The organism is Streptomyces sp. NPDC004111 (genome assembly GCF_042874215.1).
GTDB lineage: Bacteria > Actinomycetota > Actinomycetes > Streptomycetales > Streptomycetaceae > Streptomyces.
Genome location: NZ_JBIAMU010000009.1, coordinates 287,415 through 344,044, shown reverse-complemented (window position 1 = coordinate 344,044; position 56,630 = coordinate 287,415). Strand labels below are relative to the sequence as shown.

The 56,630-nt window shown below is 73.1% G+C and carries 47 protein-coding genes (2 of these 47 cut by a window edge); 23 read left to right on the top strand and 24 right to left on the bottom strand.

Annotated features, from left to right (window positions below; genetic code table 11):
- The 3 genes in view from ACFYVL_RS20110 to ACFYVL_RS20100 are tightly spaced (each overlapping or abutting the next) and all read left to right on the top strand, a layout consistent with a single transcriptional unit that may run on beyond the window.
- A protein-coding gene (locus ACFYVL_RS20110; RefSeq protein ID WP_389246523.1) for a Rossmann-like domain-containing protein crosses the window boundary here: on the top strand, window positions 1–624 show its 3' portion. It extends 333 nt beyond the left edge of the window; 624 of the gene's 957 nt are visible here — the last part of the coding sequence; its start codon lies beyond the left edge, outside the window; it ends in the stop codon at window positions 622–624.
- The gene (locus ACFYVL_RS20105; protein ID WP_389246521.1) at window positions 621–1,682 is read left to right on the top strand and encodes a GHMP kinase; all 1,062 of its coding nucleotides are present in this window, start codon (window positions 621–623) and stop codon (window positions 1,680–1,682) included. Before ACFYVL_RS20110 ends, ACFYVL_RS20105 begins: the two co-directional genes overlap by 4 nt.
- Complete coding sequence (locus ACFYVL_RS20100) at window positions 1,667–2,731, top strand: pyridoxal-phosphate dependent enzyme (RefSeq protein WP_389246519.1); 1,065 nt, start codon at window positions 1,667–1,669, stop codon at window positions 2,729–2,731. Before ACFYVL_RS20105 ends, ACFYVL_RS20100 begins: the two co-directional genes overlap by 16 nt.
- A 110-nt stretch (window positions 2,732–2,841) precedes the next feature.
- Here the strand turns inward: ACFYVL_RS20100 and ACFYVL_RS20095 are convergent, their stop codons facing one another.
- The gene (locus ACFYVL_RS20095; protein ID WP_389246591.1) at window positions 2,842–3,129 is read right to left on the bottom strand and encodes a hypothetical protein; all 288 of its coding nucleotides are present in this window, start codon (window positions 3,127–3,129) and stop codon (window positions 2,842–2,844) included.
- 148 nt (window positions 3,130–3,277) lie between these two features.
- On the opposite strand from ACFYVL_RS20095, the gene ACFYVL_RS20090 reads away from it, so the two are divergent.
- Entirely contained in the window at window positions 3,278–3,637 is a 360-nt protein-coding gene (locus ACFYVL_RS20090) for an arsenate reductase family protein (RefSeq protein ID WP_389246517.1), read from the top strand.
- Between the two features lie 300 nt (window positions 3,638–3,937).
- Here ACFYVL_RS20090 and ACFYVL_RS20085 read toward each other — a convergent pair whose 3' ends face one another.
- Complete coding sequence (locus tag ACFYVL_RS20085; protein WP_389246515.1) at window positions 3,938–4,870, bottom strand: Gfo/Idh/MocA family protein; 933 nt, start codon at window positions 4,868–4,870, stop codon at window positions 3,938–3,940.
- 391 nt (window positions 4,871–5,261) lie between these two features.
- Between ACFYVL_RS20085 and glnII the strand changes: the two genes are divergently transcribed.
- The 7 genes from glnII (at window position 5,262) to ACFYVL_RS20050 (ending at window position 13,035) form a co-directional block, all read left to right on the top strand.
- The gene (glnII, locus tag ACFYVL_RS20080) at window positions 5,262–6,281 is read left to right on the top strand and encodes a glutamine synthetase (protein WP_389246513.1); all 1,020 of its coding nucleotides are present in this window, start codon (window positions 5,262–5,264) and stop codon (window positions 6,279–6,281) included.
- A 146-nt stretch (window positions 6,282–6,427) separates the two neighbouring features.
- Entirely contained in the window at window positions 6,428–7,345 is a 918-nt protein-coding gene (locus ACFYVL_RS20075; protein ID WP_389246511.1) for a DUF6891 domain-containing protein, read from the top strand.
- A gap of 352 nt (window positions 7,346–7,697) precedes the next feature.
- A complete protein-coding gene (locus ACFYVL_RS20070) occupies window positions 7,698–8,417 on the top strand; it encodes a winged helix-turn-helix domain-containing protein (protein WP_389246509.1) in 720 nt (239 codons plus the stop codon).
- Window positions 8,418–8,609: 192 nt separating this feature from the next.
- Window positions 8,610–9,890, top strand: a complete 1,281-nt coding sequence (locus ACFYVL_RS20065; RefSeq protein ID WP_389246507.1) for a histidine kinase — start codon at window positions 8,610–8,612, stop codon at window positions 9,888–9,890.
- The gene (locus tag ACFYVL_RS20060; RefSeq protein ID WP_389246505.1) at window positions 9,875–10,519 is read left to right on the top strand and encodes a LuxR C-terminal-related transcriptional regulator; all 645 of its coding nucleotides are present in this window, start codon (window positions 9,875–9,877) and stop codon (window positions 10,517–10,519) included. The genes ACFYVL_RS20065 and ACFYVL_RS20060 overlap by 16 nt, the downstream gene beginning before the upstream one ends.
- Window positions 10,520–10,734: 215 nt before the next feature.
- A complete protein-coding gene (locus tag ACFYVL_RS20055) occupies window positions 10,735–11,517 on the top strand; it encodes a trypsin-like serine peptidase (RefSeq protein WP_389246503.1) in 783 nt (260 codons plus the stop codon).
- Between the two features lie 117 nt (window positions 11,518–11,634).
- Window positions 11,635–13,035, top strand: a complete 1,401-nt coding sequence (locus ACFYVL_RS20050; protein ID WP_389246501.1) for a DUF1996 domain-containing protein — start codon at window positions 11,635–11,637, stop codon at window positions 13,033–13,035.
- A gap of 85 nt (window positions 13,036–13,120) precedes the next feature.
- Here the strand turns inward: ACFYVL_RS20050 and ACFYVL_RS20045 are convergent, their stop codons facing one another.
- On the bottom strand, window positions 13,121–13,558 hold the full coding sequence (locus ACFYVL_RS20045; protein ID WP_389246500.1) for a hypothetical protein: 438 nt from the start codon (window positions 13,556–13,558) through the stop codon (window positions 13,121–13,123).
- Window positions 13,559–13,656: 98 nt separating this feature from the next.
- On the opposite strand from ACFYVL_RS20045, the gene ACFYVL_RS20040 reads away from it, so the two are divergent.
- A complete protein-coding gene (locus tag ACFYVL_RS20040) occupies window positions 13,657–14,235 on the top strand; it encodes a rhomboid-like protein (protein ID WP_389246498.1) in 579 nt (192 codons plus the stop codon).
- 111 nt (window positions 14,236–14,346) lie between these two features.
- Window positions 14,347–15,174 (top strand): tyrosine-protein phosphatase, encoded by an 828-nt coding sequence (locus ACFYVL_RS20035; protein ID WP_389246496.1) that lies wholly within the window; start codon window positions 14,347–14,349, stop codon window positions 15,172–15,174.
- A gap of 156 nt (window positions 15,175–15,330) precedes the next feature.
- On the opposite strand, the gene ACFYVL_RS20030 is transcribed toward ACFYVL_RS20035, so the two are convergent.
- Window positions 15,331–15,852 (bottom strand): GNAT family N-acetyltransferase, encoded by a 522-nt coding sequence (locus ACFYVL_RS20030; protein WP_389246494.1) that lies wholly within the window; start codon window positions 15,850–15,852, stop codon window positions 15,331–15,333.
- A gap of 54 nt (window positions 15,853–15,906) precedes the next feature.
- Between ACFYVL_RS20030 and ACFYVL_RS20025 the strand changes: the two genes are divergently transcribed.
- On the top strand, window positions 15,907–16,662 hold the full coding sequence (locus tag ACFYVL_RS20025) for a DUF4230 domain-containing protein (RefSeq protein ID WP_389246492.1): 756 nt from the start codon (window positions 15,907–15,909) through the stop codon (window positions 16,660–16,662).
- A 42-nt stretch (window positions 16,663–16,704) separates the two neighbouring features.
- Here the strand turns inward: ACFYVL_RS20025 and ACFYVL_RS20020 are convergent, their stop codons facing one another.
- The 13 genes from ACFYVL_RS20020 to ACFYVL_RS19960 all read right to left on the bottom strand — a co-directional run bounded on the left by ACFYVL_RS20020 (window position 16,705) and on the right by ACFYVL_RS19960 (window position 39,147).
- A complete protein-coding gene (locus ACFYVL_RS20020) occupies window positions 16,705–17,433 on the bottom strand; it encodes a TetR/AcrR family transcriptional regulator (RefSeq protein ID WP_389246490.1) in 729 nt (242 codons plus the stop codon).
- Window positions 17,434–17,516: 83 nt separating this feature from the next.
- Complete coding sequence (locus tag ACFYVL_RS20015) at window positions 17,517–18,620, bottom strand: PDR/VanB family oxidoreductase (protein WP_389246488.1); 1,104 nt, start codon at window positions 18,618–18,620, stop codon at window positions 17,517–17,519.
- 3 nt (window positions 18,621–18,623) lie between these two features.
- On the bottom strand, window positions 18,624–19,538 hold the full coding sequence (locus tag ACFYVL_RS20010; protein ID WP_389246486.1) for a metal-dependent hydrolase: 915 nt from the start codon (window positions 19,536–19,538) through the stop codon (window positions 18,624–18,626).
- A 140-nt stretch (window positions 19,539–19,678) separates the two neighbouring features.
- On the bottom strand, window positions 19,679–21,685 hold the full coding sequence (locus ACFYVL_RS20005; protein ID WP_389246485.1) for a hypothetical protein: 2,007 nt from the start codon (window positions 21,683–21,685) through the stop codon (window positions 19,679–19,681).
- 86 nt (window positions 21,686–21,771) lie between these two features.
- Window positions 21,772–23,820, bottom strand: a complete 2,049-nt coding sequence (locus ACFYVL_RS20000; RefSeq protein WP_389246483.1) for an ATP-binding protein — start codon at window positions 23,818–23,820, stop codon at window positions 21,772–21,774.
- A 220-nt stretch (window positions 23,821–24,040) separates the two neighbouring features.
- Window positions 24,041–29,395, bottom strand: a complete 5,355-nt coding sequence (pulA, locus tag ACFYVL_RS19995; RefSeq protein ID WP_389246481.1) for a pullulanase-type alpha-1,6-glucosidase — start codon at window positions 29,393–29,395, stop codon at window positions 24,041–24,043.
- Between the two features lie 222 nt (window positions 29,396–29,617).
- The gene (locus ACFYVL_RS19990) at window positions 29,618–31,327 is read right to left on the bottom strand and encodes a carbohydrate-binding module family 20 domain-containing protein (protein WP_389246479.1); all 1,710 of its coding nucleotides are present in this window, start codon (window positions 31,325–31,327) and stop codon (window positions 29,618–29,620) included.
- A gap of 240 nt (window positions 31,328–31,567) precedes the next feature.
- The gene (locus ACFYVL_RS19985; protein WP_389246589.1) at window positions 31,568–32,803 is read right to left on the bottom strand and encodes an MFS transporter; all 1,236 of its coding nucleotides are present in this window, start codon (window positions 32,801–32,803) and stop codon (window positions 31,568–31,570) included.
- A 171-nt stretch (window positions 32,804–32,974) separates the two neighbouring features.
- Window positions 32,975–34,030: a LacI family DNA-binding transcriptional regulator gene (locus ACFYVL_RS19980; protein WP_389246587.1), complete on the bottom strand. Its 1,056-nt coding sequence runs from the start codon at window positions 34,028–34,030 to the stop codon at window positions 32,975–32,977.
- Window positions 34,015–35,691 (bottom strand): glycoside hydrolase family 13 protein, encoded by a 1,677-nt coding sequence (locus ACFYVL_RS19975; protein ID WP_389246476.1) that lies wholly within the window; start codon window positions 35,689–35,691, stop codon window positions 34,015–34,017. The genes ACFYVL_RS19980 and ACFYVL_RS19975 overlap by 16 nt, the downstream gene beginning before the upstream one ends.
- Window positions 35,692–35,913: 222 nt before the next feature.
- Window positions 35,914–36,705: a sugar ABC transporter permease gene (locus ACFYVL_RS19970; RefSeq protein WP_389246586.1), complete on the bottom strand. Its 792-nt coding sequence runs from the start codon at window positions 36,703–36,705 to the stop codon at window positions 35,914–35,916.
- A gap of 125 nt (window positions 36,706–36,830) precedes the next feature.
- Window positions 36,831–37,865 carry a carbohydrate ABC transporter permease gene (locus tag ACFYVL_RS19965; RefSeq protein ID WP_389246474.1) on the bottom strand — a complete coding sequence of 345 codons (1,035 nt, stop codon included), beginning with the start codon at window positions 37,863–37,865 and terminating at the stop codon, window positions 36,831–36,833.
- Window positions 37,866–37,875: 10 nt separating this feature from the next.
- Window positions 37,876–39,147: an extracellular solute-binding protein gene (locus ACFYVL_RS19960; protein ID WP_389246473.1), complete on the bottom strand. Its 1,272-nt coding sequence runs from the start codon at window positions 39,145–39,147 to the stop codon at window positions 37,876–37,878.
- Window positions 39,148–39,446: 299 nt separating this feature from the next.
- Here ACFYVL_RS19960 and ACFYVL_RS19955 point away from each other — a divergent pair, with 299 nt between their 5' ends.
- From ACFYVL_RS19955 to ACFYVL_RS19940, 4 genes are all read left to right on the top strand, one after another.
- Window positions 39,447–41,063, top strand: coding sequence for a glycoside hydrolase family 13 protein (locus ACFYVL_RS19955; RefSeq protein WP_389246471.1), 1,617 nt, complete (start codon window positions 39,447–39,449; stop codon window positions 41,061–41,063).
- A gap of 25 nt (window positions 41,064–41,088) precedes the next feature.
- Window positions 41,089–42,108, top strand: a complete 1,020-nt coding sequence (locus ACFYVL_RS19950; RefSeq protein WP_389246469.1) for a LacI family DNA-binding transcriptional regulator — start codon at window positions 41,089–41,091, stop codon at window positions 42,106–42,108.
- Between the two features lie 74 nt (window positions 42,109–42,182).
- Window positions 42,183–43,058, top strand: coding sequence for a phosphatase PAP2 family protein (locus ACFYVL_RS19945; RefSeq protein ID WP_389246467.1), 876 nt, complete (start codon window positions 42,183–42,185; stop codon window positions 43,056–43,058).
- Window positions 43,059–43,162: 104 nt separating this feature from the next.
- Window positions 43,163–46,153 (top strand): bifunctional [glutamine synthetase] adenylyltransferase/[glutamine synthetase]-adenylyl-L-tyrosine phosphorylase, encoded by a 2,991-nt coding sequence (locus ACFYVL_RS19940; RefSeq protein ID WP_389246465.1) that lies wholly within the window; start codon window positions 43,163–43,165, stop codon window positions 46,151–46,153.
- A 35-nt stretch (window positions 46,154–46,188) separates the two neighbouring features.
- Here the strand turns inward: ACFYVL_RS19940 and ACFYVL_RS19935 are convergent, their stop codons facing one another.
- The 4 genes from ACFYVL_RS19935 to ACFYVL_RS19920 form a co-directional block, all read right to left on the bottom strand.
- Window positions 46,189–46,704 carry a DinB family protein gene (locus tag ACFYVL_RS19935; RefSeq protein ID WP_389246463.1) on the bottom strand — a complete coding sequence of 172 codons (516 nt, stop codon included), beginning with the start codon at window positions 46,702–46,704 and terminating at the stop codon, window positions 46,189–46,191.
- A 5-nt stretch (window positions 46,705–46,709) separates the two neighbouring features.
- Window positions 46,710–47,447: an SAM-dependent methyltransferase gene (locus ACFYVL_RS19930; protein WP_389246460.1), complete on the bottom strand. Its 738-nt coding sequence runs from the start codon at window positions 47,445–47,447 to the stop codon at window positions 46,710–46,712.
- An 88-nt stretch (window positions 47,448–47,535) separates the two neighbouring features.
- Complete coding sequence (locus ACFYVL_RS19925; protein ID WP_389246458.1) at window positions 47,536–48,897, bottom strand: glutamine synthetase family protein; 1,362 nt, start codon at window positions 48,895–48,897, stop codon at window positions 47,536–47,538.
- 153 nt (window positions 48,898–49,050) lie between these two features.
- Window positions 49,051–50,985, bottom strand: a complete 1,935-nt coding sequence (locus tag ACFYVL_RS19920) for an ABC1 kinase family protein (RefSeq protein ID WP_389246456.1) — start codon at window positions 50,983–50,985, stop codon at window positions 49,051–49,053.
- Between the two features lie 101 nt (window positions 50,986–51,086).
- Between ACFYVL_RS19920 and ACFYVL_RS19915 the strand changes: the two genes are divergently transcribed.
- The 3 genes from ACFYVL_RS19915 to ACFYVL_RS19905 all read left to right on the top strand — a co-directional run bounded on the left by ACFYVL_RS19915 (window position 51,087) and on the right by ACFYVL_RS19905 (window position 52,899).
- Entirely contained in the window at window positions 51,087–51,506 is a 420-nt protein-coding gene (locus ACFYVL_RS19915) for a hypothetical protein (protein ID WP_389246454.1), read from the top strand.
- A 71-nt stretch (window positions 51,507–51,577) separates the two neighbouring features.
- The gene (locus ACFYVL_RS19910; RefSeq protein ID WP_389246453.1) at window positions 51,578–52,231 is read left to right on the top strand and encodes a DUF3105 domain-containing protein; all 654 of its coding nucleotides are present in this window, start codon (window positions 51,578–51,580) and stop codon (window positions 52,229–52,231) included.
- Entirely contained in the window at window positions 52,228–52,899 is a 672-nt protein-coding gene (locus ACFYVL_RS19905) for a DUF305 domain-containing protein (protein WP_389246451.1), read from the top strand. Before ACFYVL_RS19910 ends, ACFYVL_RS19905 begins: the two co-directional genes overlap by 4 nt.
- A gap of 164 nt (window positions 52,900–53,063) precedes the next feature.
- Here the strand turns inward: ACFYVL_RS19905 and ACFYVL_RS19900 are convergent, their stop codons facing one another.
- The 3 genes from ACFYVL_RS19900 to ACFYVL_RS19890 are packed head-to-tail and all read right to left on the bottom strand — an operon-like array spanning window position 53,064 to window position 55,191.
- Window positions 53,064–53,525, bottom strand: a complete 462-nt coding sequence (locus ACFYVL_RS19900) for a DUF5990 family protein (protein WP_389246450.1) — start codon at window positions 53,523–53,525, stop codon at window positions 53,064–53,066.
- A gap of 50 nt (window positions 53,526–53,575) precedes the next feature.
- Window positions 53,576–54,493 (bottom strand): alpha/beta fold hydrolase, encoded by a 918-nt coding sequence (locus ACFYVL_RS19895; RefSeq protein ID WP_389246448.1) that lies wholly within the window; start codon window positions 54,491–54,493, stop codon window positions 53,576–53,578.
- 23 nt (window positions 54,494–54,516) lie between these two features.
- Window positions 54,517–55,191: a DUF998 domain-containing protein gene (locus tag ACFYVL_RS19890; protein WP_389246446.1), complete on the bottom strand. Its 675-nt coding sequence runs from the start codon at window positions 55,189–55,191 to the stop codon at window positions 54,517–54,519.
- A gap of 72 nt (window positions 55,192–55,263) precedes the next feature.
- Between ACFYVL_RS19890 and ACFYVL_RS19885 the strand changes: the two genes are divergently transcribed.
- Both ACFYVL_RS19885 and ACFYVL_RS19880 read left to right on the top strand, forming a co-directional pair.
- On the top strand, window positions 55,264–55,863 hold the full coding sequence (locus ACFYVL_RS19885) for a hypothetical protein (RefSeq protein WP_389246444.1): 600 nt from the start codon (window positions 55,264–55,266) through the stop codon (window positions 55,861–55,863).
- Between the two features lie 125 nt (window positions 55,864–55,988).
- Window positions 55,989–56,630, top strand: partial view of a multicopper oxidase family protein gene (locus ACFYVL_RS19880; RefSeq protein WP_389246443.1) — the beginning only. Its footprint extends 1,005 nt past the window's final position; 642 of the gene's 1,647 nt are visible here — the first part of the coding sequence; its start codon is at window positions 55,989–55,991; its stop codon lies off the right edge, out of view.

Genomic DNA, 56,630 nt, shown 5'->3' with positions numbered 1-56,630 from the left:
CGGGGCGACCCGGGAGCGGAGCCGGTGACGTTGCCGGCCGGGCCCCCGGAGGTACGGGCGGTGGCCCGGGACACCGCGATAGCCGGGCTGCTCGACCTGCGCCGAGGGGCCCGGGTGGCGCTGATCGGGGTGGTCGATCCGCTGGTCGCGGCGATCCGGGAACGCGGCGGGGTGCCGCTGCTGTGCGACTTCCGGCAGCGGGCGACGCGGTGGGGCGACCCGGTGGGCGCGGACATGGGCGAGGTGCTGGCGACGGCGGACGCGGTGGTGGCCACCGGGATGACCCTGAGCAACGGCTCGTTCGACACGGTCCTGGCGCACTGCCGGGAGCGGGGCGTGCCGCTGGTGGTGTACGCGCAGACCGGCAGCGCGGTGGCGCGGGCGTTCCTGGGGGCGGGGGTGAGCGCGGTGTCGGCGGAACCGTTCCCGTTCTCCCAGTTCAGCGCGGACCCCACGGTGCTGTACCGGTACCGGGCCGGCGTCGCGGAGGGCACCGTCGCCGGAGATTCCGCCGCCGGGGCCGCCGTCGCGGAGGGCACCGTCGCCGCGGGATCCGCCGCCGCGGAAGGCACCGTCGCCGGAGATTCCGCCGCCGGGGCCGCCGTCGCGGAGGGTGTCGCGTGAGGGCCGTCGCCGTACCGCCGCCGCGTGTCCTCGGGCCGGGCCGTACCGGTGCGGGGCACGCGCCCTGCCACCACGGCGAGATCCTCCAGGGCTTCTTCCGCGACCCGGCGGGGCGCCCGCGCGCGGGGCTGGTGACGCTGCCCGTACCCGGGCCGGGCAGCCGGGCGCGCTTCGTACCGCGTCCGGGGAGTGCGCCGGACGCGGTCACGGTGACACCGGCGGACCGCACCAAGGCGCTGCGGGCCGCGCGGCTCGCCGTCGAGGAGTGCGCGCGCGGCACCGGAACCCCGGTGTGCGGGGGCGAGTTGCGGATGGGCGGCAGCCTCCCGGTCGGGCTGGGCATGGGGTCCTCCAGCAGCGATGTGCTCGCGGCGCTGCGCGCGGTCGCGGACGCCTTCGGGGCGGACCTGGACGCGGACACCCTGGCCTCGCTCGCGGTACGGGCGGAGGGGGCGTCCGACCCGTTGATGCTGGACGGCCGCCCGGTGCTGTTCGCGCAGCGGGAGGGCCGGGTGCTGGAGGTGCTCGGCGAGGCGCTGCCGCCGGTGGTCGTGGTCGGCTGCACGCTGGGCGGCGGCCGGCCGGTGGACACACTGGCACTGGCCGGACGCGACCTGTCCCCGGGGAGCGACGGCGTGGCCGAACTCGACGCGTACGAAAGGCTGCTGGACCTTCTGCGGCAGGCGGTGCGGGAGGCCGATCCGGTGCTCCTGGGGCGGGTCGCCACCGCGAGTGCGCGGCTCGGCCGGCGGCGGCTGGCGCACCCGGAGTTCCCCGCGCTGGTGGAGGTGGCGGAACGGCTCGGCGCCGTGGGGGTGCAGGTCGCGCACAGCGGCAACGTGGCGGGGCTGCTCCTGGACCCGTCGGGCGGCGGGCTGCGGCGCCGGGTGCGGGGGTGCGCGCGGGCCCTGACCGCACTCGGCCTCCCCGTCACCCGGATCTTCGCCACGTACGGCCCCGCCGCTCCCCCTGCTCTCCCGTACTCCCCTTGTCCCTCCCCCCATTCCTCTCCTCGCACCTCCCTCCGGAACGGAGCCCTTTCGTGGACACGCACATAGCGGAGGCGGTCGGCCGCCCCGATCTGGTCCGGCTCGACGACGGACTGCTGTGCCTGCGCTTCGAGACGATGAAGGTCGTCTCCGCGCTCGCCGCCGTCCGCCAGCTGCTCGACAGCGGGGCGGTGCGGCGCGGGGACACCCTGGTGGACAGTTCCAGCGGGATCTACGCCTACGCGCTGGCGCTGGCCTGCCACCGGTACGGCATGGGCTGCGTCATCGTCGGCTCCACCACCGTGGACCGCACGCTGCGCGTCCAGTTGGAGGTGCTGGGCGCCCGGCTGGAGCAGATGCCGCCGTGCGACGACCTCAAGCTGGACCAGCGGCGGCGGGTGGCCAGGGTCGGCGAGATCCTGGCCGCGCACCCCGGCTACCACTGGATGCGGCAGTACCACGACGACATCCACTACCTCGGCTACCGCGCGGTCGCCGACCTGGTGCGGCGCACGACGGACGTCCGGCGGCTCACCCTGGTCGGCGGGGTCGGTTCGGGCGCGTCCACCGGGGCGCTCGCCGGATACCTGCGGGAGCACGCGCCGGGGGTGCAGCTCGCCGGTGTCCAGCCGTACGGCAGTGTCACCTTCGGCAGCGAGCAGGTCGCCGACCCGGAGATCATCATCGCCGGGATCGGCAGCTCCATCCCCTTCCGGAACGTCGCCCACGAGCGGTACGACACCGTGCACTGGATGTCGTTCGCAACGGCGCTGTCCGGCAGCGTCGACCTGTTGCGGCGGCACGCGGTGTTCGCCGGGCTGTCCACCGGGGCCGGTTATCTGGCGGCCCGCTGGGAGCGGGGGCTCGCACCGGACCGGACCGTACTGTTCCTGGCGGCCGACACCGGGCACCGGTACGCGGACTCGGTCTTCGCCCGGCACGAGGAGGCCGCGGCGGTCGGGGACCTGAAGCCGGTGGACGTGACGTCCACCGCGGAACTGGCGCTTCCGTGGTCGCGGATGCGGTGGGGCCGGGCGCCGGGGCCGCGGGCGGCCGATGCCACGGCGGACGCGGCTGCCCGCGCGGCTGCCCGCACGGCCGGTCCGGCGGACGCCTGACCGGTGGCGCGGGCGCGCGCCCTCAAGAGGGCGGGTGGGCGGTTCCGGTTTCCCGGCGCCGCCCGCCCGCCCGGCGTTCCCCTCGGCAGGGTTGCCTCAGTGCGTCCGCATCAGCCCAGCTCGTCGCGGATCAGCTCACGGACCATCCGGCACGTGGTGTTGGACGGCGGGTGAATGCCCACACGGGCCGCCGTGGCGCGGATCTTGCGGTTGGTCGCCTTCTCGGGGACGTACACCCCGGTGTCCATCAGGGCTATCGCCAGGCGCATGGCCTTGAGACGGCGGTTGTGGGAGATGTACCACTCGCGCGGCCGGCCGGCCGGGAGGGGCTTCTTCCTGAGGGGCCTGCGGTCGGCCCCGGTCGGCTTCTTCGGCTTTCCTGGCAGGGCATTCGTCATGAGTACGGCAGCGGCCACGAGCATCCTCCTGATGCGGTCGACAACCCTCTCGAACAACGTCCATTTTACTTCCCACCACTGACAATCGCCGCTGGCCAGACGGCATTTGAGGCCGGGTGCGGGGTGGGGCGGGGGGTACCGTTGGGGCATGGAGATCTGGATCAATCCCGCATGTTCGAAGTGCCGTTCCGCGGTGCGGCTGCTCGACGAGGAGGGGGCCGCGTACACGGTGCGGCGCTACCTCGACGACGTACCCGACGAGGCGGAGATCCGGGCGGTGCTCGGACGGCTCGGCCTGGAGCCGTGGGACATCACCCGCACCCAGGAGGCGGCGGCGAAGGAGCTGGGGCTCAAGGACTGGCCGCGGGACGCGGACGCCCGGGAGCGGTGGGTCGCGGCGCTCGCCGCGCACCCGAAGCTGATCCAGCGTCCGATCATCACGGCCGACGACGGCACGGCGGTGGTCGGACGCACGGAGGAGGCGGTACGGGACGCGCTGGGGCGCTGACGCGGGGAGCGCGGGGACGCTGGGCGCTGGGCTGGGCGTACGGGGCTTACCCGGGCCGGAGTGTGCGGGGGCGGAGTGCACCCGGGCCGGAGTGTGCGGGGGCGGAGTGCACCCGGGCCGGGGCGTGCGGGGCGGGGGCTTACCCGGGCCGGGGCGTACCGGGGCCGGGGTGTGCGGGGGCGGAGTGCACCCGGGCCAGGGGGCACCGGGCGGCGCCCTCCCCTCGCCGTGCCTGCGGCGCCGGTGGCACGGCGAGGGGAGGCGGGCCCGGGGTGTGGCCCCGGGGTGTGGCCCACGGTGTTACGGCTGCGGCTTTTCCCGGGCCTCGGTCAGGGACCGGTCCGCCTCCGCCAGGATCTCCGTGACGCGCAGGCCGAAGCGGGCGTCGCAGGGGTGCGGGGTGCCGGTGCGGGCGGACTCCAGGAGGGCGTCGATCGCGGTGCCGAATGTGTCGACGGCCGCGCCCCACGAGCCGGGCAGGGAGTGGACGCCCGGTGTGCCGCGGAGTTCGACGGTGACGCCCGACGCCTCGGGCGGTGCGCTCAGGCTGAGGGTGGACGTGCTGGAGGCCCCCGAGGTGTGACGCAGCGCCAGGTGGACGGTGTCGCCGGGGCCCTCGGCCGCCGTCAGCCGCGTCACGTCGCCGAGGACCGGCAGGAGTACGGAGAGGGCGTGCGGGCCCACGTCCCACAGCCCGCCCTTCTCGCCGCGCCAGGGGGACGCCGCGTACGGGCTGGAGGCGCCGGGTGCGAAGAGGGCGCCCAGCCAGTCGGCGCGGGCGGTGTACCAGCCGTCGGCGGCGGCCTGCCGCGCGACCCAGGGGGCGGTGCCGGCGGCGAACCGCAGGGTGAAGAAGACCACCGAGGAGACCCCGGCCTCCTCCGCGGCCTCCGCGACTTGGCGGGCCCCTTCGACGGTGGTGGCCACCGGCTTGTCCAGCAGCAGATGACAGCCCGCCCGCGCGGCGCGGACCGCGAGGGGCGCCTGGATGTCCGGCGGCAGGGCCACGGCGACGGCGTCGCAGGCGGCGAAGAGGGCGTCGACGTCGTCGTACGCGGTGGTGGAGTGCGCCTCGGCGATGGCGGCGGCGGCCTCGGGGCGGCGCCCCCAGACCCCGACGAAGTCGACGCCGGGGTGGGCGGCGAGGGCCGGGGCGTGGGTGCGGTCGGCCCAGGGGCCGGTACCGAGGAGGCCGATGCGGGTGGGGGCGGGAGTGGGTGCGGAGGTGGTCATGCGGACCAGTCTGCACGGTGGGTCGGGGCGGCGGCGGGCTCCCGCCGCACGGGGCTCGTTCCCCACCCCGCCCCTGCCCGGAAGGGGTGGCGAGCCCTCCCGTGCCGGGTGCAGATCCGCGGGCGGTATGTGCCCGCTCGCGCGCCTCCCCGCGCCCCTTCCCGGGTCGGGGAGGGGCCAAGGGCCGCCGCGGGCACGGCACTGCGACGCACGTCACGTCCCCTCCGCCCCAGGTAACACGGGGTTCACAAACGGGCAACGGACGGGAAATCCCCGATTGCCAGGCTGCCGACCATCACCGCAGCAGCACGGGGCGCAGCACCGCCCCGCCACCGCCGCACCGGTGGCACCGCACCCCGCAGCCGCGTAGAACCCGCAAAGGATGGCGTCCGTGACGTTCAAGGCCGAGTACATCTGGATCGACGGCACCGAGCCGACCGCCAAGCTCCGCTCCAAGACCAAGATCCTCGCCGACGGCGCGGCCCTGCCGCTGTGGGGCTTCGACGGCTCCAGCACCAACCAGGCCGTCGGCCACGCCTCCGACCTCGTACTGAACCCGGTGTTCTCCTGCCCCGACCCGATCCGCGGCGGCAACGACATCCTCGTCATGTGCGAGGTGCTGAACATCGACATGACGCCGCACTCCTCCAACACCCGCGCCGAACTGCGCCCGCTCGCCGAGCAGTTCGCCGGCCAGGAGCCGATCTTCGGCATCGAGCAGGAGTACACCTTCTTCGAGGGCGACCGTCCGCTCGGCTTCCCGGCGGGCGGCTTCCCGGCCGCGCAGGGCGGCTACTACTGCGGTGTCGGCGCCGACGAGATCTTCGGCCGCGAGATCGTCGAGAAGCACCTCGACCACTGTCTGACGGCCGGTCTCGGCATCTCGGGCATCAACGCCGAGGTCATGCCCGGCCAGTGGGAGTTCCAGGTGGGCCCGCTGTCCCCGCTGGAGGTCTCCGACCAGTTGTGGATCGCCCGCTGGCTGCTGTACCGCACCGCCGAGGACTTCGGTGTGTCCGCGACGCTCGACCCGAAGCCGGTGAAGGGCGACTGGAACGGCGCGGGCGCGCACACCAACTTCTCCACCAAGGCGATGCGCGAGGGGTACGACGCGATCATCACGGCGTGCGAGTCGCTGGGCGAGGGCTCGAAGCCGATGGACCACGTGAAGAACTACGGCGCGGGCATCGACGACCGCCTCACCGGTCTGCACGAGACCGCCCCGTGGAACGAGTACAGCTACGGCGTCTCCGACCGCGGCGCCTCGGTCCGCATCCCCTGGCAGGTCGGCCAGGAGAAGAAGGGCTACATCGAGGACCGCCGCCCCAACGCCAACGTCGACCCGTACGTCGTCACCCGGCTGATGGTCGAGACCTGCTGCACCGCGCTGGAGAAGGCCGGCCAGGTCTGAGCCGGTGGCCGCCGGACCGGTCCGGCGGGGACCGGTCCGGCGAGGACCGTGGCCTGTGGGGGCCGCCCGTACGCATCGCGCGTGCGGGCGGCCCTCCGTGCGTTGCCGGCCACCGCGTTGTCAGTGCCGTGTGCCAGGGTGACGTCATGTCCGACAGGCTCGAAGTCACCGTCCAGCAGGAGCTCGGCGCTCCGGTGGTCCGCCCCAGCGCCGCGGAGTTGACCGCGCTCGTGCACCGCATCGGCGCGGACGGAGACCGCTTCCTGGTGGTCGAGCCGATACCCGACGACCCGCAGACCTACGTCCAGGTGTGGCACGCGACCGGCGGGGGCTACGACCTGGAGCACCGCGCGGGCGGCCCCGCCGCGCACTACGGGGCCGAGTTGTCCGCTCCCGCGCCGGTGGCCGCCGTGATGTGCCGCTGGGCGGCCGGCGAGGAGCACTGGGACCGCGGCGTGACGTGGGAGCACCAGGACCACGGCACGCCGGAGAGCGAACCGGTGCCCGAGCTGCCCGACGAGCTGCACGCCCGGGTGGCGGCATCGGTACGGGAGTTGCTGGTGGGCGGGTACCGCGGCCCGGCCCTGCTGGTGCGGGCGGTGGAGGACATCCACGGGGACGAGGTGTCCGCTCCGCAGGCGTGGCAGGTGGTGAACCGGCTCTGGGCGCAGCGGATCGAGGAGCAGCGGGAGTGGGGCGCGGAGAAGACCGACCCGGAGCGGCTGAGCGAGGCGTTCGGGGTGCTGGACGCGGCCGGGATCATCGCCCGGGAGGACTTCACCTGCTGCCGGTCCTGCGGCCTGGCCGAGATCGGCGGGGAGGGCCCCGAGGACTCCCGCGGCTTTGTGTTCTTCCACACGCAGGGCACGGCAGCGGCGGCGGCCGGCGGTGGACTCTCCCTGTACTACGGCGGGTTCGCCGATTCGCCGGAGGTGACGGCGTCGGTCGGCCGGGAGGTGGTGGCGGCACTGGGCGCCGCGGGACTGGGGACGCGGTGGGACGGGTCGCCGGACAGGGCGATCGAGCTGACACCGCTGGACTGGCGCAGGCGGCTCCCGGGGTGAGAGCGGCACCGGGGGCGTGGGGCGCACGGGGGCGCACTGCCGCACAGGCCTCCTGCTGGGCTCGTACGTCTGGTCTAATGGGGCACATGACCGGCTTCCAGAACCCCACCGCTACAGGTCGCTTCGACCTGGAGCCGTTCTGGCCTTCCCGTCAGCACCACGACTTCGACCGGGTCTGTTGTCGCGCGACGAACGCGCGAGCCCTCTAAAGCCGTTCCCGCGGGACGTCGGACCACCCGGTCCGGCCCTTCCCCCGACGACGGCCTTCGGTCCGCGCGCATCCGTAGGAAGCAGTACGCCACCGCGTGACCCTCCGCGGCGGTCTCCTCCGCGCGAAAGATGCTGACCTGCCATGACGAACACCCGTACCCGTACGTTCCCCGTCTCCTCCGCGGCAACGGCCGCCCAGCGCCGGGCCGTTCACGAACCGCTGCGTCCGCCGGCCCACCGGTTGCGGGCCGTCGACCGCGACGAGGTGGCGCCGCCGTCCGCCCCGGCCGCGCTGCGCCCGGCCTACGACGTGGCCGACTACCTGCCGCCGGGCGCCACTTGGCTGCCCGCCCCGCAGCACACGCTGCCCGCGCTGCCGGGCCGCCCCGCGATGGTCGGCTACCTGGTGCTGGTACCGGCCGACCAGCAGCAGAGCGCGCCGCCCGTGCTCGTACCGGAGCGGACGCTGCCGGAGCGGGCCCCGACCGAGCGGACTCTGCCGGAGCGGGCCGCCCAGGCGCCGGTCCGCCCGCAGGGGCCCCGGGCGTCCGTGGCGGGCGCCGAGGCCGACCCGGTGCGGCAGGGGCCGGTGCGGATCGACTCCTCGCGGCGGCTCGTCGAGGTGGCGGGCCGGGTGCTGGACCTGACGTACCTGGAGTTCGAGCTGCTGGCGCACCTGGTCGCGCACCCGCACCGGGTGCACACCCGGGACCAGCTGGTGACCACGGTCTGGGGCTACGGGCACGTCGGCGACGGCCGCACCGTGGACGTCCACATCGCCCGGCTGCGCCGCAAGCTGGGCGCCGAGCACCGCCGGAGCATCCAGACGGTGCGCCGGGTGGGATACAAGTACGCTCCCTGAGCCACTGTCCCGCCGGGGCGGCCCGGCGGGCCGGGGCCGGTCGCGGGCCCCGCACGGACGGGTGGTGCCAGGTACACCCCCGCCTCGGGTGCGGGGCCCCATGACCTCGGCACTCTCCCCGGGTGAGACTGTGCATGCGGTGAGGCTGCGGAGCCTCGGCGCACGACCGCGGCCGGAGAGGGACCCACCACCATGAATGCCACCCAGATACGCGCTTCGCTCCTCGCGGGGGCACGCGGGCTCGGGTTGTCGATCGCCTCGATCGCCGTCTCGTGCGTCCTGTTCTCCTTCACCCTGATCTCGCTGGTCCTCGTCGTGATCGGGGTGGGTGTCTTCACCACCCCCGTGGTGCTCGGGTGGGTCCGCGCGTGGGCCAACCGCCGCCGGCTGCTGGCCGGGACCTGGTCGGACGTGCGGATCGCCGTCCCGTACCGGCCGCTGCCCGCGGACGTGCGCGGCGGGATCACCGGGCAGGTGGAGCGGACCTCGCTGATGCTGAAGGACCCGGCGACCTGGCGGGACCTCCAGTGGCTGTTCGTGGACCTGTCGGCGGGGGCGCTCACCGCGCTCCTGCCGGCGCTGCTGCTCTTCTACCCCCTGGAGAGCGTGGTCCTGGCGGCCGGGCTGTGGCGGGTGTTCGCCGACGGCGGCGACGTGTACTGGTACACCTTCGTGCCGGTCAGCGGCCAGACCACCGGTCTGCTCGCGATGGCCGTCGGCGCGGTGATCCTCTTCTTCGGCATCCGGTACAACCCGGTGGTCCTGCGGGCCCACTTCCGCCTCGCCGGGTTCTTCCTGAACCCGACGGCTCAGGCCACCCTCGCCCAGCGGGTGGAGAAGCTGACCGAGACCCGGCACGACGCCCTCGACACCTCCGCCGCCGAACTGCGCCGCATCGAGCGCGACCTGCACGACGGCGCCCAGGCCAGGCTCGTCGCCATGGGCATGAACCTGGGCACCATCGAGGCACTGGTGGAGAAGGACCCGGCACGGGCGAAGAAGCTCCTGGCGATGGCCCGCGAGTCCTCCGCCGAGGCCCTGACCGAGCTGCGCGACCTGGTGCGCGGCATCCACCCGCCGGTGCTCGCCGAGCGGGGGCTGGGCGACGCGGTGCGGGCCCTGGCGCTGCGGCTGCCGATCGAGACGGAGGTCTCGGTGGACCTGCCGGGGCGGGCGGACGCCCCGGTGGAGTCGGCGGCGTACTTCGCGGTGAGCGAGGTGCTGACGAACGCGGTCAAGCACGCCGAGGCGGACCGCGTGTGGATCGACATCCACCACACGGGCAAGGGCCCCACCGGCGTGATCCGCATCTCGGTCACCGACAACGGCAAGGGCGGCGCCACGGTGGGAGGCGGCTCGGGGCTGAGCGGAGTCGAACGCCGACTCGGTACATTCGACGGTGTTCTGGCCGTCAGCAGTCCCGCGGGCGGTCCCACCATGGTGACCATGGAGATTCCTTGCGCGTCCTTCTAGCCGAAGACCTCTTTCTGCTCCGTGACGGCCTGGTCAGGATGCTCGAAGCGTTCGACTTCGAGGTCCTGGCCGCCGTCGAGACCGGGCCCGAACTGACCAAGGCCTTCGCGGAGTTGGAGCCGGACGTCGCCGTCGTCGACGTCCGGCTCCCGCCGTCCCACACCGACGAGGGCCTCCAGTGCGCGCTGGCCGCCCGCCGGGCCAGACCCGGCCTGCCCGTCCTCGTGCTGTCGCAGCACGTGGAGCAGTTGTACGCGCGCGAACTGCTCGCGGACGGGAACGGGGGCATCGGGTACCTCCTCAAGGACCGGGTGTTCGACGCGGAGCAGTTCATCGACGCGGTGCGCAGGGTGGCGGGCGGGGGCACCGCGATGGACCCGCAGGTCATCTCGCAGCTGCTGTCGCGCCGGGCGCAGGACAAGCCGATAGGCCAGCTCACCCCGCGCGAGAAGGAGGTGATGGAGCTGATGGCGCAGGGCCGCTCCAACGCCGCCATCGCCGCCCAGCTCTTCGTCACCGAGCGGGCGGTCGCCAAGCACACCTCGAACATCTTCGGCAAGCTGGACCTGCCGGTTTCGGACGACGACAACCGGCGGGTCCTCGCGGTGCTGGCGTACCTGGACAGGTGAGCCGGGCGGCCCCCTCCCGCGCCCGCGACGCGCTCGGCGGGCGCGGACCGGGCTCGCGGCGGGCGCGGACCCGGGGCGCGGAAACAGGAGCGGCCACGGATGCGGCCCTGGTAAAGGACGACAATCCGCCGACGCGTGCATAACCTGTGTGCGTCACGGCGACGTGGCCGAAACCGGTGTGCAGAGAGAGGAACCCCGACGTGCGTGAGCGGTGGATGCCGGTTTCCTTGGCCGTTGCCGGAAGCGCGGCGCTGATGGTGCTGACCGCCGGGTGCGGCGGGCCCGTGGCGTCGGCGCCCCGGCTGGATCCGGGGGTGTCGCCGACGCCGCAGAAGTCCGCCGCCGTACTGGACTACCCGCCGTTCATCGGGGTGCTGACCGAGGGCGACGACCACTGGTGCACCGCCAGCGTGGTGGACAGTCCCAAGGGGAACATCGTCGCCACCGCCGCGCACTGCGTGGGCGAGATCGAGGGCGAGGCGAAACGGTCCATCTCCTTCGCGCCCGGCTTCTCCGGCCAGGGCAAGGGGAAGCAGCCGTACGGGGCGTGGCGGGTGCGGTCCGTGCAGGTCGACGACCGGTGGCAGGAGCAGGAGGACGACCCGTACGACTTCGCCTTCCTGGCCCTGGAGCCCGACGCCGAGGGCCGCAACGTGCAGGACGTGGTGGGGGCCGCCGGACTCGACTGGGACTCCGGCCCCGAGCGTCAGGTGACGGTGGTCGGCTACCCGGAGCCGGACCACAACCCGGACAACCGCCCCGTCACCTGCACCACCGACAGCAAGCAGGACGAGGAACTGCCCGGAATGGTGCAGATGCAGTGCGCGGGCTTCTGGAACGGGACCAGCGGCAGCCCCTGGCTCACCGACTACCGGGGGCCCGACCGGCCGGGCAAGCTCATCGGGGTGCTCAGCGGCGGTGACACCGACTCCGAGTCGACGGCCGCGCTCTTCGGAGCCCCGGCACGGGCCCTTTATCAGCGGGCACTCAAGGCCTGAGCGGGAATTCCCTTATTTGGTGCGTTCCCACGAAATCGGGGAGCGGCCGGAAATCGGTTGAACACGCCGCTCCTTTCGTACGTATGGAACTTCGCCCGGAAGAAAGCGAAGGACCCCATGGGCCACAAGCGTTCGAAATTGGCGAACAGGACGATCGTCGCCACCGCCGCACTCGTCATCGGCGGGGGCGGAATGGTCGCACTGAATGTGCATGCCTCCGCCTCCGAGGAACCGGCCGCATTACCACCCGGACCACGCATGGCGACCATCAGCTGTCCCGATGTGGCCAATTCCCTCCCCGAGGTGCCGCGCGGCGCACGGCAGGACGTCGACCGGGAACTCGCGGCGATGGACAGCCAGATCACCGAGGCGTACCGCGAGTTCGCCGGGTCGAAGGACCGCAGGGACCAGCAGGCCGTGCTCGGGCCGCTGAAGAACGAGCGCGCCGCGTCGCTGGGCCGGATCGGCGACAGCGTGGCCGAGCAGCCCGGGGCCGCCCGCCCGCAGAACCTCGACGAACTGGCCCCGTGCACGATGCGCGCGGACGACGGCGGAAGCGGCACCCGCGGCGGAGGGGACGGCCAGGACGACGGGAAGGCCGGGTCCGGGCAGGGCGGCGGGGCGCAGGCCGGCAACGGGCCCGAGCGCTCCGACTTCGTCGACATCCGGTCCGTACGCCCCGCTGCCGCCCAGCCCCGCAATCGCCGCACCGCCTCGCGCGGCACCTTCACCACCGCCTGCGGCCGAAACGAAAACGGCAAGTTCAACCCGGACAATGTCATTGTCGCGCCCGGCGTGAGCAATGGCGCACACCATATGCACGACTACGTCGGCAATCAGGCGACCGACGCCTTCTCCACCGACGACGTACTCGCCGCCGGAAGGACCACCTGCCGCAATCCCGGCGACCGTTCCACCTACTACTGGCCCGTGCTCCGGCTCCAGAACGGAAAGGACGAGTCGGATTCCGGCGCGGACGGCGGCGGAAAGGACAGGAACACCGGGGAAATCCAGACCCCGGCCCAGGTCACCCTCAATTTCGTGGGGAATCCGACCGCCCGGGTCGTCGCCATGCCGCGCTTTCTGCGGATCATCACCGGGGACGCGAAGGCCTTCACCAACGGCACCGCGAACGCCAACGCCTCGTGGAGCTGCACCGGCTTCGAGAACAGGCAGCTGAAGGACAAGTACCCCCTCTGCCCGCGCGGCAGCCAGGTGGTCCGTACGTTCCGGTTCCAGAGCTGCTGGGACGGGTCGAACGCGGACAGCGCCAACCACCGCACCCATGTCGCCTTCGCCCGCCCCGACGGGTCCTGCGCCACCGGCTTCCGGCCGATCCCGCAACTCGTGCAGCGGATCGTGTACGCGGTGCCGCCGGGCCCCGGGTTCGCCGTCGACTCGTTCCCCGAGCAGCTGCACAAGCCCGTGACCGACCACGGCGACTTCATCAACGTCTTCGACGAGCAGCTGATGCGGCGGATGGTGGGCTGCATCAACAGCGGGCAGCGCTGCCGCTGAGGCATGCGCAGGGGCCCGCCACCGAGGCCCCTGCGCTCCGCCGGGGCCCGCCGCCGTGGCCCTGCGCTCCCCCGAACCTGCGCGGTCAGCTCGCGTGGTGACCCGGACGACCCGCCCCGGCCGTGGGCCCTTCCCCACTCCCCGAGTGGCCCGCGGTGGTCTCCACGGTCCCGCCGAGCTGGCCGCGCAGAGCCGTGACCACGTCCGCGTCACCGGCCGCGATCCAGCCGCGGCCCACCAGGTAGCTCCCCCCGTAGTCGTTCGCCGCGTCGAACCACTCCTGCCTGCCGCGGTCGGTGGCGAAGGTGGTGAGGACGTAGTCGCCGCCGCTGGTGCGGCAACTGGCCTGCCGCAGCTCGGCGGCCTCGGTGCCGATGTCCGGTACGCAGCCGGCCTGCGCGGCCAGTTCCTCCAGGGTGCCGGTGGCCTCCGGGGGCACGGGCGGCGGTCCGCAGCCGGTCAGCGCGGACAGTGCCAGGGCCAGCAGGGCCGCCGCGGCCGTCGCCGCTGTTCGCTGTCGCATCCGGCCATGGTGGGCTCCGGGTCCGGGCGTGCGCGCCGTAACTCCCTTAACGCCCGCATCTGACACATCCGTTACGCTCCATGCGCGATCATGCCCCCATGCGCTTTCCGGACCTTCCCGTGCTCGCCCCCGCCTATGTCGGCGGCGTCCAGCTCGGCGCCCACGCCGCCCGCCGCCATCTGCCCGGTGCGGAGCGCGAGGACTTCCTGCGTGCCTGTTCCACCAATGTGGAGCAGCTCGGTTCGGGGCACTGGGAGACCCTGCTGACCAGTGCGGTGGTGGTGGAGGAGCCGCTTCCGCTGCCGTACGCGCTGCTGCTGCTCGCGGTGCTGGGGTACGCCGAGTACGCGTACGGGGCCTGGTGGGCGGCCGGGGTCTTCCTGTTCGGGCACGCGGGGGCGACGCTGCTGGTGTACGGGGGGCTGCGGGCGACGGGGGTGGACGCGGCGACCCGGTCCGCGGTGGACGTGGGCACCAGCTACGGCTTCAACGCGGTGCTGGGCGCGCTCACCGCGGCGCTCCCCCGCGGCCCCCTGCGGTTCGCGGGCCGGGCCACCCTGCTGGCGCTGGCGGCCCGGCCGCTGCTGAACAAGGCCCGCCCGACCTTCACGGACGTGGGCCACTTCGCCGCGCTGGCCCTGGGGGTCGGCCTGAGCACGGCACTGTCCCGCCGCTGACCCGCCGGGCGTCGGGGCCCCGGGGCCGCCGACCCTCCACAGGACCGCTCCCGCGCGTCCACGTACGGTGTAAGGGCCCCCCGCGAACCAGCACAGGAGCCCCGAAACCCGATGACCGCACTCCCCTCCACCACCGTCGCCAACCTCCGCGACCTCGGTGGCCTCCCCCTGTCCGACGGCCGGACCGTACGCTCCGGGCTCGTGCTGCGGGCGGGGCAGCTGGACCGGATGGACCCGGACACCGATCCCGTCGTCGCCGCCCTCGGCATCACCACGATCGTCGACTTCCGCAGCACCGCCGAGCGCGCGGACTACCCGGACCGGGTGCCCGCCGGGGCCCGGCTCGTCGTCGCGGACGCGCTCGCCGACACCATCGCCGCTGCGGTGCGGGGCGGCGACTCCGACGACAAGCCGGCCGCCGCCCAGCTCAAGCACGTCCTGTCCGACCCGAAGCTGGCCGAGGAGCACCTCGGCGGCGGCCGGGCGCAGGCCCTGTTCGCGGACACCTACCGCGCGCTGGTGTCGTCGGACTCCGCGGTGTCCGCCTACCGCGTCTTCCTCACCGAGCTGGCCGCCGAGGACGCGGGCCCGCTGCTCTTCCACTGCACGGCGGGCAAGGACCGCACCGGCTGGGCGGCGACGATCGTGCTGACCCTGCTGGGTGCCTCCCCGGAGACCGTCGAGACCGAGTACCTGGCGGTCAACCCGGCGGTGCGGGCCGCCTTCGTGCCGCTCATCGAGAGCTTCACGGAGAAGGGCGGCGACCCGGAGATAGCCCAGGCGATCATCGGCGTGGTGCCGGCGTACCTGGCGGCGGCGCTCGCCGAGGTGGACGAGAAGTACGGCTCGATGGAGGCGTACGTGCGCGACGGCCTCGGCGTGCCCGACGACGCCGTCGCCCGCATCCGCGCCCGGCTGACGCAGGACGCGGCGCGCTGACGCAGGACCGGGCGCACTGACGCAGGACGCGGCGGGCTGACGAAGGACGCGGCCGGGGACCGGACCCACGGCCGTCCCGCCACCGCGAGCAGGGACCGGGGCCCGGGGCCGGGAGACCGGGGCGCCCCAGGCCGCCGACGGCTGCTCCGCAGGCCCCTACAGCGGCTTCTCCAGCAGCGTCACCGCGTAGGAGGGGGCTCCCCCGGGAGCCTCCTTCGCCTTGTTCTCGCCGACGAAGCGGTAGCCCGCCGCCTCGTAGTACGTCCGCAGCCGCGGGTTGTGCGAGACGCAGTCCAGCCGGGCCAGCGCGCGGCCCGACTCCGCGATGCGTGCCTCCGCCGCGGCGAGCAGCGCGCGCCCGGTGCCCGCCGGGGCGTGCGCGCGGTCGGTCATCAGCCGGTGGACGTAGCCCGCGACGGGCGGCTGCGGCCCCCAGGCGCCCTCGTCGTCCCACCAGAGTTCGTAGGCGCCCACCACCGCCCCCTCGTGCACCGCGAGCCACACCTCTCCCTCGCGCATCCGGCGCCGGAAGTGCGCGGCGTCCTTCTGGCCGGGCTTCCACTGGTCGATGCCGTGCTCGGCCATCCAGCGCGCCGCCCCGTCGTGGAGACGTACGAGGTCGCCGAGGTCAAAGTCGTCTGCGGGACGGAAGGTGAGTTCCGCGGTCGTGTCGATCATGTGCTGTACGGTAACCGCCGCGTGAGCGGGCCCCGTCGGGGGAACCCGCCCGGTATGGACCGCACCGATGCGCGCAAGGACCGGGAGCAGGACCTCGACGACCCCCGCGGCACCGGGCCGGTGCCGCCGCCCCGCGACACCGGGGACCGCACCGCACCGGCCGGCCCGCCGCCCCGCCGCCGGATCTCCCTCTGGATCAAGGTTCCCGCGGTACTGCTCGCCCTGGTCGCCGCCCTCCTCGTCGGCACCCGGCTCTTCCTGATCCCCGGGTTCGGCGAGCTCTTCGGCAGCGAGACCAAGGACCGCAGCGGCCCCGCCGTCCTCAAGTCCCTGAAGGACATGAGCAGTTACGAGGCGGCGTCCGGCAACTTCCAGGTGGTGGTGGACCTGGAGAAGGACGCGAAGTTCCTCCCGGACGCCATCCGGGGCACCCGTACCCTCTACGTCGGCGCGGGCACCGTCGGCGCGAGCGTGTCGCTGGGTTCGCTCGGCACGGGCGACGTCACGGTCGACGAGGACCGCACCGCCGCCACCATCCGCCTGCCGCACGCCACGCTCGGCAAGCCCGCCCTGGACCCGGACCGTTCGTACGCGGTGTCCAAGCAGCGCGGTCTGCTCGACCGGCTCGGCGACTTCTTCTCCGACAACCCCAACGACGAGCAGGCCGTCCACCGGCTCGCCGCCCAGCACATCGGCGACGCCGCCAAGGAGAGCGGACTGACCGCACGGGCCGAGAAGAACACCACCGGAATGCTCCAGGGCCTGCTGCGCTCCCTGGGCTTCCGGGACGTGACGGTCACCTACCGGTGACCGCCCGCGCCCCGCGTCAAGCGGCCCGCCCGGTGCGGCCGTTCACTCCGAGGAGCCGCGCTGCACCGGCACCACGGGCAGCGAGGGGCCGAGCACCAGGAGCCGTTCGACCAGTTCCCCGAACGGGCCGTCCGAGGGTTCGTCGGCCAGTATCCGCAGCACGATGCCCGCCATCTCCGCGTCGTAGGCGGCGCTGACCGCCATCAGGGCGGCGAAGTCGTGGACGAGCTTCCTCTCCAGTTCCTCGCGCGGGATCTGGCGGCCGTCGAGCCAGATCAGGGCCGTCGACTCGGCGAGGGACACCCAGGAGCGGACGACCAGGGCGAGCCTGGCGGGCGGTTCGCCGACCCCGAGGTGGTCGAGGATCTGCTCGTACGCGGCCTGCCGCACCTCGTCGATCATGGCGTTCGTGGTCGACGAGCCGACGGCCGGGCCACCGCGCATCAGCGCCGAGAAGCCGGGCCCGTGCTCGTCGACGAAGCCGAAGAACCGGCCCATCACGCGCAACAGGCGCGCGCCGAGCGGGCCTTCGTGCGGCTCGTTGAAGCGGGCGGCCAGTTCGTCGGCGGCCCGCCGCAGCGCCGCCTCGTACAGGCTCTGCTTGCCCGGGAAGTAGTGGTAGACGAGCGGGCGCGAGATGCCCGCGGCGGCGGCTATCTCGTCGATGGAGACCTCGTCGGGGGAGCGATGGCTGAACAACTCCAGTGCCACGCCGATCAGTTGCTGCCTGCGCTCTTCGACGCCCATCCTGCGGCGTACCCCGGTCGTCATCGCACCAGCGTAACCGCCCGGCCTGCGAAGAGGACCCCCAGGGCCCGGTCCGGATCTTCCCCGGGCCCCTCCCCCGGCTCTGCCTAGAGGTCGAGGACCAGACGTTCGCCGCCGGCCCGGGAGACACAGATCAACAGGGAGTCGCCGCGCTCGGAATCGGTCAGCAGCTCGTCGCGGTGGTCGATCTCCCCCTCGATCACCCGCTGTTGGCAGGTACCGCAAAAGCCCTGCTCACAGGAGTACGAGACGTTCTTCACCAGGGGCTTGACCGCGGCCAGGATGGTGGAGTCGGCAGCCACGGTGACGGTCGCTCCGGTCTTCCGCAGTTCCACCTCGAACGCTCCGGAGCCTCCGGCGCCCGCGCCCGGCGCGAACCGTTCGACGTGCAACGAACAGTGATCCGGCAGTGATCCCTCCACCGCCCCCAGGAGCCCCTCGGGACCGCAGCAGTACACCGCCGCCCCCTCGGGCGCCGTGGCCAGCAGTCCGGCCAGGTCGGGCAGTCCGTCCTCGTCCTCGGCGGCCACCGTCACCCGCCCGGGGCCGCCCAGCTCCTCGATCTCCGCGAGGAACGGCATCGTGGCCCGGCTGCGGCCCCCGTACAGCAGCCGCCAGTCGGCGCCCGCCTCCTCGGCGGCCCGCAGCATGGGCAGCACGGGGGTGATCCCGATGCCGCCCGCGACGAAGACGTACGCCTGCGCGTCGACGAGCGGGAAGCGGTTGCGCGGGCCGCGCACCTCGATCTCCGAGCCCTCGTGGAGCTGTTGGCGCACCTCGACGGAACCGCCCCGGCCGTCCTCGATCACCCGGGTGGCGACGGTGTACGAGGCACGGTCGGCCGGGTCGCCGCACAGCGAGTACTGGCGCACCAGGCCCGAGGGCAGGACGAGGTCGAGGTGGGCGCCGGGCCGCCACGGGGGCAGGTCGCCCGCGTCCATGGCTTCGAGGTGCAGCCGCACCACCCCGTCGGCAGGCTCGTCCCGGCCGCTGACCAGCATGCGGATCCCGGCGGGCCGGGTGCCGCCGCGACCGCCGGTGCCCGATATCGGGTCCTCCAGGGCGGGCATCGGCCACAGCGGCGAGCGGTCGATCCGCTTGCGCAGGGCACCGCGGGCGACCAGGGCGAGTCCGGCTGCGGAGGCGAGGAGGGCGAGCGTACGGGCGCGGGGCAGGGTGGTGCGGGACATGGGTCAGGAACCTCCGGTGGTACGGGCCTCGGCGGCCCGCGCGGCGGGGGAATGCGCGAGGTAGGCGACGGCCTGGGCGGTGCTGCCCTCCTGGGAGGGGTGGTAACCGCGGCTCAGGTAGCGCGGGATGGACTTCGCCATGGCGCCGGGCGTGGGGAGCACGCCCTGCTTCCCGCCCCGTACGAAGTCGGCGAAGGTGGCCCTGCCGGTGCCGCCGAGGGTGGGGTCGTTGGCCATGAAGAAGCGGGAGCCGCGCTGCCACAGGAAGACCAGCGCGGTGAACGCGGTCGCCCAGGTGCGGGCCCTGCGCCGGTAGCTGCCGTCGACGTGCTGGAACAGCTCGAAGGCCACCGAGCGGTGTTCGACCTCCTCGGCGCCGTGCCAGCGCAGCAGGTCGAGCATGGTCGGGTCGGCGCCCCTGCGGTCGAGTTCGTCGGCGTTGAGCACCCAGTCGCCGAGGAAGGCGGTGTAGTGCTCGATGGCGGCGATGATCGCGATGCGCTCCAGCAGCCACCACTCGCGGGCCCTGCCGGGCGGCAGCGTGCGGTCGCCGAGCAGCTTCTCGAAGAGCCAGTCGACCTGGGCGGTGTACGGGGTGGGGTCCAGGCCCTGTGCCTTGAGGTGCGGCAGGACGTCGTCGTGGGCCTGCGAGTGCATGGCCTCCTGCCCGATGAAGCCGAGCACGTCCTCGCGGAGCCGGTCGTCCTTGATCAGCGGGAGGGCCTGCTGGTAGACGTGCACGAACCAGCGCTCCCCCGCGGGGAGCAGCAGGTGCAGCACGTTGATGGTGTGGGTGGCGAAGGGGTTGCCGGGGAGCCAGTGGAGTGGGGTGCCCTTCCAGTCGAAGGACACCTGGCGGGCTTTGAGCGGCGTCCACTCCGACGCGACGGGGGCCGGGCCCTGCTGCGTATTAGACATGGCGTCAATGTACTGAGGAGTACGACCTTGGGAACAGGCCCTTGCACGAGGAGTTTTGCGACGCCTCCCGCGCAAGGGCCCGCACCGGGTCCGCCGAACGCCCCGCGGAACCCGGACACCGGCCCCCGCGGGGCGTTCCCTCAGTGCAGGACCTCCGCCTCGGTGCCGTCCTTCAGCTTGCCCGTGAGGGTGGCCCGCGCGGCCTCCTTGGCGGGCAGGGACAGCAGGTTGCCGTCCTCCTTGCCGGTGATGCCGCCGGTCACGGCCAAGGACGCGAACGCGTCGTTGCCCGCGGCCAGCAGATAGGACTTGCCCGCCTTCGACGTCCACAGCACCCCGGCGAGGACCTTGGGGTCCTTGGGGCCGCAGGCCGCCGAGTCCTCGGCCTTCGCGGCGACCGCGCCCGTCCCGCTCTTCTTCGTGCTCGGCGGCTGGAACTGGGCGAACACCCGGCTGCCGGTGCCCCGCCAGGTCTCCGCCCGGGTGCACAGCCACTGCGCGGTCCCGTTGTCGTCCGGGAGCGGCTGGGCGGCGTACGACCAGGAGTTGACGCTGCGCACGCCGTGCGAGCGGACCGTGGGGAGCAGGCAGGCGGTACGCGCCCAGCCCGCCCGGTCCGAGGTGTTCGCGAGGTCCGCCGGGGTGTCGGGCGGCCCCGCGGTCAGCCGGGCCGGGACGAGTTCGGCGAGGTCGGTGAGGGTGCGGGTGCCGGTGCTGTCCCGTACCTCCAGGGCCTCCCAGGTGCGGCAGTCGCGGGCCATCGAGGACGCGGCGACCGGCGCGGTGACGCCGTCGGCGTCGCGGGCCAGGGTGCGCGGGGCGGCGGTGGGGTCGAGCAGGTCGCGCACCGCGGTCCGGTCGGCCCAGGGGGCGGTCAGATAGCGGACGTGGGTCGCGGTGCGGGAGACGACCACCGCGTTCGCCGAGGCCTCGACGGCGCCGTCGACACGGGCGAAGTCCAGGGCCGTGCCCTCGGTGCCGTCGGCGGGCTCCGCGTACCTGACCAGGCGCAGGCCGTCGTAGAGCACGGCCACCTTCGCCCCGTCGAGCTTGCCCGCGTACAGCAGTTGCGGCGGCCCCATCGCCGGGCCCGTGGCGGTGCCGGGGGTGGCCGAGACGTGGGTGGCGGGGCCGGGGGACGCCCAGGCGGCGAGGGCGCGGCGCAGCAGGTCGTTGTTGTCGGCCAGCGAGCCACGCACCGGCCAGGCGGAGAAGTCGGTGCGGTCGGAGGTCTTCCAGGCGGCGGCAGGGGCGATGGTCAGCAGGGCCGGGTCCAGGGCCTGTTCGGCGGCGGTGTTGCCGCCGTCCGACGCGTGCCGGGGGCCGCCGACGCCCAGGGCGACGGCGCCGACCACGAGCGCGGCGGCAGCGGCGGCGCCCGCCCTGGCGTAGTGGCGGCGGCGCATCAGGTCGGTGGGGCGGGCCTGCAGCGAGCACGGGTCGAACTCGGCGGACTCCAGCAGCGCGGAGCGCTCCACGGTGTCCGCCTCGGCGAGCGCGGGCCCGGTGTCGGCGACCCCGGCGGCTCTCAGCACCCGCCGCACCTCCGCGTCCTCCAGCCGCTCCAGGCCGCGCAGTACGTAGGCGGCGCGGCCGGCCCCGGACAGGGCGGCGAGCCGCTGGTCGAGGGCGAGTTCCTCGGCGCCCCCGGACTTGGGGAACAGCCGGATGCCCCACACCTGCGGCAGCACCGGCGGCAGCTGGGCCCGCCGGGGCCAGGCCCCGCGGCGCAGCGGCTGCTCGGCGGCGAGGGCCTGCCGCAGCACCTGCTGCCGCACGAAGGCGTGGCCCCGGTCGCGTCCGGTGGAGTCGCCGGGGCGCTCCTCGGCCGCGGCGCGGCGCGGCAGCGGGATGCCGGCGACGCTCTGCGGGGTGCGTCCGGTGCGTCCGCGCGGCAGCGAGCGCTGCACCAGCGAGTGGGCGGTCAGGACGCGGCGGTTGCGTCCCAGGTGCGGGGGCAGGACGAGGTAGGCGAGGCGGACGAGGCGCGGGTAGTGCTCGACGAGCGCGGCCTCGGCCTGTCCGACGCCGACGGGGACGGTGGATCCGTCGGTGCCGGCGCCCGGGTCGGCGTCGGCCGTGTCGTCGGGGGCGGTGTCGTGGGTGGGCTTGCGGGGGCGGCTGATGACATCCTGTGGGCGTCGCACATTACGCAGAACGAGCGATACATCCGATGGTCACCCACCACCTTCCGCCCGCCGCGCGACCGCTTGCCCGCCGCACGGCCAAGGGCTCACGGATAGGTCCCCAACAGGGCGTGGGCCAGGGCGGATTCGTGGTTGGCGGCCCCTTCGGCGTAGGCCAGCTCGAAGGCCTGGTCGCCGATCGCGGCGCGGGCCAGGCGCTCGCACCGGTCCCGCACCGGGCCCAGTTCCGGGGTGCCGCGCTGCGGGTGGCCGACCTGTTCCCAGTAGGACTGTCCGGTGCCGTACATCAGGGCGGCCTGCCGGCCGTCGCCGCGGGCGGCGAGCGCGGCGGCCAGCAGGTCGAGCCCCAGGGCTATGCCGAAGCCGTCGCCGAGCCGGTACTTGGCGTCGATCATGGCGCGGGCGTGCGCGGCGGACTCCTCGGCCCGGCCCTGGAGCAGTGCTATCAGGGCGAGCTGGTAGTCGGCGTAGGCGCGGGTCCAGCTCTCGCCGTGCTCGGTGCAGATGCGGCGCAGTTCGGTGGCGGCGGCCGACGCGGTCCCGTACTGCCCCAGCGCGGTCAGCGCGAAGACCCGTACCAGGCGGCAGCGGAGCTGCGAGGCGGAGGAGAAGGGTTCGCCGGGGCGGGCGGCGAGGCACCGCTCGGCGACGGTGAGCGCGGCGCGCGGGCGGCCCATCATCAGGTAGGTGACGCCGAGCACGTAGGCGGCGGACAGCATGTCCTCGGGGTTCTTGGCCTGCCAGGCGGCGACGGCGCACTGTTCGCCGAAGCTGCGGGCGCTGTGGTGGTCGCCCTGGAGGGTGGCGGCGAAGCCGAGGGCCCACAGTGCGCGGGAGCGGTGCGGGCCGGGCACGTCGTAGGCGGCGAGTGCCTTTTCGAGGTAGCCGCGGGCCTCGTGGAGGTGGCCGCAGCAGGCCCAGAAGAAGCAGACCCGGCCCGCCATGGCGGAGGCCTGTTCGGGGTCGCCGGCCAGCAGGTGGTCGAGGGCGGCGCACAGGTCGGCGTGGGCGGCGCCGAGCCGCCGGTACCAGGCGGTCTGCTGCGCGCCGAGCCAGCCCTCGTCGGCCTGCCGGGCGAGGTCGGCGTAGTAGTCGGCGTGCCGGGCTGCGGCGGCCGTCCGCTCCCCGAGTTCGTCGAGCCACATGGCGCCGTACTCGCGCAGGGTGTCGAGCATCCGGCAGGTGGCGTCGGGGGCCTGGCGCACGACGGACTTGCGGATCAGCCCCCGCAGGGCGTGGGACACCAGGGCCCCGTCGAGCGGCCCGCCGGCGCAGACGACGCGGGCGTCGGCCTCCTCGAAGTCGCCCCGGAACACCGAGAGCCTGGCCCACAGCAGCCGCTCCAGCGGGGTGCACAGCTCGTGGCTCCAGCCGATCGCGGTGCGCATGGCGCGGTGCCGCTGCGGCCAGATGCCGTCCTGGGCGAGGACGTCGAGGCGGGAGGCGGTGCGGGAGGTCAGCCGGTCGGCGACGTCGCGCACGGTCCGGAAGTCGTCGAGCTGGGCGCAGGCCAGCTCCACGGCCAGCGGGATGCCTTCGAGGTGGGCGCAGATCGCCTCGACGTCGTCGGAGTCCGGCGGCACGTCGAGTCCGGCGCCGGGCACGATGCGCCGGGCCCGGTCCCGGAAGAGGGCCGCGGCCCCGTCCTCCCCGCCGCCCAGGGGCAACGGCGGTACGTCGAGGAGGACTTCGCCCCGGGCGCCCAGCGGCTGCCGGCTGGTGGCCAGCACCGTCAGCCCGGGGACGGTCGTCAGCAGTTCGCCGACCAGGTGGGCGACGGGGGCGGCGAGCCGTTCGCACGAGTCGAGCACGAGCAGCAGCCGTTTGCCCTGGAGGGACTCGCAGAGCGCCTCGGCGGGCATGCGCAGGGTGTGGTCGGCGAAGTCGACGGCGTCGCAGACGGTGGCCACGAGCAGTTGGTCGTCGTGCAGGGGGGCGAGGTCCGCCCACCACACTCCGTCCGGGTGCCGCACCGCGGCCTGCCTGGCGGCGCGCAGCGCGAGCCTGCTCTTGCCGACGCCGCCGGGCCCGGTGAGGGTGATGAGGCGTTGCGTGGCCAGAGCGTGATCGACACGAGCGAGGTCGGAGCGGCGTCCGACGAAGCTGGTGGTCTCCTCGGGAAGGTTGCCCAACACGGGTTCATTCTGGACTACTTGGCGGGGGTCCGTCGGCCCGCGCGGCGGGCCGGTGCCGAACAGCGCGGGACACAGGACCGCGACACGGCGGACGCGGGGGCCGGGCGCGGCGCTCGCACGGGCCCCACGCGAAGGGGTGTACCCGGGCCGGAGCGGCCCGGGTACACCCCTTCGTGCTGCTCGGCCGCGCGGGCGGCCGTCGTCCCGGTCCTCGCCGGGGCTACTTCGCGGTGAACACCGCCACCGTCCGTCCCGGCACCGTGAAGGTCCCCAACGCGCCGTCGTAGCCGGCCGCGCGGACCGCCGGGTCGGCGCCCGCCGCCTGCACCGGGTGCAGTGCGTAGCCGGTGCCCGCCGCCGCGGCGACCGTCTGCCGCTGGGTCTGCGGCGTCGCGTTGAACACCACGACCAGCTTGCCGGCCCACATGGTGATCACGCCCGGCGTCTCGCCCTTCCCGGAGAGCGGGAAGGCCACCTTCGACTGGACCTCACCGGCGGTGGCCAGGCCGAGGTCCGGCTCCGTGGTGCGGATGCGCAGCAGGTCGCGGTAGGCCGCCGAGGCGCCGTCGATCTGCGGGCAGCCGGCCTTGAGGGCCGGGTTCGCCAGCAGTGGCTTCGCGTGGGCCCACTTGTCCTTGTTGTCGGCGGCCGGGGGCAGTCCGCGGCCGAAGCCGTTGCCGTCGCGGCAGTCCCAGTGGATCGCGTTGAACCAGTCCCCGCTGTCGTAGGAGTTGCGGTCCAGCGACTTGGAGCGCAGCAGGTCGGTGCCGGCCTGGGACAGCGAGGGGCCCTGGGAGAGGGCGGCGGTCGCCATGGACAGCACCTGCATCCTGGCCCGGTCGGCCGGGGAGACCGTGGCGGGCAGCTTGAAGGCGAGCGAGTCGAAGAGCGACTCGTTGTCGTGCGCGTCCGCGTAGGCGAGCGCGTCGCCCGGAGTGGCCGCGTAGCCCGCCGGGGCACCGTTGTAGTCGACCTGGGAGCCCTTGACCGTACGGCCGGAGCTGTCGGTGAAGGTGTACGCCGCGAGGTTTCCGGTCAGACCCACCTTGACCAGGTCCTGGTAGTGCAGCAGCCGGGCCCGCTGCTCGTCCGGGGTGCCGTTCGCCCTCGAGGCGTTGGGCTCGGTGAACAGGCCGCTGCCGAAGCCCTGGACGCCCGGGTCCTCGTCGAAGGGTCCGCCGCCGCGCACCGCGTCCCGGGCCCGGTCGGAGAAGGTCGCGATGCCGGTTCCGGCCATGTTCTTCTGGGTGGCCTGCTCGAAGCGGGCGTCGTCGGCGATCTCGCCGAAGTTCCAGCCCTCCCCGTACAGGATGACCGCCTTTCCGTCGACGCCGTCCTTGGCGAGCGTGAGCGCGTCCAGTGCCTTGCGCACGGCGAGGATGTTGGCCTTGGGGTGGTGGCCCATCAGGTCGAACCGGAACCCGTCGACCTTGTACTCCTTGGCCCAGGTGACCAGGGAGTCCACGACCAGCTTGCCCATCATGGCGTTCTCGGGCGCGGTGTTGGCGCAGCAGGTGGAGGTGGCGACGCTGCCGTCGGCCATCAGCCGCTGGTAGTAGCCGGGCACGATCCGGTCGAGCACGGACTTCTCGCTCTGCCCGGCGGCGACGGTGTGGTTGTAGACCACGTCCATCACGGTGCGCAGTCCGGCGCCGTTGATGCCCTGCACCATCTGCCGGAACTCCACCGTGCGCCTGGTGCCCTCGGGGTCACTGGCGTACGAGCCCTCGGGCACGGTGTAGTGCAGCGGGTCGTATCCCCAGTTGAAGGCGTCCTTGCCGGCCGCCTTCCCCACGCACTCCTGCTGGTCCTGGGAGTCGGGTGCCATCTTCGTCAGGTCGCAGGCGGGGGTGGCCTGTGCGGACTTCTTCTCGGGGACGGTTCCGATGTCGAAGACGGGCAGCAGATGGACGTACGAGGTCCCCGCGGCGGCCAGCGAGCGCAGGTGCCGGGAGCCCCGGGAGTCGCGGTCGGTGAAGGCCAGGTACTCCCCCGGGTGCTTGGACGTGCGGTCGGCGATGGAGAAGTCCCGTACGTGCAGCTCCTGGATCTGCGCGTCCTTGATCGGGGTCGGGGCGGGCTTCTTCAGCGTGCTCCACCCCCGGGGGGCCAGCTTCGGATCGGTCAGGTCGACGACGAGGCTGCGCGCCGAGTCGGTCGTCAGGGCCGTCGAGTACGGGTCGGTGACCCGGTTGGTCACGACCTGCTGGACGCTGGGCGCCCACACCTTGACCGCGTACCGGTACGGCTTCCCGGACCAGCCGCGTTCACCGGTCACCGACCAGACGCCGCTGCGGTCGTCGCGCCGCATGGGCACGGTCCGCCCGTCGAGCTCCAGCGAGACCTGCTGCGCGGTCGGCGCCCACAGCGACAGGGTCGGCCGGCCGCCGCGGAAGACGGGTCCCAGGGACGCCTTGGTGGCGTGCGCGCCGTACGTCGCGTCGAGCACGCCGGGCAGCTGCACCCCGGTCGCGGCGAGCAGGGCGCCGTTGGCGGCGCGCTGGGTGGCGAGGAGCTGGCCGCGCAGGGATTCGTCGATCCGGTCCCGGTCGCGGGCGTCGACGGTGAAGGCCGGATAGTCCTTGAGGTGCGGGTACTTGGCCTTCTGCGCGTCGCTCAGGGTGCCGGGGTTCAGCCGCAGCCAGCGCCCCTCGTCGCTGAGCGCGCCGTCGACGACCTTGATGCCGCCGGCGGGGGCGTACACGAGCTGCTGGCTGGTCGCCGCGGTCGCCTTCACCTTCCAGACGACGGTGTTCCGGTCGATCCACTGCGCCTCGGCCTTGGCGAGGTCGAGCGTGCCCGCCCCCTTGGCCTGCGGCAGTACGTAGCCGGGCTGCCCGGCGAGCGCCCACACCTCGTTGCCGTGGGTGGCCAGGTCGAGGGCCTGGTCGGTCGGCTGGTCCTTCTCGTCGCCCTTGTGCAGGATGTAGCTGAGCGAGGTGGCTCCGGCGGCGAGCGGCACCTCGAAGGTCACCCCGTACGCGTCCTTCTTCACCGGCTGGAGCGGCTTGGCCCAGTCGGTCGGGTCCTTGGCGCCGGTCCAGGTGTGCAGCCCCCAGCCGTCGTAGTTCCCGTCGGGGCGCTGGTAGTGGAGCACCGCCTTCGTCCTGTCCTGCGGCGGGTAGGCGCCGTCGGGGGCCTTGGTCAGCTGCCCGTCCTTGCCCTGCTCGACCCAGACCTCCCCGGTGGCACCGAGGTCGATGCTCCGGGCGGGTCCGTCCGCGCTGCCGCCCTTCTCGACGGTGTACGGGAAGGCGGTGGCGCCCTCGGCGAGCTTCACCCAGGCGAAGGCCCCGTAGGCGTCGCGGCCGGTGAACGCGGCGGTGGTGTCCCCGGACTTCAGCTGCCATCCGTCGTAGTCGCCGTCGGCCCGCCTGTAGTGCACGACCGCGTGGGTGCGGTCGCCCGCGCGCGGCTTCTCGGGCGGCGGTGCCTGCCCCGCCGCCGTGGTGGCGAGGGCGCTCGCGGTGCGTCCGGCGCTGTCGACGACGACCGCCTTGTACCGCAGCGGCGTCCCGGCACCGACCTCGGTGCCGAGGTGCTGGGTCACCTTGTACGGGGCGTGGTCGGCGGAGCCGAGGGTGCGCCAGGGGCCGTTGCCGACCTGGGCGGCGAACACGACCCGGTCGAGCTGTCCGCCGCCGGGCGCGGCCTCGATCTCGACGGTGCCGGTGGCTCCGGCGGCGGGCGCCTTCAGGGTGAGGGAGGGCTTGGCGGCCGGGGCCCCGATGGGCTTCTCGGCCCGGAGTACGAGGGTGGCGAGCGCGGGCACGGTGACCTCGACCTTGCGGTCGGCACCGCTGCGTACGAGGCCGGAACCGCCGTACACGGTACGGAAGTCGACGCCTGCCGAGGCGACCGGCACTGTCACGGTCCGCGCCTGCGCGCCGTTGTTGGCGGCGACGAGGTACTCGACCCGGCGCCGGGCGTCGGTGCGGGAGAAGGCGTACACGGACCCGTCGCTCAGCCGCTCCTCCTGGACGCCGTCGCGCAGGGCGGGGTGCTCCTTGGTGAGCTTGGAGAGGGCGGCGATGGAGCGGTAGAGGGGGTGGGTGGTGTCGTAGGCGTCGCTCGCGTGGGTGCGGTCGGTGCCGAGCTGGTCGTCGTCGAGGTAGTCGGCGGTCTTCGAGGCGAAGAGGGTCTGCCGGGAGTCCTTGTCGCCGCCGGCGCCGGTGAAGCCCTGTTCGTCGCCGTAGTAGACGACCGGGTTGCCCCGTCCGAGGAACATCAGCTCGTTCACGAGCCGGGCCCGCCGCAGGAGTTCGGCGTCGTCGGCCCGCGGGTTGTCCTGCTTGAGGAAGGTGCCGATGCGGCCCATGTCGTGGTTGCCGCTGAAGGTCACCTGCTCGTAGGCGTTGGCCTTGTCGGTGGTGTACCGGTAGTCGGCCGCGAACACCTGGGCGAGCTTGTCGGCGCCGGCGCCCCGGGAGGCGTATCCGCGCAGCGCGTCCTGGAGCGGGAAGTCGAGGGTGGCGTCGAGCCGGCCCCGGGTGACGTACGGGGCGGTGACGGCCGGGTTCGCGTCGTAGACCTCCCCGAACATGAAGAAGTCGTCGCGCCCGCGCTTCTTCGCGTAGGCGTCGAGCGCGGTGGCCCACTGGGTCCAGAAGTCGAGGTCGACGTGTTTGACGGTGTCGATGCGGAACCCGTCGATGTCGAAGTCGCGCACCCACTTCTCGTAGATCCTCGCCATGCCGTCGACGACCTCGGGGCGCTCGGTCCACAGGTCGTCGAGCCCGGAGAAGTCGCCGTACTCGGCGCTCTCCCCGGCGAAGGTGGAGTCGCCCCGGTTGTGGTACATCGTCGGGTCGTTGAGCCAGGCGGGGGTCTTGCGCTCGCCCGTGCCGGGGCGGGGCACGGGGGTGTACGGGAAGGAGTCCCGGTCCACCTTGCCCCGGATGCCTGCCCGGTCGTCGAAGGGGCGGCCGGAGCTGTCGAGGTAGGGGTGGGCGCCCTTGGGCCGGTAGCCGTACTCCTTCTCGGCGAAGTCGACGGTGTCGGCGGTGTGGTTGGTGATGACGTCGAAGAAGACCTTCATGCCCTTGGCGTGGGCCTTGTCGATCAGCCGCTCCAGATCGGCGTTGGTGCCGAAGTGCGGGTCGACCTGGGTGAAGTCGGTGATCCAGTAGCCGTGGTACCCGGCGGAAGCGTCCTTGCCGGTTCCCTGGACGGGCTTGTTCCGGAAGATCGGCGCCATCCAGATGGCGGTGGTGCCCAGGCCCTTGATGTAGTCGAGCTTCCCGGTGAGGCCCTTGAGGTCACCGCCCTGGTAGAAGCCCTTGTCGGTGGGGTCGTACCCGTGCTCCAGCCGGGTGCCGGTGAGGCCGCCCCGGTCGTTCCCGGTGTCCCCGTTGGCGAATCGGTCCGGCAGGACGAAGTAGAACTGCTCCCGGGTGAGGTCGTGCCGCGCGGGCTCGGCGGCCAGCTTGGCGTCGGAGGGCGGCGCGGGCGGCCGGGGCGCCGAGGGAGGTACGGCGAGAGCGGGAGCGGCGGGCGCGAGCGCGGCGCACAGGGCCACGGTCACGACGCCGACGGCCGCTCTTCGCAGAGCGGCGGCTCGGGGGCGGGGTATCACGGGCGGGAACTCCTCGACGGTGAGGGCTGACGGGGGTGCGGGGGGGTGTCGCGGGGGGCTCAGGGGGGGGCGGGTGCCGGTCGGCGGGCGGGCCTTGTGCGCGGTAGCGGCCGGTCGCGAGGTGGGGGGGACACGCGACCGGCCGCTGCCCGCGCGGGGCCGGGCCCTCCGGACGGGCCCCTGGTGCGGGCTCCGTACGGCCCGGACGGCCCGGCGGACGGCCTACGGACGGAAGGTGTCGCCGGTCAGGGTGACGCGGCCGGTGGCCGGGACGGTGGCGGTGCGGTTGGCGCCGCTCTCCCAGGTGACGTTGCCCGCGGCGTCCTTGCGTACGTACTTGTAGGCGAAGGAGGTTCCGGCGGGCAGCGTCACCTCGCCCTTCCAGACCGGGTAGGCCGCGGGGTCGAGCTTGGGGGCGGCGGCCGGGTTCCAGTTGCCGAGGGCGGGCCGGTCGCCCACGACGTGGATGTTCTGCCCGGGGACGGTGGTGGCGGTGACGCCGAAGGAGGCGCCGGAGCCGGACGTCCCGGTGCCCTTGCAGGTCCGGGCGCCCGTGTGCAGGGCGACGGCGGTGCCGGCGGCCACGGTCGCCGTGAACTGCCCGCTGCCGTCGACCGTCACCGGGCGCCCGCTCTGCACGTCGCAGTAGTCACCGGCGGGCAGGCCGGTCTGGAAGGTCCGGGTGAGGGCGGAGCCGTCGTGGTTGATCGCGACGAACGCCTTGTCGCCGCGCCCGAAGGCGATCTGGTTGCCGCCGTTGTCCCACCAGTGGGTGACGCCCTGGCCGCGGGCGGCGTTGCGGAAGCCGACCATGGAGGCGATCTCGCGCCAGTCGTGCTGGCACTTCCAGCCGTCGGCGTAACAGGCGTCGACCTGACCGCCCTTGGGCGGCCCGGCGTCCTTGCTGCTCCACTCGTAACCGGAGTGGACGTCGGGGGACCCGTAGGGCCAGGCGAGCATGAAGACGTTGGCGAGGGTGTAGGCGCTGCCCGCCTTGTAGTTGAGGGTGTCGCCGCCGCGCTCGGTGTCGTGGTTGTCGACGAAGACGGCCGACTTGCCGGACTCCATGAAGCCCCAGCCCTCGCCGAAGTTCTTGAGGCTCGCCAGGGTGCCGCCCTGGAAGGCGGACTTGAGCCCGCGCCCGTACCGGAACTCCTGGACGTCCCCGGTGCCGAGGTACTCGGAGGGCGAGACGGCCTCCCCGCCCCCGTATATCGCCTCCTGCTTCCAGTAGGCGCCGGGGTTGGTCAGCTTGCCCTTGATGGCGGCGAGGTCGGCGGCGGGCATGTGCTTGGCGGCGTCGATGCGGAATCCGTCGACGCCCAGGGAGAGGAGGTCGTTGAGGTATCCGGCGATGGTGGTGCGGACGTGCTCCTCCCCCGTGTCGAGGTCGGCGAGCCCGACGAGTTCGCAGTTCTGGACGTTGGCCCGGTCCTGGTAGTTGCCGATCTGGGAGCGGCAGTCGTCCAGATCGGCGCCGGAGTACAGGCCGGGGTAGTCGTACTTGGTGTACGCGCTCCCGCCGGTGCCCGTGCCGTCGCCGGCCGCCATGTGGTTGATGACGGAGTCGGCGACGACCTTGACCCCGGCGGCGTGGCAGGTCTCCACCATGCTCCTGAAGGCGGCCCGGTCGCCGAGGCGTCCGGCGATCCGGTAGCTGACGGGCTGGTAGGCGGTCCACCACTGGTCGCCCTGGATGCGCTCCTGCGGGGGCGAGACCTGGACGAACCCGTAACCGGCGGGCCCCAGCCGGTCGGTGCAGGCCTTGGCGACGGAACTGAACCTCCACTCGAAGAGGACGGCGGTGACGTCCTTGTCGCCGGGGGCGGCGGCCATGGCCGTGGAGGCGGCCGGGCCGGTCAGGAAGGCGGCGGTGCCGGCCACGAGGGCGGCGGTGGTCGCGGAGGCGGCGGACAGCAGTCTGCGGGGCATGGGTGTTCCTCCTGTGTGGGGGGAGGCGGGTGGTGCGGGCGGCTCGGGTGCGGGTCCCGCCGCACCCCTGAAGGTTCTTGCTGCAAGAATCCGGAACTTCTTGCGGTGAGACGGTACGAGGAGGCGCAAGGGGGGTCAACCCTTTGAACAGCGGGACTTGTTCGCAATGAATGGGCAGGTCAGGGGTTTGGTGACGATTGTTCGAGGGTCGTGGGGGCCGGGTGGGGACGCCCCCGCCGCTCACCTCTGCGCGTCGCCCCGCCGGTTGACGCGGTACACGTCGGGCACGCACAGGTTCGCGGCCACCGCGGCGAGCACCAGGCCCGCGCACACCAGCAGGACGCTCGCGTCGTCCCAGGAACCGGCCGCCCACGCCACGAGCAGGTAGCCCAGCGGGATGGCCAGCCGCTCGCCGACGCCGTTCAGGGCGCTCATGCGGCCCTGTTCCGCCTGCGGCACGTGCTGCTGGAAGGCGGTGTTCCAGGCGACGATCGCGATGTCCAGCCCGATCCCCGCGACCACCGCGCTCACCAGCACGCACACCAGCGGGAGTTGGAGCCCGAGCATCGCCAGCGGCAGCGCGAGCCCGGCGCCCGCCGCGACCGCGACGGCGAGCAGGCGGTGCGGCTTCCAGCGCAGGCACACCAGGGTTCCGGCGAGCAGCCCGCCGGTGAAGGCCGCCTGGACGAAGCCCCAGTCGCGCGCCCCCGCGTAGTGGGAGGCGGCCACCAGCGGGCCCAGGAGCTGGAAACCGGCCAGCCAGGCCGCGACGAGGAGCGTGCCCGCCGCCGTGTACGTCCACAGCCAGGTGCGCGCCCGGAACCCGGCCCAGCCGGCCCGCAGATCGGCGAGCACCCCGGTGGTGGTGAGCGGCGCGTCGAGGCGCAGCCCGAGCAGCAGGACGGCCGCGACGGCGAACGTGGCCGCGTCCCAGGCGAGCGCCCAGGCGGCCCCGCTCGTCGCGACGACGACACCGCCGACGACCGGGCCGAGCACCTTGACGGCGTTCGTCGGCAGCCGGAGCAGGGCGTTGGCCTGTTGGAGGTGCCGGGCCGGAACGATCTGCGCGACGGCCCCCTGGGCGGCGGGCGCGGTGAGGGCCGCCGCGGCGCCCGAGGCGAAGCCGCACACCGCGATCGAGAGGGTGGTGGCCCGGCCGGTGGCCACGGTGAGGGCCAGCGCGCCCTGGGCGAGGGCCGCCAGCAGATTGCCGAGGAAGAGGATCCGGCTGCGCGAGAGGCGGTCGGCGAGGAGGCCGCCGACGAGGAGGAAGACGATGGCGGGGACGGTGCCCGCGGCGAGGACCGTACCGAGGGAACGGGCGCCTCCGCCCTGCTCGATGACGGCGTAGGCCAGGGCGAGGGGGGCCGCCGCGGACCCGGCGGCCGATACCAGGTTCGCCGTCACGAACCGCCGGAACCCGGGAACCCGCCACAGCGGAGGCCCGTCCGTCGGCGGGTGGGCGGCGGTCTTCAGGGTTGCTTCGGCGTCCGGCACAGCCAGGCACCCTAGCCCCGGCAGCACCTCGCGCCACAGACACCCTTTCGGCCACGGTGCCCGGCCGGCGGGGCACCGGTGCGGGTCCGCCCGGCGGGTCGCACCGCCGCGAGGGCCCGCCCCCCTTCGGGCTGCGGCCCCTCCCCCGCTTCAGCCCCGCAGGTGCCCCGTGGACCCCCGTACCACCAGTTCCGGCTGGAACACGTACTCCGTGTGCTGGACCGGGTTTCCGCCGATCTCCTCCAGCAGCGCGCCCACCGCGGCCGTCGCCATCGCCTGGACCGGCTGGCGGACCGTGGTCAGGGGCGGGTCCGTGAAGGGGATCAGGGGGGAGTCGTCGTAGCCGACCACCGAGATGTCCTCCGGGACCCGCAGGCCCCGGTCGCGGGCCGCGCGGATCACGCCGAGCGCCATCATGTCGCTGCCGCACACGATGCCCGTGCAGCCCTCGTCCAGGAGGGCGCCGGCCGCCACCTGGCCACCCTCCACGCTGAAGAAGGTGTGCTGGACGAGGCCGGGAGCGCCGGTGGCCTCGACGAAGCCCTCGCGTTTGCGGTGCGAGGGGACGAAGCGGACCGGGCCGACCGCCAGGCCCACCTTGCGGTGGCCGAGTTCCGTGAGGTGGGTGACGGCCATACGGACCGCCGCGTGGTCGTCGGGCGACACGAACGGGGCGCTGATCGCCGGGTTGTAGCCGTTGATCAGGACGTAGGGGACACCGCGTGCCGAGAGCGCCGCGTAGCGGGCCGGGTCGGCGGAGAGGTCCGCGTGCAGGCCGGAGAGGAAGATGATCCCGTCCACGCCCCGCTCGACGAGCTGCTCGACGAGTTCGTCCTCGACGGAGCCGCCGGGGATCTGGGTGCACAGGATCGGCGTGTAGCCGCGGCCCGCCAATACCTGTTCCACGACCTGCGCGAACGCCGGGAAGATCGGGTTCGTCAGCTCGGGGATGACCAGGCCCACCAGGCCCGCGCTGCGCTGGCGCAGCCGGGTCGGGCGTTCGTAGCCGAGGACGTCCAGGGCGGCCAGCACGCGCTTGCGGGTGGCTTCGGCGACGCCCGCCTTGCCGTTGAGCACGCGACTGACCGTCGCCTCGCTGACCTTCGCCTGCGCGGCTATGTGCGCCAGCCGGGGAGCGGCGGTGCCGCTCCTCGGCTGGGCGCTCTGGGCGCCCCTCGGCCCGGGGACGGTCACACGGACCACCAGGCGGTGGTGTCCGCGGGGAGGACCGCTCCGTCCTCGGCGAGGGTCACCTCGCTGGAGGACAGCAGGAGCGTGCCGGGGGCCTCGATGCGGACCGGGGCGCCCGTGGTGTTCGCCGTGCAGACGAAGCCCTCGCGGGCGAAGGCCAGGACTCCCTCCCCGGTGTCCGGCAGCCACGACACGTCCGTGCCCGCGCCCAGGCCCGGGTGCTCCCGGCGCACCGCGAGCGCCGAGCGGTACAGCTCCAGGGTGGAGGTGGGGTCGCCGGTCTGGGCCTCGACCGACAGGCCGCCCCAGGTGGCGGGCTGGGGCAGCCAGCTGCCGCCGGTGCCGAAGCCGTAGGAGGGGCCGGTGGACGTCCACGGGATCGGGACGCGGCAGCCGTCGCGGAAGCCGTCCTGGCCGGCCGCGCGGAAGAAGGACGGGTCCTGGCGGACCTCGTCGGGCAGGTCGGTGACGTCCGGGAGGCCGAGTTCCTCGCCCTGGTAGACGTACGCCGAACCCGGCAGGGCCAGCATGAGGAGGGTCGCGGCACGGGCCCGGCGCAGGCCGAGTTCGCGGTCGCCCGGGGTGCGGATCTGGGTGCCCAGGCCCGGCGGGTTGGCGAAACGGGTGGCGTGGCGGGTCACGTCGTGGTTGGAGAGCACCCAGGTGGTGGGGGCGCCGACCGGGCGCATGGCGGCCAGGGAGGAGTCGATGACCTCGCGCAGGGCGGTGGCGTCCCAGTAGGTGCCCAGGTACTGGAAGTTGAACGCCTGGTGCAGCTCGTCCGGGCGGACGTAGTTCGCGGTGCGCTCGACGGTGGGGGTCCAGGCCTCGGCGACGCCGATGCGCTCGCCCGGGTACTCGTCGAGGATCTTGCGCCACGCGCGGTAGATGTCGTGGACGCCGTCCTGGTCGAAGAACGGCATGACGTCGTTGCCGAGCAGCTTCAGCTGGTCGTGGGTGCCGAGGTCCGGGAGGCCCTCGGCCTTGACCAGCCCGTGCGCGACGTCGATGCGGAAGCCGTCGACGCCCATGTCCAGCCAGAAGCGGAGGATGGAGCGGAACTCGTCCGTGACGGCTGCGTTCTCCCAGTTGAGGTCGGGCTGCTCGGGGGCGAAGAGGTGCAGGTACCAGTCGCCCGGGGTGCCGTCGGGGTCGGTGGTACGGGTCCAGGCCGGGCCGCCGAAGACGGACTCCCAGTCGTTGGGCGGGAGCTGGCCGTCGGTGCCCTTGCCGGGGCGGAAGTGGTAGCGGTCGCGCAGGGCGGAGCCGGGGCCCTCGGCCAGGGCGCGCTTGAACCACTCGTGCTGGTCGGAGGAGTGGTTGGGGACGACGTCGGTGATGACGCGCAGGCCCAGTTCGTGGGCGTCGCGGATCAGGCCGTCGGCGTCGAGCAGGGTGCCGAACATCGGGTCGATGGCGCGGTAGTCGGCGACGTCGTAGCCGGCGTCGGCCTGCGGGGACGCGTAGAACGGGCTCAGCCAGACGGCGTCCACGCCCAGGTCGCGGAGGTAGGGCAGGCGGGCGCGGACACCGGCGAGGTCGCCCATGCCGTCGCCGTCGCCGTCGGCGAAGCTGCGGGGGTAGACCTGGTAGATCACGGCGTCGCGCCACCAGTCGGTGGGGGTGCTCGGGGTGTGAGCGGTGCCGGGGGCAGGGGCAGCGAGGTGCTGGGTCATGTCGTCCCTGGGAGGTCTGGGAGGTGCGGTGCGGTGGGGTGGGGGCGTGGGCGTGGGCGTGGGGGTGGGGTGGTGCGGGGGCCGGGGGCGTCCGGGGGCGGGGGGTGCGGCTCCGCCGGGGGCCGCCCCCTTGCCCGCCCGTTCCGCCCCCGGGGGGCGGCCCCGCCGCCCAAGGGGGCTCGGGCGAGGTGCGGGTTCGCCGCCCGAGGGGGCGGGGGGGGGTCAGCCCTTGGTGGCGCCGGCGGTCATTCCGCTCACCAGGTGGCGTTGGGCGAAGACGAAGACGATGCCGGCCGGGATCGCGATCAGTACGGACGCGGCGGCCATCGGCCCCCACTGGCTGGAGTACTGGTTGACGAACTTCTGCAGGCCGCCCGCCAGGGTCATGTTCTCGTCGCCGACCAGGAACGCCGAGGCGTAGGCGACCTCGCCCCACGCGGTGATGAAGGAGTAGAACGCGGTGACCGCGAGGCCCGGCTTGGCCAGCGGGAGGATCAGCCGCCAGAAGGTGCCGAACGGGGTCAGGCCGTCGACCTGGCCCGACTCGTCGATCTCCTGCGGGATGCCGTCGAAGAAGCCCTTCATCATCCACGCGCAGAACGGCACGGAGATGGTGAGGTACGTGATGACCAGGCCCATCGGCTGGTTCAGCAGGCCCAGCTTGGCCATGATGTTGTAGATCGGCACGATCAGGACCGCGACCGGGAACATCTGGGTGACCAGCAGGGTCCACATCAGCCAGCGCTTGCCGGGGAAGCGGAAGCGGCTGATCGCGTAGCCGGTGGTCGCCGAGACGAACACCCCGATGACGGTCGACAGGCCCGCGATGAGCAGCGAGTTGCCGAACCAGGTGAGGAACGGGGTGTCGCTGAGCAGGCTCGTGTAGTTGGTGAGCGTCGTCTCGCGGAAGAAGTCCGTGGTCGTCGCGTACTTGGCCGGCTTGAGCGAGGTCAGCAGGACCCACAGCACCGGGAAGACGGCGACGACGGACGCCACGACCAGGGTGGTGTGCAGAGCGACGGACGCGAGGGGCGAACGGCGGTCGCGGCGCTGGACGTTGGACGGCTGGCCCGTGCTGAGGGTCGTGGACCCCTTCGCCGGGCCCTGCCCCGGTCCCTTGCCGAGGATCGTCTCGGTGGTCACCAGACTTCTCCCTGCTTGCGGAGGACTCGCCGGTAGACCGCGGCGAAGATCATCAGGAGTACGAGGATCAGTACGCCCCAGGTGGACGACTGCGCGAAGTCGCGCGGGCTGATCTCGAAGGAGAACTTGTACGCCTGGGTGACGAGGATCTGGGTGGCCTCGCCGGGTCCGCCCCTGGTAAGCAGGAAGATCACCGGGAACATGTTGAACGTCCAGATGGTGCTGAGCAGGATCACGGTGGTGGAGACCGGGCGCAGCCCCGGGAGCGTGATGTGGCGGAAGCGCTGCCAGGCCGTCGCCCCGTCCATCTCGGCGGCCTCGTACAGCTCGCCGGGGATGGACTGGAGGCCGCCGAGCAGGGCGACCATCATGAAGGGGATGCCCAGCCAGACGTTCACGGAGATCACCGCGAACTTGGCCCAGGTCGGGTCGTTCAGCCACGGCACGGCGTCGATGCCGCCGCCCGCGAGGATCTTGTTGAGGAGCCCGTTGTCCTGGTTGTAGAGGAAGCGCCAGGCGAAGACGGAGACGAAGCCGGGGACCGCCCAGGGCAGCACCAGCAGCACCCGGTAGAGACCGCGGCCGGCGATCTTCCGGTTGAGGATGTTGGCGAGGCCCATGCCGAGCGCGAAGGTGATCGACACACAGGCGACGGTCCACAGCACCGTCCAGCCGAGGGTGGCCATGAACTGGCTGCCGGTGAGGGCGTCGACGTAGTTGTCGAGGCCGACGAACTTGTACGTCGCGGGCAGTTCGTTGACGCCGATGGAACGCTCGACATTGCGCTCATTGGCGTCGGTCAGCGACAGGAAGATGCCGCGGACCAGCGGGTATCCGATGATGACGCCGATGACGACCACCACGGGGGCGACCATCGTCCAGGCGTACCAGTGGGTCGAGAGCGAGCGCCGGAGGCGTCCGGGGGTCTTGCCCGTGTCGTGGTTCTGACCGGTGTCGCGGCTCCGGCCGCGGGCGGGTGCGTTCCCGCCCGCGGCCTTCACCGCCGACCGGCCGGTGTCGGCAGCAGTCATCGGGGATTCCCTAGTTCCAGCCCTTGAGGAGCTTGCGGTACGCGTCGCCGGCGTTCTTCACGCCCGCCTCGGGAGCGGTCTGGCCGGTGAGGACCTTGGTGTACTCGGTGACCAGCGGGGCGAAGAGGCTGCCGGTCTCCGGGATCCACGGGCGCTCGACGGCCTTCTCGACGACCGGCTTGAAGAAGGTGACGATCTCGTTCTTCGCGACGTCGGGCTGGGCGTAGACGGAGGTGCGGGTCGGGAGCAGGTTGAGCTCCTTGGTGACCTGCGCCTGGACCTCGGGCGAGCTCATGTAGTCGACGAAGGCGTAGCTGGCGTCCAGGTTCTTGGAGCCGGCGTACACGGCGAGGTTGTGGCCGCCCTGCGGGGCGCCCTGCTTGACCGAGCCGGCCGGGACCGGGGCGATGCCCAGGTTGGACTTGTCCTTGAACTGGTCGCCGGCGTAGGTGTCGGCGATCGCCCACGGGCCGTTGATCATCATCGCGACGTCGCCGGACTTGAACGCCTTCTGCATGTTGTCGAAGCCGTCGGTGGCGTCGGTCTTGGCGGCACCGGAGGTCACCAGGTCCTTGGCGACGTTCATGGCCTTGACGCCGGCCGCGTTGTCGATGGTGATCTTCTTGTTCTTGGCGTCGACCAGGTCACCGCCCTCGCCGTAGAGGAAGGAGAGGAACCAGTACGCGTCGTCGCCGCGCAGGTACATGCCGGTCTTGCCGGTCTTCTCCTTGATCTTCTTCGCGGCGGTCTTCAGGTCGGCGATGGTCCCGGGGACCTCGACGCCCGCGTCCTTGAGCATCTTCTTGTTGTAGAAGATGCCCATGGAGTCGATGACCTGCGGGACCGCGTAGGTCTTGTCCTTGTACTTCGTCGAGGCGGCGGCCTGCTTGAGGAAGTCGCCCTCGTTCTTCAGGGCGGTGGTGCCGTCCAGCGGGGCCAGGTAGCCGAGGTCCGCGAAGTCGGGGGTCCAGGCGACCTCGGAGCGGATGACGTCGGGGGCGCCGGAGCCCGCCTGTGCGGCGTTCTTGAACTTGTTCTGCGCGTCGCCGAAGGGCACGTTGACGTACTTGACGGTGACCTTGGGGTGCTTCTTGGTGAAGTCCTCGGCGATCTTCTTGAAGACCTTGTCCTCGCTGCCGACCGTGGAGGTGTCCCACCAGGTGACCTCGCCGGCCAGCTCGCCGCCCGAGCCCTTGCTCTGCTTGCCGTCCTCGCCGCCGCAAGCGGTCGCCGCGAGCGCCAGGGTCGCGACCAGGGCGGTGGCTGCTATGCCACGTCGCATCTGAACTCCTTCAACTGCCGTACCGCTCCGTCGCGGCGCCGGGTCGGGAGGAACGTAACAAGCCTGAAAGAAGTCCGAAAGAGTTTGCGGGAAATTTCTGCAAGAAGGGTCGATCGTTACGCCCACGTGTCCTGCGGATTGCCGCCGGATCCCTTGCGTGGCAGGTCGGACCGGGTTACGGGGCGACACAGTGGCCCCCGTCACAGCTTTCGCAAGAACTTGCAAGGCTGTTACTTTCGAGGGGTCCCGGCGTTGATCCCGTAGTCGCAGCTACGAGAACCCGCCAGCAAGGGAGCACCATGACAGCCGCACTCCCGGCCCCGACCGCCGCAGCCGCCGCCCCGTCGCGGTGGTGGCGCGACGCCGTGATCTACCAGGTGTACGTCCGGTCCTTCGCCGACAGCGACGGGGACGGCGTCGGCGACCTGCCCGGCATCACCGCACGCCTGCCCCACCTCGCCGCACTGGGCGTGGACGCCGTGTGGCTGACCCCCTTCTACGCCTCGCCGCAGGCCGACGGCGGCTACGACGTGGCGGACTACCGCGAGGTCGACCCGCTCTTCGGGACGCTGGCGGACGCCGACCGGCTCATCGCCACCGCGCACGAGCACGGGCTGCGGGTCATCGTGGACGTGGTGCCCAACCACACCTCCGACCGGCACGCCTGGTTCCGGGGCGCCCTGGCCGGCGGCCCGGAGCGGGACCTCTACCACTTCCGCCCCGGCAAGGGCACCGACGGCCAACTCCCGCCCAACGACTGGGAGTCCGTCTTCGGCGGCCCGGCCTGGACCCGTACCACCGACCCCGACGGCACCCCGGGCGACTGGTACCTGCACCTCTTCGCCCCCCAGCAGCCCGACCTCAACTGGGAGAACCCGGCCGTGCACGCCGAGTTCGACTCGATCCTGCGGTTCTGGCTGGAGCGGGGCGTGGACGGCTTCCGCGTCGACGTCGCGCACGGCATGGTCAAGGCCCCCGGGATGCCCGACATCGGGGCCCGCGAGCAGGCGAAGATGATCGGCTCGCAGGTGCTGCCGTTCTTCGACCAGGACGGGGTGCACGCCGTGCACCGCAACTGGCGCCGCCTGCTGGAGAGTTACGGCGGCGAACGGATCGGGGTCGCGGAGGCCTGGGCCCCCTCCCCCGAGCGGCTCGCGCTGTACGTACGGCCCGACGAGCTGCACCAGGCGTTCAACTTCCAGTTCCTCGGCTGCCCCTGGGACGCGGAGGCGATGCGGGCGGTGGTGGACGCCTCGCTGGCCGCCGCGGGATCGGTCGGCGCCCCCACCACCTGGGTGCTCTCCAACCACGACGTGGTCCGCCACCTCTCCCGGTACGGGGCCGGGGACGACGCGCTCGGACTGCGCAGGGCGCGCGCCGCCGCCCTGCTGATGCTGGCGCTGCCCGGATCCGCATACCTCTACCAGGGCGAGGAGCTCGGGCTCCCCGAGGTCACCGACCTGCCCGACGAGGTCAGGCAGGACCCCTCCTTCTTCCGCACCGACGGACAGGACGGGCTGCGCGACGGATGCCGGGTGCCGATCCCGTGGGAGGGCGAGGAGGCACCGTACGGCTTCGGCACCGCGGCGGGCTGGCTGCCGCAGCCGGCCTCCTGGCGGTCGCTGAGCGTGGCCGCCCAGACCGGCGACGCCGACTCGACGCTGGAGCTGTACCGCCGGGCGCTTCGGCTGCGCAAGGAACTCGACGGCCTCGGCGACGGCGGGATGCGGTGGCAGCAGTCCCCGCCGGGCCTGCTCGACCTCGTCCGCCCCGGCTTCCGCTGCACCCTCAACACGGGCCCGCTGCCCGTCCAACTCCCCCGCCCCGGAAGCCTCCTGCTCTCCTCCGCGCACCTCGCGGCGGACGGCGAAACCATCACCCTTCCGGCTGATTCCTGTGCTTGGTGGGCAATCTGACATGAGCCCGGTAAGGTCCAACGTCATGACCGCACGGCTAGCCGACATCGCAGCACAGGCGGGGGTCAGCGAAGCGACGGTCAGCCGGGTCCTGAACGGCAAGCCCGGTGTTGCCTCGGGCACCCGCGAGTCCGTCCTCGCCGCACTCGACGTCCTCGGGTACGAGCGGCCGGTCCGGCTGCGCCGCCTCAGCGCCGGCCTCGTCGGACTGATCACCCCCGAGCTGGAGAACCCGATCTTCCCCGCGCTCGCGCAGGTGATCGGCCAGGCGCTGACCCGCCAGGGCTACACCCCGGTGCTGGCCACCCAGACCCCCGGCGGCTCCACCGAGGACGAGCTGACCGAGATGCTGGTGGCGCGCGGCGTCTCCGGCATCATCTTCGTCTCCGGGCTCCACGCGGACACCACCGCCGACATGGCGCGCTACGAGCAGCTGCGCGCGCAGGGCGTTCCCTTCGTCCTCGTCGACGGTTTCTCGCCGAAGGTCCGGGCGCCGTTCATCTCGCCGGACGACCGGGCCGCGATGCGGCTCGCGGTCACCCATCTCGCGGCGCTCGGCCACACCCGGATAGGGCTGGCCGTCGGGCCCAAGCGGTTCGTGCCGGTGCTCCGCAAGATCGAGGGCTTCCGCGCCAGCATGGGCGAGCGGTACGCGATGCCCGCCGAGGAGGCGGACGAACTCGTCCAGCACTCGCTCTACACCCTGGAGGGCGGCCAGGCCGCCGCCTCCGCCCTGATCGAGCGGGGCTGCACCGCCGTGGTCTGCGCCAGCGACATGATGGCGCTCGGCGCCGTCAGGGCGGCCCGGCGGATGGGACTGGAGGTGCCCGGGGACGTCTCGGTCGTCGGTTTCGACGACTCCCCCCTCATAGCGTTCACCGACCCGCCGCTGACCACCATCCGCAAGCCGGTCACCGCGATGGGCCAGGCGGCGGTCCGCGCCCTGCTGGAGGAGGTCGGCGGCACACCCGCCCCGCACAGCGAGTTCGTCTTCATGCCGGAGCTGGTCGTACGCGGGTCAACCGCCTCAGGACCTCGTCCTTGAGGGGGATACGGACCGGTCCTAAACCCACCCGAGGATGATCGGTGCCGGATAACGATCTGGCAGACTTCCGTCCCATGGGTGAAGCGACTACGAGAACCGAGGCAGGCCACAGGGCCACCACTTCGTCACCCAAGGTGAGCGAGGAGGGGTCAGCCGCGCCCCGGCTCTCACTGATCGCACGCATCCGGTCACCGCGCCGCCCGCGCGTCTGGTTCGAGATCCTGCTGATCGCGGTCAGCTACTGGATCTACTCGCTGGTCCGCAACGCCGTCCCCGAGCAGAAGGCCAAGGCACTCGCCAACGCCGACTGGATCTGGAAGGTCGAGCAGGACCTCGGGATCGCCGTGGAGAAGTCGATCAACCATGCGATCGACTCCGTGACCTGGCTCATCGTCTCGATGAACTACTACTACGCCACGTTGCACTTCCTGGTCACGCTCGGTGTGCTGGTGTGGCTCTACCGGTGGCAGCCGGGGCGGTACGCCGCCTCCCGCACCATCCTCTTCGCCACGACCGGCGTCGCCCTGGTCGGCTACTACCTGTACCCGCTGGCCCCGCCCCGCCTGATGAACGGCGGCGGCTTCGTCGACACCGTGCTGGTGCACCACACCTGGGGGTCGATGGCCTCCGGCGACCTCAAGCACATGACGAACCAGTACGCGGCGATGCCCTCGATGCACATCGGCTGGTCCACCTGGTGCGGCCTGACGATCTTCTTCCTGGCGTCGGCGCCGTGGGCCCGGATCCTCGGCCTCCTCTACCCGGCCCTGACCCTGGTCGTGATCGTCGCGACGGCCAACCACTTCTGGCTGGACGCGGTGGGCGGCATCCTCTGCCTCGCCTTCGGCTACGCGGTCGCCTACGCCTGGTACGGCTCGCTGCCGCACCGCCTGCCCAAGCTGGTGGGCACGGGCGGACGCTCCCGGACACTGCTGCCGGCCGGCGCCTGACGCCCCCGGCTGCCGCCTGGCGTGCGCAGGGCCCCGCGCGCCGGGACACGCCCTAGGCTCGGTACCCGCAGCGCACGTACCGAGAAAGAGGGCGGGAACAGACCATGACCGTGCCAGGCCGCCGCAGCAGCACCTTCACGCGTCTCATCCGGCACGGGTTCACCGACCCCTCCACCTCCGAGCGGCTGCTCGCCGAGGACGCCCTCGCCTCGGTGCGGGCCGACCCCGTGCTGCTGGACGCCCTCGGCGCGACCGCCGACCCGGACCTCGCCCTGCTGGGTCTCGTACGGCTCGCGGAGGCGCAGCCGGACGAGGAGGAGCGGCAGGAGTTCCTCCGCACCCTGGTCTCCGCCAAACCGCTGCGCGACCGGCTGCTGGGCGTCATGGGCGCCTCCGAGGCCCTCGCCGACCACCTCGCCCGCCACCCGGGCGACTGGCACGCGCTGCTCACCTACGAGGCGGCGGACCTGCACCCCGGGGTGCCGGAGTTCGAGCACGGGCTCGCCGCCGCCGAGGACCCGGTGGCCCTGCGGGTCGCCTACCGGCGGTGCCTGCTGTCGATAGCGGCCCGGGACGTGTGCGGCACCACCGACGTCGCCGAGACCGCGGCCGAGCTGGCCGACCTGGCGACCGCCACCCTGCGCGCCGCCCTGGCCATCGCCCGCCGCGCCGCGCCCGACGACGCGGCGCTGTGCCGGCTCGCGGTGATCGCGATGGGCAAGTGCGGCGGCCACGAGCTGAACTACATCTCCGACGTGGACGTGATCTTCGTCGCCGAGGCCGTCGACGGCGCCGACGAGGACAAGGCGGTACGGGCCGCCACCCGGCTCGCCTCGCACCTGATGCGGATCTGCTCGGAGACCACCGTCGAGGGCACCATCTGGCCGGTGGACGCCAACCTCCGCCCCGAGGGCCGCAACGGCCCCCTGGTCCGCACCCTCTCCAGCCATGTCGCCTACTACCAGCGGTGGGCCAAGACCTGGGAGTTCCAGGCGCTGCTGAAGGCGCGCCCGGTGGCCGGGGACCTGTCGCTGGGCGAGGACTACATCGAGGCGCTGTCGCCGATGGTGTGGCAGGCCGCGGAGCGGGAGAACTTCGTCCACGACGTGCAGCGGATGCGCCGCCGGGTCGTCGACAACATCCCGCTCGGCGAGCTGGAGCGCGAGCTGAAGCTGGGCCCCGGCGGGCTGCGGGACGTCGAGTTCGCCGTACAGCTGCTCCAGCTGGTGCACGGGCGCAGCGACGCCACCCTGCACAGCGGTACGACGCTGGAGGCGCTGGCGGCACTGGCGGCCGGCGGGTACGTGGGGCGGGCGGACGCGGCGCAGCTCGACGAGGCGTACCGGTTCCTGCGGAAGATGGAGCACCGCATCCAGCTGTACCGGCTGCGCCGCACCCACCTGGTGCCGGAGTCCGAGGCGGATCTGCGGCGGCTCGGCCGGTCGCTGGGGCTGCGCGGCGAGCCGGTGACCGAGCTGCAGAGCGTGTGGAAGCGGCACTCGTCGGTGGTGCGGCGGCTGCACGAGAAGCTGTTCTACCGCCCGCTGCTCGACGCGGTGGCCCAACTGGCGCCCGGCGAGACCCGGTTGAGCCCGCGCGCGGCCGGCCAGCGGCTGGAGGCGCTGGGGTACGCGGACCCGGTGGGCGCGCTGCGCCACCTGGAGGCGCTGTCGTCGGGGGTGACCCGCAAGGCCGCCATCCAGCGCACCCTGCTGCCGGTGCTGCTCGGCTGGTTCGCCGACTCCGCCGATCCGGACGCGGGTCTGCTGGGCTTCAGGAAGGTGTCGGACGCGCTCGGCAAGACCCCCTGGTACCTGCGGCTGCTGCGGGACGAGGGCGCGGCGGCGGAGAACCTGGCCCGGGTGCTGTCCGCCGGGCGGCTCGCCCCCGACCTGCTGCTGCGGGCCCCGGAGGCGGTGGCGATCCTCGGCGACCCCAAGGGGCTCAGCCCGCGCACCCGTGAGCACCTGGAGCAGGAGGTGCTGGCCGCGGTCGGCCGTGCGGACGGGGCCGAGGCGGCGGTGGCCGCGGCGCGCGGGGTGCGGCGCAGGGAGCTCTTCCGTACCACCGCCGCCGACATCATCGGCAGTTACGGCACGGAGGACAGCCCGGCGGAGTCCGACCCGGGGGCCCTGGTGGACCGGGTGGGCGGGGCGGTCACCGCGCTGAACGCGGCGACGCTCGCGGGTGCGCTGCGGGCGGCGGTGCGCGAGCAGTGGGGCGACGAGCTGCCCACCCGGTTCGCGGTGATCGGCATGGGCCGCTTCGGCGGGCACGAGCTGGGCTACGGCTCCGACGCCGACGTGCTGTTCGTGCACGAGCCGCGCGAGGGCGTCGACGAGCAGGAGGCGGCGCGGGCGGCGAACAAGGTCGTCGCCGAGATGCGAAGACTCCTCCAACTGCCCACCGCTGACCCGCCGTTGCTGATCGACGCGGACCTGCGCCCGGAGGGCAAGAGCGGGCCGCTGGTGCGCACCCTGAAGTCGTACGAGGCGTACTACCGGCGCTGGTCGCTGGTCTGGGAGAGCCAGGCGCTGCTGCGGGCCTACCCGATGGCGGGCGACGCGGACCTCGGGCGGCGCTTCGTCGAGCTGGTGGACCCGCTGCGCTACCCGATGGAGGGGCTGGGCGAGGACGCGGTCCGCGAGATCCGCCGGCTCAAGGCGCGGATGGAGTCGGAGCGGATGCCGCGCGGCGCGGACCCCACCCTGCACACGAAGCTGGGCCGGGGCGGGCTGAGCGACGTCGAGTGGACGGTCCAGCTGCTGCAGATGCAGCACGGCTGGGCCGAGCCGGGGCTGCGCACCACGCGCACCCGGGAGGCGCTGGCGGCGGCGCACGCGGCGGGGCTGATCCCGACGGAGGAGGCGGCCATCCTCGACGAGGCGTGGGTGCTGGCCTCCCGGGTGCGCAACGGGGTGATGCTGGTGCGCGGGCGGGCCGGTGACACGTTCCCCTCGGACGGCCGCGAACTGGCCGCCATGGGCCGCTACCTGGGGTACGACCCGGGGCACGTCGGGGACATGCTGGACGACTACCGGCGGCTGACGAGGCGGGCGCGCGGGGTGGTGGAGGAGCTGTTCTACGGGGCGTAGCGGTGCCCCCGGCCCGGGGGCACCGCTCCCCCGGGCTACGCCCCGACCACTCCGTCGATGGACTCGCGCAGGAAGTCGGCGTGCCCGTTGTGGCGGGCGTACTCGTGGAGCAGGTGGACCATCACCATGCGCAGCGAGACGTCCTCCTCCCAGCGGGCGAAGTACGCCCTCACGTCGAGCGATGCGGCCTCGCGCTCGATGCGGCGGGCGTGCTCGACCTCCGCCTCCCAGGCCGCGAAGACCTCCTCACGGGTCGACCGCGAGGCGTCGTACGCCTCCTGGAAGTCGCCCTTGGCCGACCAGAGGAAGGGCAGGTCCAGCTCCTGGTTGACGACCCGGCGGAACCAGGTGCGCTCGACCTCGGCCATGTGGCGGACGAGCCCGAGCAGGGACAGGGTGGACGGCGGGGAGGACTGCTGCCGCAGCTGCTCGTCGGTGAGCCCCTCGCACTTCATGGCGAGGGTGGCCCGGTGGAACTCCAGGAATCCGCGCAGGGTTTCGCGCTCGTCGCCGCGCAGCGGCGGGGTCGGCCGGTCGTCTCCGGTCTTCATGTCGCTCAGCCTTCCGTGCGGCGCAGGACGAGGGTGTGGAAGCCGAAGCTGTCGCGGTAGCCGCGCAGCCATTCGGTGCGGTGTGCGGTGGCCGCCTTGAGGGCGTCCGCGCTGCCGGGGTCCTCGGGGTGGTCGAGGGCCCAGGCGGACAGTGCGCCGGTCCAGTTCCACTCGTAGTCGTCGAGTTCGTGGCGGGTGGAGAGGTGGCCGTAGACGGGGGTCCAGCCGGCGGCGGTGATCCGGTCGACGGTGTCGGCCAGGTCCTCGTACTCGCCCAGCATCTCGACGGCCTCGGGAGACGGCTCGGTGAGCCAGAAGGCGTCGCCGACGACGACCCGCCCGGCGGGCGCGAGGTGCTTGTGCGCGGCCTCCAGGGTCCCGGTAAGCCCGCCGAAGGCGTGCGTGGCACCGGAGCTGATGACGACGTCGAAGGGCTCCTCCGGTACGAGGGCGGCGGCGTCCGCCTGCTCCAGCACCAGCCGCTCACCGACGCCCCGCGCATCGGCCTGCCGCCGTGCCTCGGCCAGCCCGCCCGCAGCGAGGTCGACGCCGACGGCGGTCGTCGCGGGGTCCCGCTCCAGTGCCCGGATCAGCCACTCGGCCTGCCCGCAGCCGAGGTCGAGCACCCGCTCGCCGCCCCGGTCGAGCGCCCGCGCGAGCACCCGTGCCACCGAGGAGTCGTCCAGCGGGGAGGCGATGGGATGGTGCACATGTGCCAGCTGTGACATGAGTGAACGTTCCATGCCCGGCACTCTCTCAACAACCCGGGCCCCCTGCACGCCTTTTGCGGGGGGCCCGACAGCACCGGAAGTTGCAGCTCCGGTGCCGCCGCTACAGCACCGGCAGGTTCTTGCGCAGCTCGAAGGCGGTCACCTCGGAGCGGTACTCCTCCCACTCCTGCTTCTTGTTCCTGAGAAAGAAGTCGAAGACGTGCTCGCCGAGGGTCTCGGCGACGAGTTCGCTGCGTTCCATCAGGGCGATGGCCTCGCCGAGGTTCTGCGGGAGGGGCTCGATGCCCATGGCGCGGCGCTCGGCGTCGGAGAGGGCCCAGACGTCGTCGTCGGCGCCCGGCGGGAGTTCGTAGCCCTCCTCGATGCCCTTGAGGCCGGCGGCGAGCAGGACCGCGTAGGTGAGGTAGGGGTTGGCGCCGGAGTCGATGGAGCGGACCTCGACGCGGGAGGAGCCGGTCTTGCCGGGCTTGTACATGGGGACGCGGATGAGGGCGGAGCGGTTGTTGTGGCCCCAGCAGATGTACGAGGGGGCCTCGCCGCCGGAGCCGGCCGTGCGGGCGGAGCCGCCCCAGATGCGCTTGTAGGAGTTCACCCACTGGTTGGTGACGGCGGAGATCTCGGCGGCGTGGCGCAGCAGTCCTGCGATGAAGGAGCGGCCGACCTTGGAGAGCTGGTACTCGGCGCCCGACTCGTAGAAGGCGTTGCGGTCACCCTCGAAGAGGGAGAGGTGGGTGTGCATGCCGGAGCCGGGGAACTCCGAGAAGGGCTTGGGCATGAAGGTGGCCTGGACGCCCTGTTCGAGCGCGACCTGCTTCATGACCAGGCGGAAGGTCATGATGTTGTCGGCGGTGGAGAGCGCGTCGGCGTACCGCAGGTCGATCTCCTGCTGGCCGGGGGCGCCCTCGTGGTGGCTGAACTCGACGGAGATGCCCATCGATTCGAGCATGGTGATGGCCTGGCGGCGGAAGTCCATGCCGACGTTCTGCGGGGTGTGGTCGAAGTAGCCGGAGTTGTCGGCGGGGACGGGCTTGGAGCCGTCCAGCGGCTTGTCCTTGAGGAGGAAGAACTCGATCTCGGGGTGGGTGTAGAAGGTGAAGCCGAGGTCGGAGGTCTTGTTCAGGATGCGCTTGAGGACGTAGCGGGGGTCGGCGAAGGAGGGCGAGCCGTCCGGCATCAGGATGTCGCAGAACATCCGGGCGGTGCCGGGGGCCTCCGCGCGCCAGGGCAGGATCTGGAAGGTGCCCGGGTCCGGCTTGGCGATCATGTCGGACTCGTAGACGCGGGCGAAGCCCTCGATGGCGGAGCCGTCGAAGCCGATGCCCTCGTCGAAGGCCTGCTCCAGCTCGGCCGGGGCCACCGCGACCGACTTCAGGAAGCCGAGTACATCGGTGAACCACAGGCGTACGAATCGGATGTCCCGCTCCTCCAACGTACGGAGCACGAATTCCTGCTGCTTGTCCATTTTCACTTCCATCCTTGCTGGTCAGGCCGCCTGCTCCCACGCCACGGGACACGCCGGGGCTCCCCAGCATCCCACCACACGGTTTCGGGCGGGTTGCGTACCGCCCCACGTGCCGACGGGTGCGGCCGGGGCGGTGTGCGCGCCGTGTGCCGGTCAGGGCGCCGGGCGGCTCACGACGTACACCGTGCGCAGCAGCACCGCCGCCGACAGTGCCAGGAGGTGGAAGCCGACGAGTCCGTACAGGGTCAGCGTCTCACCGATTCTCGGGCCGCCCTCCATACCGACCAGCTGAATGCCGACCACGCCGAGGAAGATGCCGACGGCGGCGAGCACGACACGCCCGACGAGGTCGCCGACGAAGCGGCGGTCGCGGGGGTCGGCGAGCAGCCGGACGTTCATCGAGAGGCGGCCCTCGGCGAGCCGCCCGCCGATCCGGTCGAGGCGGCGCGGCAGCCGGCGCAGCACCGGCAGGAGCGAGAGGAGCTCGTCCTGGGCGGTCTCGCGGACGCTCTGCGGGGCGAGCCGGTCCCGGAACTGCTCGGTGGCGTACGCGCGCGAGGCGGCCAGCATGTCGAAGCCGGGTGAGAGCCCGACGAGGGTGCCCTCCAGGGTGGCCAGGGCGCGGAAGACGGCGGCCATCTCGGCGGGGACGGCGAGGCGGTGGTCGGCGACCAGGCGGAACAGCTCGGTGAACATGGTGACGTCGGGCACCGCGCCCTGGCCCAGGTGGCGGGCGCTGAAGCGGCCCAGTGCGCGCTGGAGCTGCTGTTCGTCGACCTCCTCGGGGTGGTCGGTGACTTCGAGGAGGGCGTCGCACAGGGCGGCGGCCTCGCCGCTCTCGACGGCGAGGAAGAGCCCGGCGAGGGAGTCGCGCAGGCCGGGGTCGATGCGGCCGACGGAGCCGAAGTCGAGGAGGGCGGGGGTGCCGTCCTCCTGGAGCAGGATGTTGCCGGGGTGCGGGTCGGCGTGGAAGACGCCGTCCAGCATGATCTGGTCGAGGAGCGCGTCCAGCAGGGTGCGGGCGATCCGGCCGCCGTGCTCGGGGTCGTCGGGGACCGCCTGGCCGAGCGGGGTTCCTGCGATGCGGCTCATCACCAGCACGCGTTCGGTGCTGAGGTGTTCGTGCAGGACGGGCACGGTGAGCGCGGCGCTTCCCGCGCGGGCCGTCGACGCGGCGCGCACGGCCTTCATGTTGCGGGCCTCGACCCGGAAGTCGAGTTCCTCGCGCAGGGCGACCGCGAAGCCCCGGGCCAGTTCGGGCAGTCCCAGGCCGCGGCCCCAGGCGGTGCGGGCGTGCAGCGCGGCGGCGAGCCGGGTCACGATGTCGAGGTCGCGCTCGACGAGCGGCAGGATGCCGGGGCGCTGCACCTTCACTATGGCCTGGGTGCCGTCGGTGAGGACGGCGGCGTGCACCTGGGCGATGGAGGCGGCGGCCAGCGGCTTGTGGTCGAACTCGGCGAAGACCTCCTCGACGGGGGCGCCGAGCGCGGCGGTGAGGGTGGCCTCGACCTCGGGCCAGGGGGCGGGCGGCACCTGGTCCTGGAGGCGGCTCAGTTCCTCGACGTACACCTCGGGGAACAGGTCGCGGCGGGTCGACATCAGCTGGCCGAGCTTGACGAAGGTGGTGCCGCCGGCCTGGAGGGCCTGGCGCAGCTCGACCGCGAGGAGCTCGTCGCGCACGTCGCTGGGGTGGCGGCGGCCCCGCAGGTAGGGGCCCAGTCCGTGGCGGGTGGCGATGCGCAGGACGCCGGAGTAGCGGCGGGCGCGGGCGACGCGGGCGCGCAGCGACTGCAGTCGGCTCAGCGGGCGCAGTCCGGTCGGGAACACCAGGTCGAGGACGACCAGGACCGTCATCGAGAAGAGCATGCCGACCAGGGCCATCAGGGAGAGGAAGAGCGGTTCGGGGCTCTCGCCGTACGACATCTGCGGGCCGACCAGCGCTCCGGAGAGGGAGAGCGCGACGAATCCGGCGATCACCACCCGGCTCCGGGCCGCGCGGATGCCCAGGAGCCGGCGCGCGAGCACCGAGGGGAGCACCACGACGACGAGAAAGACACTGACTGCGACCAGAAGGCCCACGATCACCATGAGGGGAATTGTGCACCAACTCCTCTTCCTGCAACCGGAGTTGAAGATTCCACAGGAGGGCCTGGTGACGTACGGCGAGGCGGCCGTTACGATCCCCCCTCATGGGGGGCCTGCGGCACACCCGCAACAGTCGCACCGGGCGCCACGAGCGCCCCGCGCGCACCAGGGGCATCGCCCGCGTCCGACGTGGCGTGGCGCTCCTGTGTGCCGCGACGGCGCTGTTCGGCGCGCTGCTGATCTGTCTGGGCCCGGCACCGGCGTCGGCCTCCGGCGGCGGTCCGCACGCGGCGGCGCCCTCCCCCGCACCCGTCTACAACTGCCCCTACGAGCAGGGGCACTGCGGCGTCTTCCCGCACCTCTCCCCCGCGATACTGACCGCGCCGTCCCAGGACGCCCCGCCGGAGGCCCTCGCGCTGCCGGTGCGGCGGGCGGACGGCACCGCGCCGGCGGGCGTGCGGCGCGGGGACGGGGCGTGGCCGCGGGCGCCGGGACCGCACGTCCTTCAGGTGCTGCGGAGGTAGGAGAGGTTCCCGTGCTCCGGGATCCCTCTCCCCCTTTTCCGACCTCCGTACCGCGTAAGGATGTTGCCCCGATGTCTGCCACCACTTCCCGCAAGGCCCGAATAGAGGAGATGCGGCGCGCCGAGAAGGCCCGCGACCGCCGCAACAAGGTGATCGCCCTGGTCGCCGGAGGAGCCGTGCTGGCCGGGCTGATCGGCTTCGGCACGTACGTCTTCATGAAGGAGTCCGACAAGAAGGACGACGAGCGGGTCGCGGCGAAGGGCCCCATCAAGGACGAGAAGGTCTGGGACGCGAAGAAGCTGGGCCGCACGCACGTCACCAAGGAGGTCACCTATCCGATGACCCCGCCGGTCGGCGGTGACCACAACCAGGCCTGGATGAACTGCCAGGGCGACGTCTACCCCAAGCCGATACCGAACATGAACGCGGTGCACTCCCTGGAGCACGGCGCGGTCTGGGTGACGTACACCGACAAGGCGTCCAAGGACGACCTGGAGAAGCTGAAGGCGAAGGTCAAGAAGACCCAGTACTCGCTGATGAGCCCGGTGAACGAGCAGTCCGGGGCGATCATGCTGAGCGCGTGGGGCAAGCAGGTCACGGTGACCGGCGCGGACGACCCGCGGGTCAACCAGTTCTTCACCCGGTACGTGATGGGGCCGCAGACCCCCGAGCCGGGCGCGGCCTGCTCGAACGGCCTGACGCTGGACGCGGTGGGCCAGAAGTGAGCAGGTCCCTGTGGGGTGCGCTGGGTGCCGTGGTGTTCGCCCTGGTGGTGGCGGTGGGAGCCGTCGTCGTGACCCGGGCGGCCTCGGCACCCGGAGACGCCTCCGACGCGTCGCCCGCCGTCTCCAGCAAGTCGTCGACGCCTGCCGGGAATTCGGCGGACGCCGGGTTCGCCCGGGACATGGCGGCCCATCACCAGCAGGCCGTGGAGATGTCGTTCGTCGTCCGGGACCGCACGAAGGACACGGACGTACGGCGCCTCGCCTACGACATCGCCAATACGCAGGCCAATCAGCGCGGCATGCTGCTGGGCTGGCTGGACCTGTGGGGCCTGCCGAAGATCTCGCCGCCGGACGCGCCGCAGATGGCGTGGATGGGGCACACCGGCCACGAGGGGGCGCCCGAGCCCAAGGAGGACGGGCTGATGCCGGGCATGGCGACCCGGGCGGAACTGGCCGCGCTGGGCGCCGCGAACGGCAGGCAGGCCGAGATCCAGTACCTGCGGCTGATGACCACCCACCACCGGGGCGGGGTCGCGATGTCACAGGGCTGCGCGAAGCTGTGCACGGTGCCGGCGGAGCGGGCCCTCGCCCAGGGAATGGTCGACGCGCAGCAGTCCGAACTCGACCTGATGGCCGACCTGCTGAAGGAGCGGGGAGCGCGGCCGTAGGGGCGCCGCAGCTGGACCGGGGACCGGGGCCGAACTGGGTGCGGGGCCGGTCGGGTGACGGCCGGGCGGTGGCGGGGCCGGTCGTGGGACGGGTCGGCCGTCCGCTCACGTCCCCCGGGTGATGCGCCGGCCGGCCCCCGGCAGTGTGCGGGTCAGCCGTCCATTCACGTCCCCCAGGTGATGCGGGGCGGGCGGACCGCCGCGCACAGTGGGCCGCCCCGCTCGTCGGTGAGGCCGAGCCGGCCCACCGCCGTGCCCCCTTCCAGGAGTGCGGCGGGCAGGTCGGCGAAGAAGATCTTGGCCCGGCGGAACATCGCGAACCCGCCGCCCTCCACGAGCTCGCCCCAGGTCAGATAGCAGAACCGCGCACCGGGCCGCCCCTGGACGAACCGGCCCCGGAAGTCCGGACCGCCGTCCCGCCCGGTCACCACCTCCACGGGGAACTCCCACTGGGCCCCGGCCGCGTCGCCCGGCACCGGGCGGTACGGCTCACGGCCCCGCTGCACCGCCACGTGCACGTCGCGGAACTCCTCGAAGACGCGTCCCGGCAGGTCGGAGCCGACGATCCGCACCGTCAGCACGGACGTCGCCCCGGTCGCTCGTGCCGGTCCCTCGTGCGCAGTCATGCCTCCATGTCACCACGGGGGTCCGACAATCGCCCGTGACCGGGCGCGCGTCATCCGGTCCGCAGCACCGCCGCCGCGACCGCGTCCGGCCGGTCCATCATCACCAAGTGCCCGGCGGGCGAAGCCGGTTCGAAGCGGGCACCGAGCAGGCCCGCCAGATCGCGCTGCCGCTCCAGCCACCGGACGGCGAGCGCGCCGGGGCGGCCGTCGTAGCCGGGCACGACGGTGACCGGGGCTCCGGCGGGCAGCGGGTGGGTGATGCGCAGGGCGTTGAGTTCGGCGGCCACCGCCCGGTAGTGCGTGTTCTCCAGGAGCAGCCCGTCGAGCACGCGCGCGGTGCGGTAGGTGCGGCGGACCAGCGCGTCGGGCGCCGGGTCGGCGGCGCCGCCCGCGCGGGAGGCGCGGACGACGGCCCGCCGGGTCGCGGGCCCCAGCGCGGCCGGGGCCCCGGCCGCGCTCAGCGCCGCCGCGAGTCCGCGGGCGAGGGCGGTACGGACGGCGGGCGCCGCGGGCACGCGCGCGCGGGGCTCGACGCTGGAGTCCAGCAGGACCAGCCCCGCGGTGCGGGCCGGGTACAGCCGGGCGAACGCCTCCGCGTGGAATCCGGCGATCGAGTGGCCCACGACCGTGGCGGGGCCGGTGCTCCCGCGGGCCGGGCCGAGCGCGTCGAGCAGGGCGGCGATGCGGCGCGCCTCGCCGGTGGCGGAGGGCGCCACGACGGCGGGCGCGGACAGCCCGTGGCCCGGCCGGTCGAAGCAGACCACCGTGCGGTGCGGGGCGAGCAGCCGCACCACCGGCTCCCAGTCGAACCAGCTCATCGCGAGCCCCGCGCTCAGCACGCACACCGGCCCGCTGCCCGTCACGACCACGTGGTGCGCGACCCCGCCGATCCGCACGAAGCCGCCCCTGCCCAGGTCCGCGCCCGCCGCGCCGCCCGCGACCGCTCCTGCCCCTGCTTCCGCGTCCATCCCTGCTCCTGCCCGTACGTCCGTCACACCGACAGCCTCTCGCGCCACACCGACCGTGCGAGCACCGCCAGCCAGATCGCCACCAGCAGCACCTGTGACCGCTGCCCCAGGCCGAGCAGCCAGGTGCCCCTTCCGGCCTGGAAGGCGGCGACCGAGGCGAGGGTCCAGGCGGTCGCGGCCAGTTCGAGGACGACCAGGGCGGGGCCCAGGCGGGCCAGCGGCGCCCACTGCCGGTAGCGGCGGGCCGCGACGGTGAGCGCGACGATGCCGGTGAGCGCGCCCAGCATGGCCAGACTGCTGCTCCAGGCGTGCGCGGTGTGGGTCGCCGGGACCAGACCCGCGGTCTCCCGGGCGGCGCACTCCGGGTCGACGGTGGGCGCGCAGCTCAGCGGAAGCCGGGAGTCCGCGACGGTGGCCCCGCCGAACAGGGCCAGTCCCGCCCAGCCCGCGACCAGCCACGGCCTGCGCGGCGTACGGGCCAGCGCCCACAGCGCGCCGAGGAACAGCAGCGCGCCCGCCGCCAGGTCGGTGGCCCGGAAGAGGCCGCCCAGCGGCTGGTCGGCGGCGGCCAGCTCACTGACGTACGTACGGATGGGGTCGAGGCCGGTCCACAGGACGACTTCGACCACCCATGCGGTGTACGCGGCAGCGCCGAGGCCGAGCAGAACAGCGAGAGGACGAGAGTCGAATCGGGACATAGTGGGATTGATGCTAATTGAGTGCGCACCCCTGCTTGCCGGTTCGATACCCGGTGGGGGTAAGGTGCGGGCATGGTGACGAGCGGGCGGAGCGCGTGGGGCGGGCGGCTGTTGCTGTTCGCGGCGCTCCTGTTCGGCATCGTCACGATGCACACGCTGGGCCACCCCGCCGAGGAGCACGGCGGCGGTCACGGAGCCATGGACACGGGCACGGTCGCGAGCAGCACCGCCACCACCGGCCACACGGGCACCACCGTCAGCACCCAGCACACGGGCGCCACCGACCACGCGGCACGCACCGGGTCCCACGAGAGGCCCCACGAGCCGCGCCCGGCGGCGCACGCGATGCCCGGTCCGGCGTCCGGAGCCACCGGCCCCGCCGCGACCGCGGCCACCCTCGCGGCACCCGTCACGGCCCTCACCGCGGCCGTCGCCACCGTCACCGCCGCCACCTCCCCCGCCGGTTCCCCGCACGGCATGGACCCCATGTCGGTGTGTCTCGCCGTGCTCGGTGCCTGGGGCGTCGCCCTGCTCGGGGCGTGGCTGGTGGTGCGCCGCGCGGCGGCCACGGACCTCGTGCGGGTGGTGCGCGGGGCGCTGCTGCGGGCCCTGTGGCCCCAACCGCCGCCGCCCAGAACGGTTCTCGCCAGGTTGTCGGTACTGCGGATCTAGGAGCGGAGTCCCGCCAGGGACACCACCGCTCCGGGCACCCGCGCGCGACCGCGCGCACCCGTGCGCGGCCTCCCGCGCACCTGCCCGCACTCCGTCACCGACCACACCACACGAGGACGTCTGTCATGCGTACCCACACCACGCGCCGCACCCTGCTCGGCGCCGCCGTCGCCGCGGCCGGCACCGGAATCCTGACCGCCTGCTCCAACTCCTCCGGCTCCGACATGGACGGGATGGCCGGAATGGACCACTCCGGCGGCACTTCGGGCGCGCGGCCCGGCGGCAGCGGAGCCCCCGCGCCCAAGGGCTACATCGCCCCGTACGACAAGGAGGTCGCCGCCGCCGAGAAGGCCCGCGGGGCCGGCCCGGTCCGCACCGTGAAGCTCACCGCCACCCCCACCACCCTGGACCTCGGCGGCGGCACGACCGTCAGGTCCTGGGCGTACGGGGACTCCCTGCCCGGCAAGGAGGTCCGGGTGACGGCGGGCGACACCCTCGCCCTGACCCTCGCCAACCACCTCCCCGCCGCCACCTCCCTGCACTGGCACGGGCTGGCCCTGCGCAACGACATGGACGGCGTGCCGGGCCTGACCCAGCAGGAGATCAGGCCGGGCGCCGAGTTCGCCTACCGGTTCGCGGTGCCGCACCCGGGGACGTACTGGTTCCACCCGCACTCGGGCGTGCAGCAGGACCGGGGGCTGTACGCGCCCCTGATCGTGGAGGACCCGAAGGAGCCGCTGAAGTACGACAAGGAGTGGGTCGTCGTC

What these genes read in the sequence shown, in the direction of transcription:
- ACFYVL_RS20095 (WP_389246591.1), bottom strand. Translation starts at nt 3,129, where the DNA reads ATGACGAATGCCCTGCCAGGAAAGCCGAAGAAGCCGACCGGGGCCGAC.
- ACFYVL_RS20090 (WP_389246517.1), top strand. Translation starts at nt 3,278, where the DNA reads ATGGAGATCTGGATCAATCCCGCATGTTCGAAGTGCCGTTCCGCGGTG.
- ACFYVL_RS20085 (WP_389246515.1), bottom strand. Translation starts at nt 4,870, where the DNA reads ATGACCACCTCCGCACCCACTCCCGCCCCCACCCGCATCGGCCTCCTC.
- ACFYVL_RS20075 (WP_389246511.1), top strand. Translation starts at nt 6,428, where the DNA reads ATGTCCGACAGGCTCGAAGTCACCGTCCAGCAGGAGCTCGGCGCTCCG.
- ACFYVL_RS20070 (WP_389246509.1), top strand. Translation starts at nt 7,698, where the DNA reads ATGACGAACACCCGTACCCGTACGTTCCCCGTCTCCTCCGCGGCAACG.
- ACFYVL_RS20065 (WP_389246507.1), top strand. Translation starts at nt 8,610, where the DNA reads ATGAATGCCACCCAGATACGCGCTTCGCTCCTCGCGGGGGCACGCGGG.
- ACFYVL_RS20055 (WP_389246503.1), top strand. Translation starts at nt 10,735, where the DNA reads ATGCCGGTTTCCTTGGCCGTTGCCGGAAGCGCGGCGCTGATGGTGCTG.
- ACFYVL_RS20050 (WP_389246501.1), top strand. Translation starts at nt 11,635, where the DNA reads ATGGGCCACAAGCGTTCGAAATTGGCGAACAGGACGATCGTCGCCACC.
- ACFYVL_RS20045 (WP_389246500.1), bottom strand. Translation starts at nt 13,558, where the DNA reads ATGCGACAGCGAACAGCGGCGACGGCCGCGGCGGCCCTGCTGGCCCTG.
- ACFYVL_RS20040 (WP_389246498.1), top strand. Translation starts at nt 13,657, where the DNA reads ATGCGCTTTCCGGACCTTCCCGTGCTCGCCCCCGCCTATGTCGGCGGC.
- ACFYVL_RS20035 (WP_389246496.1), top strand. Translation starts at nt 14,347, where the DNA reads ATGACCGCACTCCCCTCCACCACCGTCGCCAACCTCCGCGACCTCGGT.
- ACFYVL_RS20030 (WP_389246494.1), bottom strand. Translation starts at nt 15,852, where the DNA reads ATGATCGACACGACCGCGGAACTCACCTTCCGTCCCGCAGACGACTTT.
- ACFYVL_RS20025 (WP_389246492.1), top strand. Translation starts at nt 15,907, where the DNA reads ATGGACCGCACCGATGCGCGCAAGGACCGGGAGCAGGACCTCGACGAC.
- ACFYVL_RS20020 (WP_389246490.1), bottom strand. Translation starts at nt 17,433, where the DNA reads ATGACGACCGGGGTACGCCGCAGGATGGGCGTCGAAGAGCGCAGGCAG.
- ACFYVL_RS20015 (WP_389246488.1), bottom strand. Translation starts at nt 18,620, where the DNA reads ATGTCCCGCACCACCCTGCCCCGCGCCCGTACGCTCGCCCTCCTCGCC.
- ACFYVL_RS20010 (WP_389246486.1), bottom strand. Translation starts at nt 19,538, where the DNA reads ATGTCTAATACGCAGCAGGGCCCGGCCCCCGTCGCGTCGGAGTGGACG.
- ACFYVL_RS19990 (WP_389246479.1), bottom strand. Translation starts at nt 31,327, where the DNA reads ATGCCCCGCAGACTGCTGTCCGCCGCCTCCGCGACCACCGCCGCCCTC.
- ACFYVL_RS19975 (WP_389246476.1), bottom strand. Translation starts at nt 35,691, where the DNA reads ATGACCCAGCACCTCGCTGCCCCTGCCCCCGGCACCGCTCACACCCCG.
- ACFYVL_RS19965 (WP_389246474.1), bottom strand. Translation starts at nt 37,865, where the DNA reads ATGACTGCTGCCGACACCGGCCGGTCGGCGGTGAAGGCCGCGGGCGGG.
- ACFYVL_RS19960 (WP_389246473.1), bottom strand. Translation starts at nt 39,147, where the DNA reads ATGCGACGTGGCATAGCAGCCACCGCCCTGGTCGCGACCCTGGCGCTC.
- ACFYVL_RS19955 (WP_389246471.1), top strand. Translation starts at nt 39,447, where the DNA reads ATGACAGCCGCACTCCCGGCCCCGACCGCCGCAGCCGCCGCCCCGTCG.
- ACFYVL_RS19950 (WP_389246469.1), top strand. Translation starts at nt 41,089, where the DNA reads ATGACCGCACGGCTAGCCGACATCGCAGCACAGGCGGGGGTCAGCGAA.
- ACFYVL_RS19945 (WP_389246467.1), top strand. Translation starts at nt 42,183, where the DNA reads ATGGGTGAAGCGACTACGAGAACCGAGGCAGGCCACAGGGCCACCACT.
- ACFYVL_RS19940 (WP_389246465.1), top strand. Translation starts at nt 43,163, where the DNA reads ATGACCGTGCCAGGCCGCCGCAGCAGCACCTTCACGCGTCTCATCCGG.
- ACFYVL_RS19935 (WP_389246463.1), bottom strand. Translation starts at nt 46,704, where the DNA reads ATGAAGACCGGAGACGACCGGCCGACCCCGCCGCTGCGCGGCGACGAG.
- ACFYVL_RS19930 (WP_389246460.1), bottom strand. Translation starts at nt 47,447, where the DNA reads ATGGAACGTTCACTCATGTCACAGCTGGCACATGTGCACCATCCCATC.
- ACFYVL_RS19925 (WP_389246458.1), bottom strand. Translation starts at nt 48,897, where the DNA reads ATGGACAAGCAGCAGGAATTCGTGCTCCGTACGTTGGAGGAGCGGGAC.
- ACFYVL_RS19920 (WP_389246456.1), bottom strand. Translation starts at nt 50,985, where the DNA reads ATGGTGATCGTGGGCCTTCTGGTCGCAGTCAGTGTCTTTCTCGTCGTC.
- ACFYVL_RS19915 (WP_389246454.1), top strand. Translation starts at nt 51,087, where the DNA reads ATGGGGGGCCTGCGGCACACCCGCAACAGTCGCACCGGGCGCCACGAG.
- ACFYVL_RS19910 (WP_389246453.1), top strand. Translation starts at nt 51,578, where the DNA reads ATGTCTGCCACCACTTCCCGCAAGGCCCGAATAGAGGAGATGCGGCGC.
- ACFYVL_RS19900 (WP_389246450.1), bottom strand. Translation starts at nt 53,525, where the DNA reads ATGACTGCGCACGAGGGACCGGCACGAGCGACCGGGGCGACGTCCGTG.
- ACFYVL_RS19895 (WP_389246448.1), bottom strand. Translation starts at nt 54,493, where the DNA reads ATGGACGCGGAAGCAGGGGCAGGAGCGGTCGCGGGCGGCGCGGCGGGC.
- ACFYVL_RS19890 (WP_389246446.1), bottom strand. Translation starts at nt 55,191, where the DNA reads ATGTCCCGATTCGACTCTCGTCCTCTCGCTGTTCTGCTCGGCCTCGGC.
- ACFYVL_RS19885 (WP_389246444.1), top strand. Translation starts at nt 55,264, where the DNA reads ATGGTGACGAGCGGGCGGAGCGCGTGGGGCGGGCGGCTGTTGCTGTTC.